The following is a 56,480-nucleotide window of genomic DNA, read 5'->3' as shown; positions in this document are numbered from 1 at the left end:
AGACTCCTATGGGACTAGCGGGCAGCTGAGATCGGAGGAGCCGCCAGGCGAAATCGAGCTCAGCGCCTGCCCCATGGAAAGCGGAGCTGCCCGGACGCTGTGACCTATCCCATTCATGTGCACACACGCTCATCAATATAATTTGTCTACAGTTTGACAGGACCAGCTCTTTGAGCTGGTCCTGTTTTGTTATGCGGTATTTTACTCGTACTCAGCTGTCATTTCATCTATCGTCATTTTCAATAGATAATAAACGTATAAACCGGCAATGGGAGAAGGGAATCCTGTCCGGCCGCCTTCTTCATCCGGCAGCAGCCCTTTTGTCAGGTGCAGATCAATAAAAACGTCAGCCGATTCTTCGATGCCGGCTGCTTCTCTTTTAGAAGCGATAGCGGCAAATGGAATATGATTTGACAGTAGTTCATCGGCCAGCTTGAACGCTTCCGGATCGTCTGAAAAGCGCGTCGCAATCAGCACGCGGTCCGCTTCGGTTAGAAGGGCGTCTTTTGTCCAATTTTGAACACCGGCTATTGGTTCGGCACCATGAATGGCTTCTGCTTCGAGAGCCGCCATTTCACCAAATCCCTTCATATATAAAGTGCCCTCGCCCAGCAGCCCTTGAGACAGTAATCGTCCCGCATCCTCGATTGCGAATTCCTCTTTTTCACTAATTCGTTTCAGCAGGCCGCTTAACTGTGTTGTAAACATTTTTGACAATCATCATCACTTCTTTCGTTTTCTTTATTATAAAGGAAGTTCTCCTAAAAACGCACACGTCCTGCGTGCAACGGAGAACCCAAGCATCCTGTTCAAGTGAAGTTTCACACGTCCTGTGTGCAACGGAGAACCCAAAACATCCTGTTTAAGTAAATGAAAAAAGGAATTTGCAGGGTTCTGTCGAATGTAAGATAAAGACAAAAACGGAAGGCGATACATTTAGGAGGAAGATGAAAATGGCAGCAACAATTCTTATAGTGGACGATCAATATGGAATCAGAATTTTGTTGAACGAAGTGTTGAAAAAAGAAGGGTACCAAACTTTGCAGGCAGCCAATGGTCCCGAAGCGATCCAGCTGGCTAGAGAAAATGTTCCAGACCTGGTGCTGCTCGACATGAAAATTCCAGGCATGGATGGCATTGAAATTTTAAAAAGGATGAAAGCAGAAAATCCGAATATCCGCGCCATTATCATGACAGCTTACGGAGAACTGGATATGATTCAGGAAGCAAAAAATATTGGCGCCATTATGCATGTTCCAAAACCGTTTGATATCGACGACATTCGCCAAACAATCAAAGAGCATTTAACGGTTTAAGACAATCAGTAAATTCTGTTGGTAATAAAAAGATGAATTTGATATGATACTAATGTGGTTTTTTTCATGAAGCAAACATTTCCCTTAGAGGAGGACACAAAATGCCATTAGTATCAATGAAAGAAATGTTAGACACTGCGAAAGAAAAAAAATACGCAGTAGGCCAGTTTAACCTAAACAACCTTGAGTTTACTCAAGCGATTCTTCAAGCAGCTGAAGAAGAAAAATCACCAGTTATCCTTGGTGTTTCTGAAGGCGCGGCTCGTTACATGGGCGGATTCAAAACAGTTGTGAAAATGGTGGAAGGATTGATGGAAGACTACGGTACAACAGTACCTGTTGCCATTCACCTTGACCATGGTTCAAGCTTTGAAAAATGTAAAGAAGCGATCGATGCAGGTTTCACATCTGTAATGATTGATGCTTCACACCACCCATTTGAAGAAAACGTAGCGACAACTTCTAAGGTTGTTGAATATGCACATTCAAAAGGCGTTTCTGTTGAAGCAGAACTTGGCACAGTTGGTGGACAAGAAGATGACGTTGTTGCTGAAGGTGTTATCTACGCAGATCCAAAAGAGTGCGAAGAGCTTGTAAAACGCACAAACATCGACTGCCTTGCACCAGCACTTGGTTCTGTTCATGGTCCTTACAAAGGTGAACCAAACCTTGGTTTTGATGAAATGGAAGCAATCGGAAATGCAACAGGTCTTCCACTTGTTCTTCACGGTGGTACAGGTATTCCGACAAAAGACATTGAAAGATCAATTTCTCTTGGAACAGCTAAAATCAACGTAAACACAGAAAACCAAATCGCTTCTGCGAAAGCAGTTCGTGAAACACTTGCTGCAAAACCAGAAGAGTATGATCCACGTAAATACCTGGGTCCAGCTCGCGATGCAATCAAAGCGACAGTAATCGGGAAAATGCGTGAATTTGGTTCTTCGGGCCAAGCGTAAGGCCTACAAGATGTAGGTCACAAAGGCGTTGCGACAGGATGTCGCGAATGTAGCCTTTGATCCTTAATTCTGCATGCCTATAACAAATCATATAACGACAAGAACCGCCTTTTTTAACGAATAGGCGGTTGTTGTTTATATAATAAAATGAACTGAAAAGAGGGAATATTTAATGAAATTCTTTATTGACACAGCCAACATCGATGAAATCCGTGAAGCGCACTCCTGGGGTATTCTCTCCGGCGTTACAACAAATCCATCACTAGTTGCAAAAGAAACCATTCCATTCCATGACCGTCTTCGTGAGATTACGGAGCTTGTTTCAGATTCAGTAAGTGCAGAAGTGATTGCGCTTGACGCAGAAGGCATGATTGAAGAAGGTCGCGAATTAGCGAAAATTGCACCAAACATTACAGTAAAAGTACCGATGACGCCGGAAGGATTGAAAGCGGTCGCAGTATTCGCGCAGGAAGGCATTAAAACAAATGTAACGCTGATTTTCAGTGCGAACCAGGCATTGATGGCAGCGCGTGCTGGTGCTACATATGTTTCGCCATTCCTTGGCCGTTTGGATGATATCGGACAGGATGGACTTGAATTGATCGAAACGATTGCGGATATTTTTGCTATTCATGATATTGAAACTGAAATTATTGCAGCATCAATCCGTCATCCGCAGCATATTACAGCCGCGGCACTTAAAGGTGCGCATATTGCGACAACACCTTACAAAGTACTTGCTCAGCTGTTTAAACATCCGTTAACGGACAAAGGGATCGAAGGATTCCTCGCTGATTGGGAAAATCGTAAAGCAAAGTAAGAATTGTACATGAGACGATTGTTATCGGTTAAACTACGACTACCAAGAAAGCTTTCCCGCTTTCCGTTTACGCAGAAAGAAGGGAGTACAACATAATGGAAAAGTTAAAGATTGAAGGCGGCCATCCTTTAAAAGGCACAATTAAGGTGGACGGCGCAAAAAACAGCGCTGTTGCCCTTGTGCCGGCTGCTATTTTAGCGGAGTCCCCGATTACAATCGAAGGATTGCCGGACATATCCGATATTCATATGCTTAAAGGCCTTTTGGAGGAAATTGGTGGGGATGTTACATTTGAAAACGGGGAGATGCACATTGATCCGACAAGCATGACCGCTATGCCGCTTCCAAATGGAAAAGTAAAAAAGCTGCGTGCTTCTTATTATTTGATGGGTGCGATGCTTGGCCGCTTTAACAAAGCGGTCATTGGGCTTCCTGGAGGCTGCCATCTTGGCCCTCGCCCGATCGACCAGCATATTAAAGGGTTTGAAGCGCTCGGTGCTGAAGTAACAAATGAGCAGGGTGCCATTTACCTGCGTGCAAGTGAACTGCGCGGTGCCCGAATTTACCTGGATGTAGTTAGCGTTGGCGCCACTATTAATATTATGCTGGCAGCAGTCCGGGCCAAAGGGCAGACCATTATTGAAAATGCGGCCAAGGAGCCGGAAATCATTGATGTTGCGACACTTCTTTCAAATATGGGCGCAAAAATTAAGGGTGCCGGTACAGATGTCATTCGGATTGATGGCGTAGAGCAGCTTCACGGCTGCCGCCATTCGATCATTCCAGACCGTATTGAAGCGGGAACTTTCATGGTCATGGCAGCTGCAGCGGGGGAAGGAGTCATTGTTGACAACGTTATTCCGCTGCATATGGAATCACTAACTGCTAAGCTGCGTGAGATGAATGTACCGATTGAGATTGGTGAAGATCGTATTTTTGTCGGAAAAGCCGAAAACCTTAAAACAGTTGATATTAAAACACTCGTTTATCCGGGGTTTGCGACTGATCTGCAGCAGCCATTCACTTCACTTCTCACAAAAGCATCCGGTTCTGCGATTGTGACTGATACCATTTATCCGGCACGTTTCAAACACATTGACGAGCTGCGGCGCATGGGAGCGAATGTGAAAACGGAAGGGCGCTCTGCCATCATTAACGGGCCTGTTCAGCTTCAAGGGGCAAAAGTGAAAGCCAGCGATCTGCGTGCTGGTGCGGCACTTGTCATCGCCGGTTTAATGGCGGACGGAATCACAGAAGTTACCGGTCTTGAGCATATTGACCGCGGCTACAGCAAGCTCGCCGAAAAGCTTACAGCACTTGGTGCCAATATTTGGCGGGAAGAAATGACAGAAGAAGAGTACAGTGAAATAAAAAGTTCATAATATTAAACGAAGCAACTGGTAAATGTGTTACAATATATAAAATAATGTGTGGCATAAAGCCGCTGTTTGTTCGTCGCATGGGAGGTAGGAGAGTAATGGAGAGAAGCTTATCAATGGAACTGGTTCGCGTTACAGAAGCGGCTGCACAAGCATCAGCACGCTGGATGGGCCGCGGCCTGAAGGATGAAGCCGATGGTGCCGCAACATCTGCAATGCGCGATGTATTTGATACAATCCCGATGAAAGGCACAGTTGTAATCGGTGAAGGCGAAATGGATGAAGCCCCGATGCTTTACATTGGGGAAAAGCTTGGAAATGGGTATGGCCCTCGCGTTGATGTAGCTGTTGATCCTCTAGAAGGAACAAATATTGTCGCAGCGGGCGGCTGGAATGCGCTGGCTGTTTTAGCAGTAGCAGATGCCGGAAACTTGTTGAATGCGCCTGACATGTACATGGATAAAATTGCTGTCGGACCGGAAGCGGTTGGCATGATCGACATTAACGCCTCTGTGACGGACAACCTGAGAGCTGTTGCCAAAGCGAAGAATAAAGACATTGAAGATGTTGTGGCCACGATTTTGAACCGCGAACGCCACGAGCATATCATTGCCGAGTTGCGCGAAGCCGGCGCTCGTATTAAACTGATTAATGACGGTGATGTTGCTGCGGCAATCAACACGGCCTTTGATAAAACGGGCGTTGATATTTTGTTTGGCTCAGGTGGTGCACCAGAGGGCGTTATTTCAGCGGTTGCGTTAAAAGCGCTCGGCGGTGAAATTCAAGGACGTCTTCTGCCGCAGTCTGATGCTGAGATTGAACGATGCATAAAAATGGGTCTTGATGTCCATAAAGTCCTTCGTATGGAGGACCTGGTCCGCGGCGATGACGCTATTTTTGCCGCAACCGGTGTCACAGATGGTGAATTGCTGCGCGGTGTACAGTTTAAAGGTACATATGCAGAAACACAATCTGTGGTTATGCGCGCGAAATCAGGCACTGTCCGCTTTGTGGATGGACGCCATAGCTTAAATAAAAAGCCTAATCTTGTCATTAAATCATAAACATGCCAACAGCGGTGCAGCCGGTCCGGTTCTCCGCTGTTTTGTTTGATTTGTCCACTTGTTAATTATGCTTCATCGTCATCCCTCCCTTCTATCAAATCAATTTAATAAAGTGTGGTGCCATAATGGAAGAACTTACAATCAATCATCTTGAAAACTTAAAACTAAAGGAATTATATGAACTTGCCAAAACATACAAAATCTCCTACTATAGCAAGCTCACTAAAAAAGAGCTTATTTTCGCGATTTTAAAAGCGCGTGCTGAGCAACAAGGCTTCTTTTTTATGGAAGGGGTCCTTGAAATTATTCAGTCGGAAGGTTTTGGCTTTCTTCGTCCGATCAATTATTCAGCGAGCTCGGAGGATATTTATATTTCCGCTTCCCAAATCCGTCGCTTTGACCTGCGGAATGGGGATAAAGTATCCGGGAAAGTCCGGCCGCCAAAAGAAAATGAACGATACTATGGTCTTTTGCATGTAGAAGCTGTTAATGGAGAAGATCCAGAAACAGCAAAAGAACGCGTTCATTTTCCCGCTCTTACACCGCTTTATCCTGACCGTCAAATTGAGCTTGAGCTTGAATCGAGACACTTATCCACTCGCATTATGGATCTTGTATCTCCGGTCGGATTTGGACAGCGCGGCTTGATCGTTGCGCCGCCAAAAGCCGGTAAAACGATGCTGTTAAAAGAAATTGCCAATTCCATTTCGGCGAATCACCCGGAGGCAGAGCTTATTGTGCTGCTTATTGATGAGCGCCCGGAAGAGGTAACCGACATTGAACGGTCTGTACAGGCGGAGGTCGTTAGTTCGACATTTGATGAAGTGCCGGAAAATCACATTAAAGTGGCAGAACTTGTATTAGAGCGTGCGATGCGCCTTGTCGAGCATAAACGGGATGTTATCATTTTGATGGACTCGATTACACGCCTGGCTCGTGCATACAATCTTGTTATCCCTCCAAGCGGCCGGACGCTTTCCGGTGGTATTGATCCAGCTGCTTTCCACCGTCCAAAGCGCTTTTTCGGTGCAGCGCGTAATATTGAAGAAGGTGGCAGCCTGACTATTCTAGCGACGGCTCTTGTTGACACAGGCTCACGGATGGATGATGTGATTTATGAGGAATTTAAGGGAACAGGCAACATGGAGCTTCACCTTGACCGCTCGCTTGCTGAGCGCCGCATTTTCCCGGCAATCGATATTCGCCGTTCCGGTACGCGCAAAGAAGAGCTGCTTATTGGCAAAGAGCAGCTTGATATGGTCTGGGCTATCCGGAAAACGATGTCAGACGCACCAGATCTGGCAGACAAAGTACTACGCCGGCTGCGTCAAACAAAAAGCAATGAAGATTTTATTGCCCAATTACTCGCCGAAACAAAGAAAAATGGTGCATCGAAAAAAATGCTGTAATGCATTTGCAATTTTTAAAAGTGCCTGCTATAATGTAATTTGTGTGAATGAAATAAATAATTAGGAATACCGCCTAATTATATTTAACTCTGTTTCGGAATGACTCAGGGCGGAAGGAGAGAAAAAGATGCAAACAGGAATTCATCCTAACTACAAAACTGCACTTGTTAAATGTGCATGCGGAAACGAGTTTAACACTGGTTCTGTAAAAGAAGAAATTCGCGTAGAGGTTTGCTCTGAATGCCATCCATTCTACACTGGTCGTCAGAAATTTGCTGACGCAGGCGGACGTGTGGATCGCTTCAACAAAAAATACGGCCTTAAAGATCAAGCAAGATAATGATAAAAGGGACAGGCAAGGAGTGCAAACTGCTTGCCTGTTTTTTTGTATGTAAAAATAAGAAAAGGTAGCATTTTTAGGCTGTCTAGCTTCAGGTGGACAGCCCCTCTGTCATAAGCCGCCACGGCTATGTGGGAAAGAGTGCCGCTTCGCCGCCGGTTCGTCTTATGCCTGCCGGGCCTCAATGGCCGCCTTACGCTTGGACACGCAGAATGCGGGTCATAAAGACGTTACGACGATTGTGATGATCTAGTCGGGCGTCTGCCACAGGACGTGGTAGACTTGGGCTCGGCGGTACGATGCCGTGTTTTTAGTCTTTGATCACTGATATAAATGGAGGGACAGGCAGGATGGCCCAGCTTTTTTTCAAATATGGTGCAATGAATAGTGGCAAATCGATTGAAATTTTAAAGGTTGCCAATAATTATGAAGAACAAAATAAGGGTGTACTTTTGTTTACATCCGGCCTTGATACGCGGGATGAAGTCGGCTACATTTCAAGCCGTGTAGGCCTGCGGCGCCCCGCACGGCCGATCTTTACGGAGACGGACGTATTTGAAGAAGTGCGTGATGATTCGTCAAACCCGTCTTGTATTTTAGTGGATGAAGTACAGTTTTTATCAAAGAAGCATGTGCTGCAGCTGGCTCGAATTGTAGATGAACTGAATATTCCAGTCATGGGGTTTGGCTTGAAAAATGACTTTCAAAACGAGCTGTTTGAGGGCAGCCAGTATATGCTTATTTATGCAGATAAAGTCGAAGAGATGAAAACGATCTGCTGGTTTTGCGAACGAAAAGCAACGATGAACCTGCGCGTAGATGAAGAAGGAAAGCCTGTCTACACAGGGGAACAAATTCAAATCGGCGGCAACGATGCTTATTATCCGGTTTGCCGGAAGTGCCATCAAAACCCGCCGCTTTAACGAACGAGGTGGAGACAATGTTTGATCGATTGCAGGCAGTAGAAGACCGGTACGAAAAGTTAAATGAATTGCTCAGTGACCCGGATATTGTAAATGACCCGGCCAAGCTGCGTGATTATTCGAAGGAACAATCGGATATTCAAGAAACAGTAGAGGTATACCGCCAGTATAAAGAAGCAAAAGAACAATACGCTGATGCTAAAATGATGCTTGAGGACAAGCTCGATGCGGATATGCGCGAAATGGTCAAGGAAGAAATGAGTGAGCTAGAAGAAACACTTTCCGACCTCGAAGCCCGTATGAAAGTGCTGCTCATTCCAAAAGATCCGAATGATGATAAAAACGTCATTATGGAAATTCGCGGGGCAGCGGGCGGTGATGAAGCAGCTCTGTTTGCGGGTGACCTATACCGGATGTATTCACGTTATGCAGAAACAAACGGTTGGAAAATTGACGTAATTGAAGCAAGCACAACGGGTGTTGGCGGCTACAAAGAAATTATTTTCATGATCAATGGACGCGGTGCTTACTCCAAATTAAAGTACGAAAACGGGGCTCATCGTGTGCAGCGTGTGCCGGAAACCGAATCAGGCGGACGAATTCATACCTCTACGGCAACTGTTGCCGTTATGCCGGAAACGGAAGAAGTAGAAGTAGAAGTGCATGATAAAGATATTCGTGTAGATACATTTGCTTCAAGCGGACCAGGTGGCCAGTCGGTTAATACGACGATGTCTGCGGTCCGGCTGACGCATTTACCGACTGGTATCGTCGTTTCCTGCCAGGATGAAAAGTCACAGATTAAAAACAAAGAAAAAGCGATGAAGGTTCTTCGTGCGCGTATTTATGATAAATTCCAAAAAGAAGCGCAGGCAGAGTATGACGCAGTCCGCAAATCAGCTGTTGGGACAGGGGATCGCTCTGAGCGGATCCGCACATATAATTTCCCGCAAAACCGTGTAACGGATCATCGTATTGGTTTAACGATTCAAAAGCTTGACCAAATTCTTGAAGGCAAAGTGAGCGAAGTTATTGATGCTCTTATTGTAGAAGATCAGTCGAGCCGCCTGGAAAACCTGGAGGATTAACGAGTGGAACAAAAAATATATGAAGCCCTAAAATGGGCTTCTTCTTATTTAATCGAGCATGGCCGTGATGCAAATGCAGGGGAACTCATGATGAAACATGTAATTGGCGTAAGCCGCTCCGCTCTTTTGGCGCGCTTGCATGATCCGCTTACACAAGTGCAGTCGGCTGCTTTTTCAAAAATGGTCAAACATCATGCAGAAGGAGTGCCGGTTCAGCATTTAATTGGCGTGGAAGAGTTTTATGGACGTCCTTTTATTGTAAACGGCAATGTATTAATTCCGCGTCCAGAAACGGAAGAACTTGTGTATCATACCCTTGAAAAAATAAAAGGGCGTCAGAGTCCGGTCATTGTAGATATTGGAACAGGGAGCGGCGCGATTGCTGTGACGATAAAAGCTGAACGGCCGGATGCATCTGTTTATGCAGTTGATTTGTCAGCGGAAGCTCTTCAAACCGCCTCCGAAAATGCAAAAGCTCTTGGAGTGGATGTGACGTTTTTACACGGTGATCTGGCAGAGCCTCTTATAGAGCAGGGGCTGCTTGTTGATGTGCTGTTATCGAATCCTCCCTATATTCCAGCAGGAGAACGGGAAACCTTATCCACTGTCGTTGTGGATCATGAGCCACATATGGCGCTGTTTGGCGGAGAGGATGGGCTGGATCTATATCGGAAGCTGGCCGGTCAGCTTCCGGTGGTGATGAAGCCCGACGGACTTGTCGGTGTAGAAACAGGTGCTGGACAAACGAAAGATGTAGCCGCACTTTTTGACTCTGCTTTTCCAAACGGGAAAACGAGTATTCTATACGATATTAATAAAAAAGATAGAATGGTATTTTTATACGTTTAAGATGATTCCTTTCCGGTGATACTGATTGCCGGGAGGGATGATAAAATGAAAACAAAAATTCTTATTCTATATGTATATGGACTTTCAGCAGCAGTTTGCTTTATGATGTATTTTGCCCCGTCTGATCCAGCGGCGGGAGGCATTCCCGAGGAAGCGATCCGTATCCGGGTAGTAGCACATGATAATAGCCGGGTGGAGCAGGAAAGAAAAGAACGCGTTCATACAGCTGCTGCTGCTCAAATCAGCAAGTGGGCGGTGGACGCACACTCACCAGAGGAAGCACGCAGCTTAATCGGGGACAATATAAAGCAAATTAAACAAATTGCATCAAAAGCGGCAGGTGAGCCTGTTGATGTGTCATTGGGCCAGGAAGCATTTCCGGCTAAGCAGTATGGACGTTATGTATATCCGCCGGGTGAATATGAATCGCTTGTGATCACCATTGGGGATGGACATGGGGATAACTGGTGGTGTCTGCTTTATCCATCGTTTTGTTTTCCAGAAGAAAAAGAGGAAGAGCCAGAATACAAATGGGCTGTTGTAGAATTGTGGGATGAGCTCAAGGAAAACGGCCACCCGGAACAAAATGAAAAAGTTGTAGCGATGGAACAAGAGCTTGAACTTCTTTGTGCAAAGATAGCCGAACAAAAACAATCATCCACACAGTTATACACAAAAGGGGATAAGTTGTCCACATATTGTGAATAACTCTGTTCATAACGAAGCTGAAAGTCGATTTATGTATAGAAATAATAGGGCTGTGAAGAGATTATATAAATAAAAAAGCAAAGGTGACGAATATGGAGACGAAATACTGGTTTGTGGATAACATTGAGCAAATTCATCAACATTATCCACAAATAAAAGAAGCGGCTGACCTTATACGCAAGGGAGAAGTAGTGGCTTTTCCTACAGAAACCGTGTACGGGCTCGGTGGGCAGGCAAAACTGGATAAAGCTGTGGATAAAATTTTTGAAGCAAAAGGGCGGCCTTCCGATAATCCGCTTATTGTCCACATTGCAGATCAGAAAGATGTGGATGAACTAGCTCATTCTGTTCCCGTTTATGCGCGTAGGCTGATTGAAAAGTTTTGGCCTGGCCCGCTGACGGTAATCGTTCCTAAAAAAGCAGGTGTTTTATCTGAGCGGGTAACAGCCGGCCTTGACACGGTTGCGATTCGAATGCCTGATCATCCGGCGGCACTTGCGTTGATTAAGCAAGCAGGTGTACCAGTGGCAGCACCGAGTGCAAACCGTTCTGGTAAGCCGAGTCCAACTACAGCTCAGCATGTGCTCGATGACTTAAGCGGGCGGATTGCCGGCGTTGTGGATGCAGGTGAAACCGGAGTTGGCCTGGAATCTACAGTAGTAGACTGTACAGGGGATTATCCGATTGTGCTGCGGCCAGGTGGTGTAACAGAAGCCGACATTGAAGCAATAGCCGGAAAAGCGGCTACGAACACCTTTCTTCAAAAACAAGAAGACACCCCGAAAGCGCCGGGAATGAAATATACACATTATGCGCCAGAAGCCCCTCTTTACATAATGGAAGGAACAGCTGAATCCATTCAAAGAAAAGTGAATGAATGGCAGGCAGAAGGAAAAAAAGTCGGTGTGCTTGCGTCATGGGAGAATGTTCCCTTTTACAAAGCAGAAGCGGTTATTGTTTGTGGATACCGCAGTGATTTAACCTCGGTTGCAAAAGGGCTGTACGGTGCACTCCGGGCATTTAATGAGGAGTCAGTGGATGCGATTATTGCTGAAGCTTTCCCGGCAGAGGGTGTCGGTGCGGCGATTATGAACAGGCTGGAAAAAGCGGCCGGACACAAATGGATTAGCACGAAATAAGCAGGCTGCCCCGGGCAGCCTGCTTATTTAATTTATTTTATATAAAACAGAAGCGTGCGGAGGAAGAGCGGCGGTTAAACAATCTTTCGTTAAAGACTCGTCCTGTCCGCTCCATAAATCTGTTTGGCGGTGAATACCTGTAAGACCGAGCTCGCTGAGAGAAACGGTAATATCTGCCGGCTCGTCTCTCAAATTAAACAGCGCTGCATAAAGGCCGCCGTCTTCTGCCTCCGCTTTCCAAACAACCCTGTTGCCGCGGCGGAATACCTGTTTCGCGTTTGACGAGGTACGAAGCATATGCAAAACATGCGGATTGGTCAGCAAAGAAAGGGTCCAGTCGTCATTGTCTCGCAGTTCACCGCCAAACATAAGTGGGGACCTGACAATGGACCAGAGCGTCATCATCGTTCGCTGCTCGTCTTTTGTAAATCGAGTCCAGCGGTCGGTGGCGCCGCCGTCTACAGACCGGATACCGATATGGCCGAGCGGCAGCATGTCACAATCCGGCCAATGACCGGCATCAGCATGCTCGGCCCATTTTTCACAGCGCTCAAACATGTTATAAAGAAGAGGCCAAAGATCCCAAAAATCATCGGTAATCCGCCACATATTGGCTGTTTCCTTGAATAATCCGGCTTGTTCGAGCGGAGCCGGACCTGGAGACAAACTAAGCACCATTTCGCGTCCACACTGATCAATCGCATTTCGGATCAGCCGGATTTCTTCAGCGTGCATACCATACAGACGAGAAGCGGCAATATCATCCACTTTCACAAAATCCACTCCCCAGGAAGCATAAAGATCAAAAAGAGAATGGTAGTATTTCTGTGCCCCTTCTTTGGAGACGTCTATGCCGTACATATCTGTATTCCAGGGACAGATAGAATTAGGGTGGGCAATATCACGCGCGCGTACGCTGGTTCCCAGAAGGGGCGTGTTGGCATGAACCGCCTGGCGCGGAATACCTCTCATAATATGAATGCCAAACTTTAAGCCAAGCTGATGGACATAGTCACTCAATTCTTTGAAACCGCCTCCATTTTGAGCGGAAGGAAAGCGATTTACCGCTGGGATAAGCCGTGAATATTCATCCATCTCCAGTGGCACAAAAGGACGATAAGCGGAGGAAACGGCCCCCGGCTCGTACCATTGAATGTCAACTACAACGTATTCCCAGCCCGCCTCTTTTAAATGCCGGGCCATATATTCAGCGTTGCCGCGTACCTCTTTTTCTGTGACCGCAGCGCCGTAACAGTCCCAGCTATTCCAGCCCATCGGTGGAAGAGATGCTGTTTTTTTCTCCAATTTAAACACTCCTTTCTTGATAGAAACTTGTTGCTTTCTATTTTTATTCTAAAAGGCTCAAGCAGGGGGCGTCTATGCAAACATATTGCCTGATATTGTACAATGTTGCTCCTAGTCGAAGGTGAAAAAACTGAAATCTGTCACAGCGTGGCCGGAGCGAAACTCCCCTGGTGAAAAGCCGGTCCATTTGCGAAAAACTTTAATAAAATAGCTACTGCTTGAAAAGCCAATTTCCCGGGCAATATTTTCTATCGTTAAAGAAGAGTGCAAAAGAAGAGAAATGGCTCTTTCAATGCGGATTTTTGTTAGATACTCAATCGGTGTACGCCCGGTGGACTGATGAAACAAACGAGCAAAATAAAATTTTGATAAACTTGACAGTTGGGCAATCTCATCTAAACTATGCAGGTTTCGATACTGCTGCTCCATTTCGTCTGCAGCCTGCTGTACGGGTTCGGGCCAGTTTGTTTTTAAACGTAATGTCGAGCAGCTATATTGCTGAAGTGCCATCACAAACTGATAGACAAGAGTCGAAGCGCGAAAGCCGTCTGTAATTTGTTTTTGCTTGGCTGCCTGGTATGCATGCTGCAATAGCTGAACAGGCGCACTATCAAATGGAAGAAGAGGAGAGGGACCGAGCTTTTGTGTGATTTGGTTCCAGTTTGCTTGAATAATAGAAGGACGGAACAAAATAAAATAAAATAAAAGGCCCAGTGACTGCTCGCCTCGGGAAGGTAATAACGATGGTCGCCTGGTATATCAACGAGTATAGCCTGTCCTTTTTGAATTGAATGCGTAATGCCGCCTGCTTCAAGCATCCCTTTGCCAGAGACAGTGTATTGAAACAGGCAAAGAGGGCCATCAATCCGTTTCAAACCGTCCCAATGATACGTATGAGCTGGTGTAATCCAGTCATATCCGATGGCGAAAAGCTGACAGAAGAGATCATTTTGTGTATCTGAAAAGCGAAAACCAAAAACCAAAAACATCGCTCATCCTTGTCATTCCTCCTGTACATGGGGTATAGAAAATATCACTCTGCATATAAATAAGCATGGATATTTTTATTTTATCATTAGCGCTGTCGGCAGACGCATTTGGTGCAGCATTGGCTATCGGAATGAGGCGGATGGGATTGTGGGACAAGCTCCAGCTGAGTGCAGCAGTCGGCAGTATGCATATTCTTCTGCCCGCCGCCAGCATGACAGCCGGGAGTTTTTTACACGGAAGATTTGGCGATATTCTTGTTTCAGCAGGCGGCTTGGTTCTCGTTATTACGGGACTGCAAATGATGCTTTCGTTTTTTAGAAAAGAAGAACAGGACAAGCCGTCAGGTATTGGGATCGTCCTGTTCGCATTTGGAGTCAGCATGGACAGCTTCTCAACAGGACTATCGCTTGGCGTGCTTGGAATGGACAAGTCAATAGCTGTAATGAGCTTCGGTATATTTTCAGGGGTTATGACTATGATTGGCCTTCTGCTCAGCAGTCGGATCAATGCAGCAGCAGGAAAGGCGGGAGAAGCAGTTGGAGGGCTGTTTTTACTCATCATCGGATTAAAGTGGATCATTGCGTAATGAAGTCCTTTTCAAACAGAAAAGGACTATTTTCCTGTTATTCATTCCTTTATAATGAAAGAAAACGTATGCAAAGGTGGTTACTATGAACATTTTATTCGTATGTACAGGCAATACGTGCCGCAGTCCGATGGCGGAAGCTATTTTACGCCAGAAAAAGCCGGAATGGAAAGTGAAATCAGCGGGACTGTATGCCAGCCCAGGCGCACCTGCTTCCAGAGGAACAACGGCTATTTTGAATGAAAAAGGAATTCCGCACAATCATGCTGCGGCTCAAGTAACAGAAGACCTGCTCGAATGGGCGGATCTTGTAATGACTATGACTGCTTCTCATAAGCAGCTGATAGACGTTCACTTTCCGCAATTTCGTCATAAAGTAAGGCCACTGAAAGAAGCGGATGGAGATGTAGCGGATCCATTCGGCGGGCCGGATGCCGAGTACCGAAAAACGTATGAAGAACTGGATTTGTACATAAGCAGGTGGCTGGAAAGAGAGACAAGAAAATGAGAGAGAAAAAAACCTATTCATTCGGTATTCGAAAAAAACTCGTTCTGCTCGTAACGCTGCTGGCCGTTATTACGTATACATTCAGTGCCCTATTTATGTATTTTGTTTATCCCGCTTATTTTTTGCATTTAAATGAAATGGCTTTTACGATTGCTACGCTTGCGTTCGGGATTTTTTGGTCAGCTGTGCTGGCGTACTTTGCGGCTTCTTATTTTGTAAAGCCGATGGTTCGGCTGGAAGCAGCTGCCCGGGAGGCGGCCTCTGGAAGAATCGAGCAAGAAGTGGCCCTTCCTGAGAGCGATGATGAAATCCGGGCACTCGGTGTCGCATTCAACGAGATGCTTTTGAATTTACGGACGATGGTGCAAAGCATTGAAAGTAACTTTGCTGTGACAAATGAAAGTGTCGGCCATATTGCAAAAATTAGCAGTCAGGCTGCACAGCAGGCGGGAGGCATGGCACAAACAGCTGAAGAAATTGCCAGTGGAGCAGAGAGCTCAGCGTATGCTGTTCAAGCAACAGCAGAAGCGATGGAGGAAGTAGCGGGCATTGCCGGCTCTGTTCAAAAAAAAGCAAAAGAATCCGCTGGCAAAGCCGACAGTATGGTTCGAGAGCTGGATACGAGCCGGGAGGCATTCCAACTGCTTATTTCCGGTATGAATTCCCTTGCATCCGATAATGCAGAGTCACTGGAAGCGGTCCGGTCGCTGGAAGAAAACGCACGTAAAGTAGAAAGTGTCATTGGTCTGGTGGGAGACATTGCCGCGCAAACAAATTTACTTGCACTCAATGCGTCGATTGAAGCAGCGCGGGCTGGAGAGCATGGAAAGGGTTTTGCCGTCGTTGCAGAAGAAGTACGCAAGCTTGCCGACGAAAGTGCCACAGCGGTAAAAAGTATCTCCGGGCTTGTTAAACAAATTCAGTTTGAAGTCAATCACGTTGTACGCAAAATCGCTGACCAGGCACAGGCAGCAGAAGAAGGGGTTCAAAAAGGGGCATCAGCTCAGGAAGCTGTTGGACAAATTGGGGAAAATATTATGAATATGGCTGCCGAGGTAGAAGAGATTTCCTTTTTGGTCGACAAGCAGATGAACAAAATCGAACAAACGACACACCAGTCTCAGGAAGTAGCGGCGATTGCAGAAGAAACCTCGGCAGGAGCCAATGAAGTAACATACGCAGCGCAGGAGCAGTCCGATGTGATTCATGAAATCGGCAGCACCAGTCAAAAATTACAAGAGCAGGCTGCTGCGCTTAAGTCCGTGATTACACGTTTTAAACTGTAGTTCCACAATCAAATATGAGAAAATAAAAACAGCAAAGCTTGAAAGGAGCGCTTAGATATGAAGGTAGCCATTGCATCAGATCATGGCGGAATGAATATTCGCGAAGAAATCAAAACATTAATGGAAGAACTAGGTATTGACTATGAGGATTTCGGCTGTGAATGTACCGCATCCGTTGACTATCCTGATTACGCTCTTCCGGTAGCGGAACGGGTTGCAGCAGGTGAATTTGACCGGGGAATCTTAATTTGTGGTACAGGCATCGGTATGTCCATTGCCGCCAATAAAGTAAAAGGAGCTCGCTGTGCGCTTGTTCACGATGTGTACAGTGCGAAGCTTACGCGCCAGCATAACGATACGAATATTATCGCAATGGGTGAGCGTGTTATCGGGCCCGGACTTGCACGAGAAATTGCCGAGATGTGGCTGACAACCGATTTTGAAGCCGGCCGTCATGCTGTTCGGATCGGAAAAATTGCTGATTATGAAGAAAGAAGCGGACAGTAATGGACCAGCTTGCTGTGTGCAAACGAGAACTGGAAGCTCTTCTTTCGGAACTGCAGGAACAGGCGCAATTTAAAAAAGGACAGCTGTTTATTGTCGGGTGTTCCACCTCAGAAGTAGCCGGCGGCCGGATTGGTACAGCCGGTACAAATGAGACAGCGGCTGCTCTTTATGAAGTGCTGCATGTCTTCGCGGAAAAAACAGGCGTTCATATAGCTTTTCAATGCTGTGAGCATTTAAACCGGGCAGTCGTAATTGAACGAGAAGTGGCGCAGCGATTCGGCTATGAAGAAGTGGCGGCCGTGCCGGTGCGAACGGCAGGCGGAGCCATGGCTGCTTATGCGTTTGGGCAGAAGGATTGCGTGCTTGTTGAGTTTGTGAAAGCAGACGGCGGTATCGATATTGGTGATACCTTGATCGGTATGCATTTAAAACACGTAGCTGTGCCAGTGCGTACATCTGGAAACTCGGTCGGCGCTGCACACGTTACGATGGCTAGAACACGTCCTAAATTGATCGGCGGCCCGAGAGCTGTATATGAAAAAACGAATGTAAGTGATTTGAACGGTGAAGAATGTTAAGAAATGAGCCCGTTTTTAAAATAAAAAAGCATGTTTTTTAGCGAAAAAGCGTAAAAAAACAGAAAATGCAGTTGAAAGATTCGGAAAACATGTTATTATGAAAGAGGATTTTTTAACGACAACTTGCATGACTATTTTATAGATTGGGAAGGGGAACAACGATGAGCAAAATTCAAGCGCAGGACCCGGCTGTATTCGCAGCAATTCAGGACGAATTGAAACGCCAGCAAACAAAAATTGAACTGATTGCTTCAGAAAACTTTGTATCAGAAGCAGTAATGGAAGCACAGGGTTCAGTTTTAACGAATAAATACGCAGAAGGCTACCCAGGCAAACGCTACTATGGCGGTTGTGAGCATGTGGATGTAGTAGAAGACCTGGCACGTGATCGTGCAAAAGAACTTTTTGGTGCAGAATATGTAAACGTTCAGCCGCATTCAGGTGCCCAGGCAAACATGGGTGTTTACTTCGCGGTATTAGAAGCAGGCGACACGGTTCTTGGCATGAATTTATCTCATGGCGGCCACTTAACACACGGCAGCCCGGTTAACTTTAGCGGTGTGCAGTACAACTTCGTTGAGTACGGCGTAACAAAAGAAGAGCAAGTTATCGATTATGAAGATGTCCGCCAAAAAGCGCTTGAGCACAAGCCGAAATTGATCGTTGCCGGTGCAAGTGCGTACCCACGCGCTATTGACTTTGCTAAATTCCGTGAAATCGCGGATGAAGTGGGCGCTTACTTAATGGTGGATATGGCACACATTGCCGGCCTTGTGGCAGCAGGCCTTCACCAAAACCCAGTTCCTTACGCTCACTTTGTAACAACAACAACGCACAAGACACTTCGCGGTCCACGCGGCGGTATGATTTTGTCAACAGAAGAGTTTGGCAAAAAGTTTGATAAATCAATCTTCCCTGGTATTCAAGGCGGCCCGCTTATGCACGTAATCGCTGCAAAAGCTGTTGCATTTAAAGAAGCACTCCAGGATGATTTCAAAACATATGCGCAAAACATCATTGACAATGCGAGCCGTCTTGCAGAAGGCTTGAAAGCGGAAGGTATTGATATCGTATCAGGCGGAACAGATAATCACCTTCTTTTGATCGACCTTCGTTCACTTGGCTTAACAGGAAAAGTGGCAGAAGCAGTGCTTGATGAAGTTGGGATTACGGTAAACAAAAATACAATTCCATACGATCCAGAAAGTCCATTTGTGACAAGTGGTATTCGTATCGGTACAGCAGCTGTTACATCACGCGGATTCGACCTTGCTGCAATGGATGAAGTCGCTTCAATCATCGCAAAAACATTGAAAAACCACGAAGACGAAGCGGTGTTAAAAGAGTCAGCAGAACGCGTTGCTGCTTTAACATCAAATTACTCACTTTACCAGCAAGCATAATTCAACAAAAACTGCCGGCATTTTTGCCGGCAGTTTTTTTGTGTGTAAAGATCGATATGGCCCCTCGGTTGCCGGTCCCTTTCTTTTGGAGTAAAATAAGGAATGATTTTGTATGACCGTATAAACAAGGAGTGAACATAATGGGAAAAGTTTATGTGTTCGATCATCCGCTTATTCAACATAAGCTGACAATGATTCGCGATAAAAACACGGGCACGAAAGATTTTCGTGAACTAACAGATGAAGTGGCCACGCTGATGGCGTTTGAAATTACGCGGGATTTGCCGCTTGAAGAAGTAACTGTACAAACACCGGTTTGTGATGCAAAAGCGAAGGTGCTTGCCGGTAAAAAACTTGGAATTGTACCGATTTTACGTGCAGGCATTGGCATGGTAGACGGTGTACTTAAGCTTATTCCTGCTGCAAAAGTAGGCCACGTTGGTTTATATCGTGATCCGGAAACGCTTCAGCCGGTTGAATACTATGTGAAGCTGCCATCTGACGTAGAGGATCGCGACTTCATCGTGGTGGACCCAATGCTTGCAACGGGCGGTTCTGCTATTGAAGCGATTCATTCCTTGAAAAAGCGCGGCGCAAAACACATTAAATTTATGTGTCTGATTGCGGCTCCTGAAGGGGTAGAGCTTTTGAAGGAAGCGCATCCGGACGTTGACATTTACATTGCGTCACTGGATGAGAAATTAAACGAAAAAGGCTACATTGTACCGGGGCTCGGCGATGCCGGCGACCGTTTATTCGGAACAAAATAAAGAAAAGCAGGTGGAGAAAATGGATCGCCCGATTAAAGTAATGACGATTTTCGGCACGCGGCCGGAAGCGATCAAAATGGCCCCGCTCGTTTTGGAACTAAAAAAGCGTCCAGACGAATTTGAAGCCATCGTTACTGTAACAGCCCAGCACCGACAAATGCTTGACCAGGTGCTGAACATTTTTGATATTACACCCGATTATGATTTAAACATTATGAAAGACCGCCAGACGCTGATCGATGTAACAACGCGTGGACTGGAAGGACTGGATGGAGTCATGAAAGAAGTCCAGCCGGATATTGTGCTCGTTCACGGTGATACAACGACAACGTTTGTGGCGGGGCTTGCTGCTTTTTATAATCAAATTGCAGTGGGCCACGTGGAAGCGGGCCTTCGTACGTGGAATAAGTACTCGCCGTTCCCTGAGGAAATGAATCGTCAGCTGACAGGTGTCATGGCAGATCTTCATTTTTCACCAACGGCACAGTCTGAACAAAACTTATTAAACGAAAACAAAAAGCCAGAGTCTATCTTTGTAACAGGCAATACAGCGATCGACGCACTGAAAACAACGGTGAAGGAAGAGTACACCCATGAGGTGCTCCAGAAGCTGGGCGATGACCGCCTTGTTTTAATGACAGCACACCGCCGTGAAAATTTGGGTGAACCAATGAAAAATATGTTCCGTGCGATCAAGCGTCTTGTCGAAGACCATGAAGGCATTCAAGTCATTTATCCGGTTCACTTAAACCCGGTTGTGCGTGAAACAGCGGACGCTATTTTAGGGGACGATCCACGCATTCACTTGATTGAACCGCTTGATGTAATTGATTTCCATAACTTTGCTGAACGTGCTCATATTATTCTGACAGATTCGGGCGGCGTTCAGGAAGAAGCTCCTTCCCTTGGGGTGCCGGTTCTTGTACTGCGTGATACGACAGAGCGTCCAGAAGGCATTGAGGCAGGAACATTAAAGCTTGCCGGAACCGAGGAAGAAACCATTTATTCCCTTGCTTCAGAACTGTTAACGGACGAAGAAGCGTATGAAAAAATGTCAAAATCCTCCAATCCATATGGAGACGGGGAAGCGTCACGGCGGATTTGTGATGCGATTCGTTATTACTTTGGCGCGGATCCAAGTCAGCCAGAGCGATTTGAAGTGAAATAAGAAGAAAAAGTCGTCCAAAGAAGCGGACGACTTTTTTTATATTTACGTAAATGTTCGGAAAAAAATGAAAAAAGTATGAGCATTTTGTGAAATATACGTGTTTCGACCTGAGGTTTTCGTTCCCAACACATTGACATTGAAAAAGCCCTATTGTATGCTAACAAAGGGTAAGGAGAATGGCTTTTATACATAGTGAAACCGTTTTTTTACTGGTGTTTTTTTAGGTAGTCAAGCCTACGATTGAGGTGTGAGATGAACCGGAATCAAGACAACCGTGCTTTTCGGGCGATGGCGCTCTACAGTGCCATTTTGGCTCAGCTCGCCGGCTCGATGATTGCCGGTATTTTTGCAGGTTTGGCGCTTGACAGCCGTTTGAACACAAAACCTCTTTTTTTAATCATCGGACTGCTTGGAGGAATCTCGGCAGGAATTTACGCCATGATGCGGACCATTCAACATTTCAATTCAGGAGACTAGCACCCTATGCCCGAACTCCAGTATTCCATTAAAAGACAGCGGAAATATTTATTTTACTTGCTTGCCATCTTTGTACTTGGCTGGGGATTTGGCTCTGCTCAAAGCGTTTTTGCAGGCTTGATTCTCGGAACGTCGCTCAGCCTTTACAACCACTGGATCATCGGCAAAAGAATCGAACGGTTCAGTAAAGCAGTAGCTGATGGAAGGAAAACCCCTTCACTGGGCACCATTTTGAGAATGGGTTCTGCCGCACTTGCAGCGATGATCGCTCTCCAAAACCCCGATCAATTCCATTTGATCAGTACCGTTATTGGATTAATGACTGCTTATGCAGTGATTATGATAGATTTTGGAATCCAACATTTTATAAAACGCACGAACGGGAAAGAGGTGAAATAATTTGGATCATAAGTCTCCATTAATTCACCCGGAAATTTTCGGGGTGACATTGACGTTCAATCTGGCTAACATGCTAATGATTACGATAGCCAGTGTGATTGTATTCCTTATTGCGCTGCTTGCTACAAGACAGCTTGCAATGAAGCCAACAGGGATGCAGAACTTCTTTGAATGGATCATGGACTTTGTTAAAGGAATCGTTAAAAGCAACATGGACTGGAAAACAGGCGGTCGTTTCCATATTCTTGGAATTACACTTATTATGTATATCTTTGTTTCAAATATGCTTGGACTTCCGTTCGCGATTGTGTATAACGATTATCTATGGTGGAAATCACCAACGGCGGATCCGGCTGTAACACTTGCGCTGGCTGTCATGGTAGTGGGCTTATCTCATTATTATGCAATTCGCATGAAAGGCTTTTCTGAATATGGAAAAGACTTTTTCCGCCCAATGTGGTTTATGTTCCCACTGAAAATTATCGAGGAATTTGCCAACACGCTTACGCTCGGTCTCCGGCTTTATGGTAATATTTTTGCCGGCGAAATTCTTCTTACACTGCTTGCGGGTTCGCTTGCAACTGGAGTTGGCGGGCATTTAGCGGCAATTATTCCAACGATTGCCTGGATGGGATTCTCTGTTTTTGTCGGAGCCATTCAAGCCTTTATCTTTGTTATGTTAACGATGGTTTATATCTCTCACAAAGTGAGTCATGACCATTAATATATTAACCTGTTCAGCTTTTGGACAAACATTTATGTAGTAAATCATGCTTTAAAAATAAGGAGGAAAAGTAACATGGGTCTTTTAGCAGCAGCAATTGCAATTGGTTTAGCGGCCATTGGTGCCGGTGTAGGTAACGGTCTAATCGTATCGAAAACAGTCGAAGGTATGGCTCGCCAGCCAGAAGCACGTGGTATGCTTCAAACAACAATGTTCATCGGGGTAGCACTAGTAGAGGCGATTCCTATCATCGCCGTAGTTATCGCGTTCATGGTACAAGGTCAATAAGAAAAGTGCAGGGCGTTCGTTCAGAGGCGAAGTGCATAAGACGGGCAGGCGGAATGGCGTTTTGTGCCATGCAGCCTGGCTGACTTATGACGCGAGCCTCTAACGCCCGGAACTGGACATAATAGAAACACTTTATGGCGAAGATCTCATTCTTATGCGAGCCTTCGCCATTGCTTTATGTATAAATAGACAGAATCGTTGTTTTATAACAACCGGAACCTCTTGAAGGGAGTGAACTGATCGTGACGACAAACGCATACGCGCTTGGAGCGGGAGCCGGCTTTAATGGCGGAGATATCCTTTTCCAATTAGCCATGTTTATTATCCTGCTTGCACTGCTGAAAAAATTTGCCTGGGCACCACTAATGGGCATCATGACACAGCGTGAAGAGCATATTGCATCTGAAATCGAAGCGGCAGAAAAAAGCCGTGTCGAAGCGAATCAATTATTAGAGCAAACACGAGCGGAAGTTAAATCTGCCCGCCTTGAAGCACAAAATACAATTGAAAATGCTAAAAAGCTTGGCGAAGAACAAAAATCAGAAATTTTAGCAGCTGCCCGGGCAGAGTCCGAGCGCTTAAAAGAAGCTGCCAAACTTGAAATAGCTCAAGAGCGTGATCAAGCAATGAACTTGCTGCGTGAGCAGGTAGCTTCATTGTCTGTAATGATTGCGTCGAAAGTGATTGAAAAAGATCTTTCAGCAGCAGATCAAGAAAAGCTGATTAATCAGTATATTCAAGAGGCAGGCGAGGAGCAATGAGTAAATCCGGAGCGGCAAAACGCTACGCGATTGCGCTTTTCGAACTGGCAAAAGAACACAACCAGGTAGCCAAGTTTGACCAGGAATTGCGTGTGATTCAGCAAGTGCTGGCGGAAAACAATCAGCTGTATAAAGCATTGGAAGCACCGGGTATCTCACTAGCAGATAAGCATGCGATGATCAATACGCTTTCAGCGGGTGCTTCTGCAATGATTACCAATACACTAAAGCTCCTTGTTGAGCGTCGCCGCACAAATGAAATTGCAGCTGTATGTGATGAATTTATTAAGCTTTCAAATGAGGAGCGCGGTGTAGCAGATGCACTTGTGTATTCGGCCCGTCCTTTAACGGAAGAAGAGCAAACAAATGTGTCTCATACGTTTGCACGAAAAGTCGGCAAACAAACGCTGAACATTGAAAGTATTGTAGATTCCAATCTGTTAGGCGGATTGAAAGTCCAAATCGGCAACCGCATTTTTGATGGAACACTGCGTGGCAAGTTAGATCGTCTTCAAAAGCAATTAACGACGAATTTATAAACGAAAAAAAAGCAAAATACATTTTAAAGAAACTGAGGGGTGACATGCATGAGTATCAAAGCTGAAGAAATCAGTGCGCTGATAAAAAAGCAAATTGAAAACTTCCAGTCCGATATTACAGTTAGCGACGTCGGTACTGTCATCCAGGTTGGGGACGGTATCGCACGTGCTCACGGCCTCGACAACGTTATGGCAGGGGAGCTTCTTGAGTTCTCAAACGGCGTTATGGGTATGGCTCAAAACCTGGAAGAAAACAACGTAGGTATTATCATTCTTGGTCCTTACACAGGCATCAAAGAAGGCGATGAAGTGCGCCGCACAGGCCGCATCATGGAAGTTCCGGTTGGCGAAGAGCTAATCGGCCGCGTTGTAAACTCGCTTGGCCAGCCAGTCGATGGTCTTGGTCCAATCAATACAACAAAATCACGTCCAATTGAAAGCCCGGCAACAGGCGTTATGGCTCGTAAGTCTGTTCATGAGCCGCTTCAAACAGGTATTAAAGCGATTGACGCGCTTGTACCAATCGGCCGCGGACAGCGTGAATTAATCATCGGAGACCGTCAAACAGGTAAAACGACGGTTGCGATCGATACAATCTTGAACCAGCGTGATCAGGATATGGTTTGTATCTATGTTGCGATTGGTCAAAAAGAATCAACAGTTCGTAATGCGGTAGAAACTCTTCGCAAACACGGTGCGCTTGATTACACAATCGTTGTAACAGCATCAGCGTCTTCGCCGGCTCCAATGTTGTTCCTTGCGCCATACACAGGCGTTTCTATGGCAGAAGAATTTATGTTCAACGGCAAGCATGTTTTGATCGTATACGATGATCTTTCAAAACAAGCAGCTGCTTACCGTGAGCTTTCCCTTCTTCTTCGTCGTCCTCCAGGCCGTGAAGCTTATCCTGGTGATGTATTCTACTTGCATTCACGCCTGCTTGAGCGTGCAGCAAAGTTGAATGATGAACTTGGTGCAGGTTCGATTACCGCACTTCCATTCGTTGAAACACAGGCAGGGGATATCTCCGCTTACATTCCGACGAACGTAATCTCGATCACAGACGGACAGATCTTCCTGCAGTCTGACTTGTTCTTCTCAGGTGTTCGTCCGGCGATCAACGCGGGTCTTTCTGTATCACGCGTTGGTGGTTCAGCGCAAATCAAAGCGATGAAAAAGGTAGCAGGTACACTTCGTCTGGATCTTGCTGCGTATCGTGAGCTAGAAGCATTTGCACAATTTGGTTCCGATCTTGATGCAATTACGCAGTCAAAATTAAACCGCGGTGCACGTACAGTTGAAGTATTGAAACAGGATTTGAATAAACCACTTAAAGTTGAGCGCCAGGTTGTGATTCTTTATGCATTAACACGCGGCCACCTTGACGATATTCCGGTTTCCGATATCACTCGTTTCGAAGATGAACTGCTGCACTGGCTCGATAAAAACCACACGAATGTGTACGATCATATTCGCACAACGAAAGAACTTCCGTCTGATGATGAGTTGAAAGCTGCAATCAGCGAGTTTAAAAAGTCGTTTGTGAAATCCGAATAAAAGCAGCAGAAGGGCGGTACCGTCTTATCGGACGTCCGCCCCTTCCTGCGTTATCAAACACAAAAGGGTGGTGAGAGAAAGTGGCATCGTTACGCGATATACAAACACGTATTACATCGACTAAAAAGACGAGTCAAATTACAAAAGCCATGCAAATGGTATCTGCTTCTAAATTAAATCGTGCAGAAATGAATGCGAAGTCATTTGTTCCTTATATGAATAAAATTCAAGAAGTTGTTACGTCAATTGCGCTCGGCAGTAAAGATGTAAAACATCCGATGCTTGTCTCCCGCCCCGTTAAAAAAACCGGGTACCTTGTTATTACATCGGACCGTGGTTTGGCGGGAGCTTATAACAGCAGCATTTTGCGTTCTGTTTATAAACGCATTCAAGAGCAGCACACGTCCCAGGATGAATACGTCGTTATTGCCATTGGGCGTGTTGGACGGGATTTTTTCCGTATCCGGGGCATTGAAGCAATTGAAAGTATCACAGGTCTTCCTGATCAGCCGTCATTTGCAGACGTAAAAGAGATTGTACGCAAAACAGTTGATCTTTTCTCTGAAGGTATGTATGACGAACTTTACATGTACTACAGCCATTTCGTCAATGCCATTCAGCAGGATGTAACAGTAAAGAAAGTATTGCCGCTGACAGAGCTTGAATCGTCGGGTGCAAGCCTTTCTTCATATGAATTTGAACCTTCCGCAGAAGAAATTCTTGAAGTCTTGCTTCCTCAGTACGCAGAAAGCTTGATTTACGGAGCCCTTCTTGACGGAAAAGCGAGTGAGCACGCAGCGCGTATGACGGCGATGCAAAACGCAACCGATAACGCAAAAGAGCTTATTCGTAATTTAACACTTCAATATAACCGTGCGCGTCAAGCCGCCATTACCCAGGAAATTACGGAAATCGTCGGCGGGGCAGCAGCACTCGAGTAGGATGAAAACGGGCGGTTTACGGCCCATCATAGAATCAAGCTAACCAAACAGGAGGGAAAAAGATGAACAAAGGACGCGTTCTTCAAGTTATGGGTCCGGTTGTTGACGTTAAGTTTGAAAACGGTCAGCTTCCTGCCATTTATAACGCCTTAAAAGTTCAAATCGGTTCTGAAGCCGGTACGGAGCTTACGCTAGAAGTCGCTACGCACCTTGGCGACGATTCTGTTCGTGCGATCGCGATGGCATCTACAGACGGCCTTCAGCGTAACCAGGAAGTAATTGATACAGGAAGCGCGATTTCAGTACCGGTTGGAGATATTACACTTGGCCGCGTATTCAACGTGCTTGGCGAACCAATTGACGAGAAACCAATGGAAGCAGGAGCACAACGTAATGCGATTCACCGTGCAGCACCTACTTTCGACCAGCTTTCAACAGAAGTTGAAATTTTGGAAACAGGTATTAAAGTTGTTGACCTTCTTGCTCCTTATATCAAAGGCGGTAAAATTGGATTGTTCGGTGGCGCCGGTGTAGGTAAAACCGTTTTAATCCAGGAATTGATCAACAACATCGCGCAGGAGCACGGCGGTATTTCTGTATTCGCCGGTGTTGGTGAGCGTACACGTGAAGGAAATGACCTTTTCCATGAGATGAGCGATTCAGGTGTTATCACGAAAACAGCAATGGTTTTCGGCCAGATGAACGAGCCGCCGGGCGCACGTATGCGTGTAGCTTTGACGGGTCTGACAATGGCAGAATATTTCCGTGATGACCAGGGGCAGGACGTACTGTTCTTCATCGATAATATCTTCCGTTTCACACAAGCAGGTTCCGAAGTATCAGCCCTTCTTGGACGCCTTCCGTCTGCGGTAGGTTACCAGCCAACATTGGCAACAGAGATGGGTCAGCTTCAAGAACGTATTACATCAACAAATGTTGGTTCCGTTACATCTATCCAGGCAATTTATGTCCCAGCCGATGACTACACGGATCCAGCTCCAGCAACAACGTTTGCTCACCTTGATGCAACAACAAACCTTGAGCGTAAGCTTTCTGAAATGGGTATTTACCCTGCGGTAGATCCGCTAGCTTCAACGTCACGTGCTCTTTCACCAGAAATCGTAGGCGAAGAGCATTACAATGTAGCTCGTGCGGTTCAGCAGACATTGCAGCGCTACAGAGAATTACAGGACATCATTGCGATCCTTGGTATGGATGAATTGTCTGAGGATGATAAACTGACGGTTGCGCGCGCGCGCCGCATTCAGTTCTTCCTTTCACAAAACTTCCACGTAGCAGAACAGTTTACAGGCCAAAAAGGTTCTTACGTACAAGTAAAAGATACAGTACGTGGATTCCGTGAAATTTTGGACGGTAAGTATGATACGCTTCCTGAAGATGCATTCCGTCTGGTCGGCGGTATTGAAGAAGTAGTAGCGAAAGCACAAGAAATGGGTGCCAACGCTTAATATAGGGATCAGGAGGTTAAGCTATGAAGACATTTAACGTCAATATCGTCACTCCTGACGGCCTAGTCCTTGATACAAACACAGAACTCGTTAGTGCAAAAGCGCAGAGTGGTGAGCTTGGTATCATGGCTGGCCACGTCCCGACAGTCGCTCCCCTGCAAATCGGCGCAGTTCGTTTGATAACAGGCGGCAAGCAAACTGAATTGATCGCTGTCAGCGGCGGCTTTCTTGAAGTTCGTCCGGATCAGGTAACGATATTAGCACAAGCTGCTGAAAAAGCGGAGAGCATTGACCTTGCCCGTGCAGAAGAAGCTCAGCGTCGTGCTGAGCAGCGGCTGCAGGATAAAAAGGATGATGTTGATTTTAAACGTGCCGAGCTGGCATTGAAGCGTGCGATAAACCGCGTCAATGTTTCCCGAGGCAATTTATAAGAAAAAGCTGTCCGTCGCCTGGCGATTGGACAGCTTTTTTCATATTATAAGGAAGAAAAGCATCTTTATTTGTGATGAATGGCTCATTTTGGAGTAAAATAGCTTCCTTCTATATGAAAAGATAATAAGCTAAATAAGGAGAACTCCCTATGATTGAATCGTTTGGGCAGGAAGCGCTGTTCAGTATGTTTCTCAGCCTTTTTTGTATTGGCCTGGCATTTTGGGCGCTGCAGTCGCTCCGGTTAGATCAGCTTTTTCGTAAAAATCAGGTGGCAAGGGCGCGCATGCTGTATTTACTGCTTTCTATTGCCATTGGATCGACTGTCAGCAGCTTCTTTTTAAATTATCTGCAATGGGCCCGCCAGCTGCCTTTACTGTTTTAACTAGACTCTATGCAGTAGCATGCTTGCCTTTTTTGGGGAAATCATTTAAATTGGATAAAGACAATTTGTGAAAAAACATTCAATTTTGGTTTGCTCATCCATTGGGCGGGGAAACAAAAAAAAGGCGCCTCTTTTGAAGTTTTTCACAAAGTCTTTACAAATTGTGCTGAATTTCACTTGTGAAACAAATGATTTGAATGTTAAACTTTAAGAAGTTTTGTCGAAGGAACGAAAAGACATTGGACAGGACTGGAACGTCAGTCCACTGATTTGAATATGTATAATAGAAAAGGACGCGGAGGGGAACAGTTTGGACAAAATTATCGTCCGCGGCGGACGTCAGTTGAACGGTACCGTCAAAGTTGAAGGAGCAAAAAACTCGGTGCTGCCTGTAATCGCAGCAACTATGCTTGCAGGAGAAGGAAAGTGTGTCATTCGTGACGTGCCTACTTTATCCGATGTATACACAATTAATGAAGTACTACGCCATTTAAACTGTGAAGTAACATTTGAAAACAATACCGTAACGGTTGATGCGACAAAAGAACTTCTTATTGAAGCACCATTTGAATATGTTCGTAAAATGCGCGCCTCTGTATTGGTTATGGGTGCACTTTTAGCACGAAATGGAAAAGCCCGTGTGGCACTTCCGGGCGGCTGTGCAATCGGCTCACGTCCTATTGATCAGCATTTAAAAGGGTTTGAAGCAATGGGCGCCCGTGTGAAGGTAGAAAACGGTTTTATCGACGCTGAGACAGATGGCCGTTTAAAAGGCGCAAAAATCTATTTGGATTTTCCAAGCGTTGGGGCAACAGAAAACATCATGACAGCCGCTGCACTTGCAGAAGGTACAACAATTCTTGAAAATGCGGCAAAAGAGCCGGAAATCGTGGATCTTGCAAACTTGATCAACAAAATGGGCGGCAAAGTAGTAGGCGCCGGTACAGAAACAATCCGCATTGAAGGTGTTGATGTGCTTACAGGTGCAGACCATGCCATCATTCCGGATCGTATTGAAGCAGGAACATTTATGGCTGCTGCAGCAATCACGGGTGGAAACGTGCTCGTCGAAGGAGCTGTGGCTGAACACATGTCTTCTTTAATTGCCAAAATGCGTGAAATGGACATCCAAGTAATCGAAGAAAGCAATGGTCTTCGTGTAATCGGTCCTGAGAAAATGAAATCAGTCGATATTAAAACGATGCCGCATCCTGGATTCCCAACAGACATGCAATCACAAATGATGGCTCTTATGCTAAAAGCGGAAGGAACTGGTGTGATTACGGAAACGGTCTTTGAAAATCGTTTCATGCATGTAGAAGAGTTCCGCCGTATGAATGCAAATGCAAAAATCGAAGGCCGCTCTGTTATTATTGACGGTCCATCTGACTTGCAGGGAGCAGAAGTAGCAGCAACAGACTTGCGTGCCGCAGCAGCGTTGATCATCGCTGGCCTTGTCTCTGACGGCTATACACGTGTAACAGAATTAAAGCATCTTGACCGCGGATATGTAAACTTCCACGGCAAGCTTGCAGCGCTCGGTGCGGATATCGAGCGAGTGTCTGAAGCAGCAGAAACACCAGTCGCGGTGAAAAGCTGAATTCATTTTATTCCTATTTTTATCAAAACCGTCTGCTAAAGCAGGCGGTTTTTTATATTCGGTCATAATCAGTATAGTACCGCATATCCCTTTTTATACAGCAAGGAGGGAAATTTGTTGAAAAAGCCGTTTTTCGCCTTTTTATTGATTGTCATTACAGCTATTGCGATTCCGGCTGCCGGCCTTTGGCTGACAGACGGGCAAAAGGCGGCACCGACAAAGCAGGAAAAAGAGCCGACAGTGGATGTTGTCCGGTCTGACACTCAAAAAACTGAATCTGTTCCGCTTGAAGAGTATGTAGCAGGAGTAGTAGCAGCAGAAATGCCAGCTTCATTTGAAAAAGAAGCATTAAAAGCACAGGCTGTAGCCGCACGCACGTTTATTTTAACTCAAACGTTAAATGGAGAAGATGTGACGGATACAGTGGATGATCAAGTTTTTAAAGATGAGGATGACCAGGAACAAATGTGGGGAGCCGATTTTGAAAAAAACAAAGCAAAGATCGAGGAAGCTGCAGCTCAAACTGAAGGAGAAGTGCTCATTTACGATGGACAACCCATTACAGCCGCTTTTTTTTCCTCCGGTAACGGCCAAACAGAAAATGCGGAAGAATACTGGCAGTCAGCTACTCCGTATTTAGTGAGTGTGGCGAGTCCGTGGGATGCATCAGCACCTAACTTTGAGCAGGAATTGGTGCTAACGAAACAGGAAGTAGAAGCGAAGCTAGATGTGGCTTTGCCTTCTGCAGGAACAGTGGGCACTGTAACGGACAAAACAACAGGTGGGCGTGTCGGCACCATTTCAATTGACGGGCAGTCCTTTACAGGCCGGGAAGTAAGAGAACAGCTTGGCCTGCCTTCTGCTGACTTTGAAATGACCGTAGCAGGAGAAGATGTGATTGTGACAACGAGAGGATATGGACATGGGGTGGGCATGAGCCAATATGGAGCGAATGGCATGGCAAAAGAAGGAAAAAACTATCGGGATATTACAGCTCATTATTATCCAGGAGCCGAAATAGGGGATGTACAAAGCTTTTTAAAATAAATAAAAACACGCCCGCTTTTATTACTGCGGGCGTGTCCATTCACTGAAGCCAGCCATCCAGCGGCCTACACGTGATTTACGCTCAAAATACATATAATTAACTGCTAAAAAAGCAATCGTAACACCCGTTACATCCTTGACTGCATCAATAAGCGTAGCAGAGCGGTATGGAACGAATGCTTGATGAATTTCATCTGTCAGTCCGTAAAAAGAAGCAAACATCGCTGCAGCCAGGCTGGCAAGCGGCGTTAACTTTCCGTTAGCTAAAAGGGCAAGCACAATAAGGCCATATAAAATGGCAAATTCAACAAGATGCAGTGCTTCTTTTATAAACAAATCCACTTTGTTATTCGGCAGGTCCATAATCGTATCGTGCGGAAGTCCTGACATGATCCAGATAGCAATCATGTATATAACAGGCAGCGCCATTACTAAAAATCGAATTCCTTTTTTCACTTCCACACCTCCATCTTCCTCTTTGATTTTATCATCCCGACGCAGTGAGAACCTCCATGATTGTGGCATTTTTCGTACGATTTGGGGAATTTTATGGAATAAGTGTATAAAAAAACATCTGCCTGTCCAAAATGGTTGTCGAGGTGATGACAATGAAAGAGGGCGGCAAAAAAACACTCCCCCCAAAACTGAAAGACTTTTTTATGAAACGCCGGGCACTGCCTGTGATTTACCTTGCTTGTGCTATTTTACTGATTTCAAGTCTTATGTTTTATGAAGTAATGAAGCCAGAAGAAAAAGAAGACGCGGCTGTTTTTGATGAGCCGGCAGAAAGTGTCAACGGAACAGTTGAAGCGGAACAAATGATCATGCCGGTTGTAGAAGGAGCGGTGGCAAAAACTGCTTTTTACGATTCAAAAGCAAAAGCGGCCGAGCAGGAAGAAGCACTTGTTGTATTTAACGATACGTATTATGAAAGCACAGGTGTAGACTATGCACTTGAAAACGGAAAAACCTTTGCCGTATCGGCCCCGCTTTCTGGAACGGTGACAGATGTACGTGAGGATGCGTTCCTTGGGAATTACATCGAAATCGACCACGGGGACGGAGCAGTCAGTACATTCCAATCCATTAAGGACATTCAAGTGAAAAAGGATGACAAGGTCAGCCAGGGACAAAAAATTGGCGAAGCCGGACGCAGCATCTTAAACGAGTCAGCTGGCATCCATGTTCACTATGAAATGACCAAAGACGGACAGCTGTTAAATCCATCCGCGCTCTATGGAAAGGCTGTAAGTGAATGGAAATGAATATTTCCCAGGGAATGCGCATACTGTTATTAAAAAGAAATGGGTCTATCTTCATTCGATGAAACCTATGGCCGAACCATTCGACACCGCTCATCCCGTTTCCGCTGAAGGAGGCGTGTGCGTGCGCGAATACATCAAAGAAAGAGCGCTGAAGGCCGGGAAATATATCGTAGAAACAAACAAAACTGTCCGGGACATTGCGAAGGAATTTGGCATTTCTAAAAGCACCGTCCACAAAGATTTAACGGAACGGCTGCCAAACGTAAACCCGGAACTGTCCGCACGTGTCGAGCATATTTTGCACTATCATAAATCTGTGAGACATCTGCGGGGAGGAGAAGCGACGAAACAAAAGTGGAAGCGCCCCGTTTAGGCTCGACGCGCATAAGGGGCAATGGTGAAGGGGCGATCTTTGCCACTCATCCATTGACACTTATGACCTCGAGAGCCTGGGTGCTGCAACTGAACAAAACAAAAGTGGAAAAGAACCGTTTAGCGACTGCCCTTTTCCACTTTCAAAGATCAAATGCTAAAACCGCCGCTTCCTGCGGCAACGCATTTGTGACCCACATCCTGTGGGCCCGCGCCGAATGTCGTTTTAGTCAGTGATGTTTTCAATTTCAAACACGTATGTTGTAAGTGAAAAAATTTGCTGCTAAAAGATTAAATGCTAAAACCGCCGCTTCCTGCGGCAATGTGTGTGATCCGTATCCTGTGGACTTGTGGTCTGTGTCGTTTTAGTCAGGGATTTACCCAATTGAGAACGCATAGGCGTTGCTTGATAATATCTAGTATGAAAAAAGGACGACTCAGTTTCGAGCTGAGCGTCCTTTTTTCGTGGTTAAAAACGAATATTCGTTGTCCATACTTTCCTAAATATATGGTAAAATAGGTATTTGGAACAAAAAAGATACGAGTATATAAAAATAGATAAAGCATATTCAGGGGGAATAGAGCATGTTATCAAGGGATATTGGAATTGATCTTGGCACAGCAAATGTTTTGATTCATGTAAAAGGACAAGGCATTGTATTAAACGAGCCTTCTGTTGTGGCGCTGGACCGCAGTACAAATAAAGTACTGGCAGTAGGAGAAGAAGCATATCAAATGGTTGGGCGGACACCGGGCAATATTGTAGCGATTCGTCCACTTCGTGATGGAGTTATTGCCGATTTTGATGTAACAGAATCAATGCTGAAGCATTTCATTAATAAACTAAATGTAAAAGGCTTTTTATCCAAGCCGCGTATTTTAATTTGCTGTCCAACGCAAATTACGGCAGTAGAGCAAAAGGCGATTCGTGAAGCAGCAGAGAAAAGCGGCGGCAAAATCGTTTACCTTGAAGAAGAACCAAAAGTAGCGGCTGTTGGTGCCGGCATGGATATTTTTGAACCGAGCGGCAATATGGTCATTGATATTGGCGGCGGTACAACAGATGTAGCGGTTTTATCGCTGGGAGCTATTGTGACAGCAGAATCCATTAAAGTAGCCGGCAACACATTTGATGCAGATATTATGAATTACGTGAAAAAGCAGTACAAGCTGTTGATTGGTGAGCGGACAGCCGAGGCGATTAAAATAACTGTCGGTACCGTTTATCCAGATTCACGAAATGAAGAAATGGAAATTCGTGGACGCGATATTATGACAGGCCTTCCAAAGATTTTAACAATTACCTCTAAAGAAATTGAAGGAGCATTGCGTGAATCTGTCGCGCAAATTGTCCAGGCATCTAAAAATGTGCTTGAGCAAACACCTCCTGAATTATCTGCTGATATTATCGACCGCGGAGTAATGCTGACAGGCGGCGGGGCTCTTTTGCACGGCATCGACCAATTGATGGCGGATGAATTAAAGGTACCGGTATTTGTGGCCGAGAACCCAATGGATTGTGTAGCTATTGGCACGGGCGTCATGCTCGACAGCATGGACCGGATTTCTTCCAAAAAAAGAAAAATATGAACGAATAAAGCTGCTTTTTATAAGCAGCTTTATTTATTTTCCCTCAAACTGTCTATTTTTCTTATTATTTTCTGTTAATGCAGAGGGTGCCATTGTATAATGGAGACGGCATCTATTGCTAAAAAAATTGAGGTGAAAAAGTTGTTTAAAGGTTTTTACACTGCTGCATCAGGCATGATTGCCCAGCAGCGGCGCACTGAAATTTTAACAAACAACATGTCAAATGCGAACACACCGGGCTACAAAGCAGACCAAACAAGTGTAAGAGCGTTTCCGGAAATGCTTTTAAAACGGATGGATCAAACATCTATACCGGTTGAAAATAAATTAAATGTGCCGCTTGAGCCGCAGATTGGAGCGCTCAATACCGGTGTTTATTTACAGGAAACGATGCCGAATTTCCGTCAGGGTGACATTCGGGAAACCGGCCTGACAACCGATCTGGCCCTGCAGGGAGAGTCGGTTTTCTTTGCTGTTCAAAACGGTGCAGGAGAGCCGCGTTATACTCGAAACGGTAATTTCACCCTGGATCTGGAAGGCTATTTAACAACGGCCTCCGGTTTTTATGTGCGGGATACAGAAGGGCAGCGGATTCAACTCGCGTCCGATCAGTTTGAAGTAGACAGTTCAGGCCGCATTGCGCAAAACGGGCAGCAGGTGGCACAAATTGGTGTAGCATATGCCCAGAATGCAAATGATTTAATCAAAGAGGGAGATGGCCTGTACCGGATAGACGGGGCGGCTCTTCCAAGCGCTTTCGAGAGTGAGGATGCAGCATTTTCTATTCAGCAGTCAGCTTTAGAGGGGTCTAATACCGATACAGCTCGAACGATGACCGACATGATGACAGCGTATCGTTCATTTGAAGCAAATCAAAAAGTATTAACGGCTTATGACCGCAGTATGGAAAAAGCGGCAAACGAAATCGGACGCGTAACGTAAAGGAGAACGCAGTATGAACAGAACTATGATCAATGCGGTCAATACGATGTCACAGCTTCAGAAAAAGATGGATGTAACGAGTAATAATGTTGCGAACATTAATACAGCAGGATATAAAAGAAGCGAAGCGACGTTTGCCGACTTGATTCATCAGCAGACAGTCAATATGGAGCGCCGGAATGAAGACATAGGCAGACAAACGCCGTACGGTATTCGTTTAGGTGCGGGTGCGATGATGGCGCAGGCGCAAATGGTGGGCGTACAGGGCACATTGCAGCAGACGGGGCGCACGCTGGACTTTGGTTTGTCCCAGCCAAATCAATTTTTTAAAGTGCTTGTAGAAGACGAGCAGGGTAATAACCGTGTTCATTATACGCGTGACGGCTCTTTTTCCGTTACACCGGCTGGTGAAAACCGTGTCATGCTTGTGACCTCGGAAGGGTATCCGGTGCTTGATGAGGGGGATAATCCGATCGTGCTGCCGGAGGATGAAATGGAAAATCAGGCAGCCGGGCTGCTTGGTCTTGTTCAAGTGGACAAGCCGCAATTTCTTGAACGGGCATCCCAAAACCTGCTTGTGCTGCCGGAAAATCCGGCTACAGCCGAAAACCAAATTCTGCGTAACTTGGGTGCTGCTGAACGCCAGCAGGCCGGTATTCAAACAGGTACACTCGAAATGTCTAATGTTGACTTTTCAAAAGAAATGAGTGACCTGATGGTTACTCAGCGCTCTTATCAATTCCAATCAAAAGCGATTTCAATCGCTGATCAAATGCTGGGCTTAATTAACGGGGTCAGATAAAGGGGAAGGATTAATTGTGACAAATGGACAGAAGCGGAAGAAACAAACCCGCCTCACCCCCCTCGGCAGATTTATCTTATCATTGTTTTTCATTGTCCTGACTGCCGTCATTGGCGCGTTGATTGGATACAGTATTATCGGTAAGGGAAACCCGATCGATGTATTTAAATTGGACACATGGATTCAATTGTATGAAGTAGTCGTAAATAGTTTTTTTTAAGGTGGGTGCTAATATGGATATTCGTGAAATTAAAGAAACAATTCCGCATCGCTATCCGTTTTTGCTTGTCGATCGGATTCTTGAAGTGGAAGAAGGAAAGCGTGCGGTTGGTATTAAAAACGTGACCGCCAATGAAGAGTTTTTCAATGGACACTTTCCGGATTATCCGGTCATGCCGGGTGTGTTGATCGTTGAAGCACTGGCACAGGTCGGCGCGGTAGCGATGCTGAAAAAAGAGGAAAACAAAGGCCGTCTTGCTTTTTTTGCCGGCATTGATAATTGCCGTTTTAAACGGCAGGTTGTTCCGGGCGATCAGCTTCGTCTTGAGGTGGAAATGACACGCCTGCGCGGATCAATTGGAAAAGCAAAAGCAACCGCAACAGTAGACGGTGAACTTGTCTGCGAAGCGGACTTGATGTTTGCACTTGAATAGAAAAAAGCACTGTCGTCCTGTACAAACGGGCGCCAGTGCTTTTTTGTTTGGCGCCCTATTCCTTTTTGCGAAAAAAACGGATATTTTGACCAATTGCGGGAAACAATACATCACGTAAGCGGATAAATTTCAAAGAAATGAAAGGGGCTTTTCTATATGAAAGCAAAGTTATGGAAGTTAGCAGGCGGTTCATTGCTGGCGGCGCTCGTTTTAGCAGGATGTGGCGGCGGACAGGAAGAGGAGCAGCAAGAGCAGCAACAGGAGCAGCAGGATGAAAACAACGGCACCGAGACAGAAAATGAGGTAATGGATGGCGAGCAGGATGTAGAGGAAGATTTGAATCAAGGCGAACAGGACATGGAAGAAGATATGAACCAGGGTGAACAGGATGTAGAAGAAGGTGTTGACCAGGGCGAGCAGGAGTTAGAAGAAGGCATTAATGAAGGAGAACAACAGCTAGAGGATAATAATAATCAAAACCAGTAATGGAAAGGAAGCATCGGGCATTCATCTGCTCTGGTGCTTCTTTTATGCATAAAAATTTTGTCACCGGTTCAAAAGTATGATAGAGTATAAGAGTTATTATTTTAAAGAAGTCAATGAGGCTATTTCCAGGAGGTACCTATTGGCAATGTCCATATTAAGTGGTTTATCACACGGCATCAAAATTAGTATCACCCGTTCGATTACGACGGCGTTTGAACAATATATGGCAAACATTATGTGGGAAGAAGAGGCCTACAGCCCCGCTGACTTTATGAAGGAATGGCAGAGCTATATTCAGCAGCATGCTTCCTGGTATCATGATGTGCCGGACGATGTGAAAAACGATCCGAGGTTTCATGAAGAGCTGGCGGGAAAAATTAATCAAGTGGTCGCGAAAATTTTCTCGGAAGAACCGACAGCCGAGCAAATCGAAACGCTGAACGTAAAGCAGGAACAGCTCGGAACGGATTATGACTTTTCGTGTAAAGCCGAGGCGCGCTTTTATATTGATTTTTTAAATGAATATGAAAAAAAAAAGCCGAAGCACTAAGTCCGGCGGATGAACAGGAGCTAGCGCTGGCTTCACTGCTGTATGCCCAGGTGTACGATAAAAACCTGCCGATGCAGTCCTACACAAAACAGGATATCTCCTACATTATCCAGCTGCTTCAACAAACTCTTCAAACGGGTCTTGATGGCCTGCAATCGGATATTATCCATTAATGAAACGCTTTTCCTCCAAAGGGAAGGCGTTTTTTTATTAGGTTACTTTTGGACGGCTTCTGTAAACGCCTTTAGCAGTTCCTCTCCAGAAAGTCCTTCTTCTACAAGAGAATGAAGCACCTGCTTTGCGTATTCATTCCGCATCTGGCGCAGCTGTGCGTCGAAAAGGACACTTGTGCCTTTTTCTAGAAGCTGAAAGGAACGAATAGAGACTGTAAACATAGCCGGGTCATTTCCACGATGTGAAATCGCGACGTGTGCTGTTAATGGCTCCTCCTGCTCAAAGGCACGAACCGTTTGGACACCCTCTTCCTCCAAAAACAGCTCAATCAGCCATGAGCGCTGTTCATCTTCACGGTTGACAATCAATCCATCCTGAACAGGGACCGAAATGAGCTCTCCTTTTTTCTCGAATAAAAAGGTAGCGACTTTAAAGGTTTTCAAGCACTTCACGCTCCTCTCATGAAAGCGATTTATAAAAAAAGTATATCAATAATTAAGCGAAAAATCATTTTTTGACCATAAGAGTCTGCTCTCTGCCGGGCAGAAAGAGGAAAAGTATTTCCATTTATTGTCCAAAAATGGGTAAAAGCAAAGAGAAGTAGCTTTGTTTAAAGCGCTGCCTGCCCTGTATGATAAAGTCAGTTCAATGGAAGGAGGGGAGCGAGCTGATTAATCAAGTGACGCTTGTCGGCAGGCTGACAAAACATCCAGAAGTGAAGCATACAGCTGACGGAACGCCGCTTTTACAGACAACGGTTGCAGTCAACCGGCCGTATCGGAATGCAAAAGGCGAGACAGACACTGACTTCATTTATTGCACTGTCTGGGGCCGCCTGGCGGAAACGGCCGTCAAATACAGCGAAAAAGGGTCATTGGTCGCTGTACTGGGCATGATTCAAACACGAAACTATAAAGACTCAGACGGCAAAACCATTTACGTAACGGAAGTGCTTGTCCAGACCATTCGTTTTCTCAGCAAAAAGCAGCACGATGCACAAACGAACGAACCGCCCGGCATCATTCAAACTGTACCGTTAATTTAGAGGTGAACCTATGACAGAGCAAGTTGAACGTGTAATGGAAGATGTCATTTTCCAGCTTGGCAAAGCAAAAGCCGTGATTGATCAGCTTGAAAAAAGAATTGAACAATTAGAACAGGAACGTCAAAAGTAAAGGGCAGCCTGTTCTGGCTGCCCCAATTCCCCACCTATCCTCATACGGCGCCCGCCGCTGCCCCGCCCGCCGCTGCCCCGCCTGCCATTCCTCTAGCGCAGGGCGGGGCTTTTGGAGTCTAGCGTAAACAATTCTGTCAGCTCTTGATCCGTCATGCTGGCAATAAAAGCACCGCTCTGAATAATTTCACTGCTTGCAGCCTGCTTGGCTTCAATCATCGCATCAATTTTCTCTTCGATAGTGCCCGTCGTAATAAATTTATGAACGTGAACAAATCGGCTCTGGCCAATTCGATAAGCCCGATCGGTTGCCTGGTTTTCAACGGCTGGATTCCACCAGCGGTCATAATGAATTACATGATTGGCGGCTGTTAAATTCAATCCCGTGCCGCCGGCTTTTAAGGAAAGCAGGAAAAAAGGAAATGCTCCCTCTTGAAACTGCGTTACAAGCCTGTCACGTTCCTGCTTCGGTGTAGATCCATTTAAAAATGGCACGTGAATGCCAAATGTCTCAGACAGCTCCCGCTGGATCATTTCCCCCATCCCGATGTATTGAGTAAAAATCAAGCATGCCTCGCCCTGTTCATAAATATTGCTGGCAAGCTCCATCAGCTTTTCCATTTTTGAAGCGCGCTCCCGCACATCTGCCGGCTCTTTTTCTTTTAAATAAAGAGCAGGGTGGCTGCAAAGCTGCTTTAATTCATTAAGCAGCCGGAGAATCAGGCCGCGGCGTTCAAAAGCAGACAGCTGGCCAATTTGCTCCATTGTGTCACGAACCGTTTGCTCATATAAAACCGCCTGCTCTTTTGAAAGAGGGCAGTATTCTTTTTGCTCCACTTTATCAGGCAGCCCAAGGGCTGCCTCCGGATCATTTTTCGTTCTCCGCAGTAGGAACGGACGGATTTTTGCCTGCAAAGCAGCAACCCGCTGGGCATCATGGTCTTTTTCAATCGGCGCCATATATCCTTTTTGAAACTGGGCAAGTGAACCGAGCCAGCCGCGGTTGGTAAAATCGAAAATGGTCCACAGCTCAGACAAACGGTTTTCCATCGGCGTGCCGGTCAGGGCAATCGCATGGCGGCTGTGAAGCTTGCGGACCGCACGCGACTGCTTCGTGCCCGCGTTTTTAATGTTTTGTGCTTCATCAAGCGCGGCGGTGCTCCATTCTACTTTTTCAAGCGTGTCAAAATCGGAGTGGACAAGCCCGTACGTCGTCAGGACAACATCCGCATTTGAAATATCTTCCGAAAAAGCCTCCCCACGCGGCCGGTCCTTGCCATAGTAAAGCATCACAGATAAATCGGGAGCGAAGGCAGCAAGCTCCCGCTGCCAGTTGCCAAGAACAGAGGTCGGGCAAATAATAAGCGCCGGCGTTTCGGGCCGCTCTTTTTTTTCCACATGCAGCAGATAAGAAATAAGCTGTACCGTTTTACCAAGCCCCATGTCATCCGCAAGGCAAGCGCCAAACCCGCATTCTCTAAGGAACAAAAGCCAGCTCATGCCAGCGATCTGGTAAGGGCGCAATTCACCATGAAGCTTCTCTGGCGGCGGCAAAAGAGGAATATCGGCGCCGCTTCGCAGCCGTTCGATCATCGCCTGCAGGGAGCGGTTAAGGCGAATGTGTACACGTGCGGCATCATCGGGATCTGTAAATTCCTGATTCAGCACATCCACCATCGTCAAGCCCTCTTGTTTTGCTTGTTCCATCAGCATTTTAATTTTTCGAATAACATCCGGGTCCAGATGAACCCAGCGGCCATTCGCTTTTACAAGACGGGAGCCGGCTTCAGCAAGGGCTAAAAATTCTTCCTCCGTCATTTCCGCTCCTCCAAGCGCTACTTTAAAATCAAAATCCAAAATCGCGTTCATGCCGACAAACGACTGCTTGTTGCCCTCACGCACATCAGCGGCGACAGAAACAGCCGCTGAGCGAACGGATTCCCACCAGGGCGGCAGCAGCACAGGGATGCCCAGTGCTGTCAGCTTTTCGCCCCGGTCTGTTAAAAAAGTAATCGCTTCTTCTTCTGATAAGAAACGCTTGATGGATCCTCCTTCATCAAGCTCCGGAAACAACCGGAGCCAGCGGCTGATTTCTTCGAGTGCTGCGTCCACAAACGGTTCGGCCGACTTCGGCAGTTTTTTGCCCAGCTCATATACTTTTTCAGAAGGCTTCCGCCGTAATAAAATGGCTTCCAGTGTCCAGCTGTCGTCTTCAGACTGCGGTTCAGATAGCCGCAGTCCCGTTTCATAAGCAGCCGGCTCCTCATCGGACAGATATTCCCGAAGTCGTTCCGCATCAAAATATAGATTTAATTCAGCTGCCGTTAACCGGGCACCGACCGCTTCTGCGACGGCTGTAATGTTTGGATGGGCTTCTGCTGCAAGAGCAGGAAAAATCCGCTCTACAAATGACCGGCGGCTTTCTCCATAAATAGGCTCCTGCCAAAATGATTCGGCAAACTCATCATATACATCTTCAGGTACAGGCCATTCTACGCCTTCCTCCTGAAAAGAAGGCATTGCATCCCAAACAGCTTCATACAAAACAGGCGCACAGGCGAGACTGAAGTGGCCTGCTTCATCCCATTCAAAGCGGGCAAACCGGTTAAAATGCTCTGCTTTAAAAAGGGACGCCCACTCAAACGGCGTCAGCCGGACAGCTGGTTCCCCGTCCAGCTCGCTAATGGTTAGTTTCGTCCCGTAAAAACTTTCTGCATGTCCGCTGAACAGGAGGCGTACCCACGAATCAAAAAGCAATGGCGCACCGTTTGCATCCATTGCCCGCAAATAAAAAAAGCTTTGTTCAAATTGTGTAACAAGATGAACCGTTTTAAGGTTAATCATCCAACAGCCCGCCTTTTCTACATTCTTCTTGAAACGCCCGCAGCCGCCTGGTTTCACCAAGGGTCCATTCCAGCCAGCGGTCAAATTCGTCTGTCTGTTTTAGTTTTTTATAAATTGTGCGCATCCGCTTTATAAACCGGACCGCTTTTTTATAGGAAGCTCGATTTTTTTGGGCAATAAAAGCGGCAATCCCATGGTGAAGAAGGGGAAGAGCCAGCTCAGGTTCTTCTTTTATAACGCTTTTTAAGCCAGCCCGGTCTAAATCTGTTATATCCGCTTCGACAAGAATCTGCAAATCGACCCATTCAGCATAATCACCCCGGCCGATTAAAAAATAGCTGAGTGATACGTAACTGAACGGCAAAAGGCATGTATACAGCTCTTTTACAAGCAGAGGCGCAAGCTCAATGACCTCATCTTCTTCTACGAGCCGAATCACCTGCCGGACGAGCAAACGCCGGCTGTATTCATTTTCAATCGTCAGCAGGCCGTCTCGTGCCAGAGAAACAGCTCCACGAAGAACGGCTGTAAAGCGGCCGGATCTTTTGGCTGACTGCAGCCAGTGAAGAAAATAGGGAAAGGTGTCCCCGGGAGCAGACGCAGCGGAGGTGACAAACTGGTCCATGTCACCGAGCAAATACAGCTGGTGCAAAAAAGCAGCATGCTGTACGGCGTTGCTGCCGGGCGTGGGCACAATCCACTCAAGCTCTGCTGTTCGCCATTCTGTTTTAATAAAAAGGGACTCCCACAATAAACGGTACATATCAAGTCGTGCTGCTGGAAATTGCTCGAACGGGAAGCTGAGCAGGCGGCCCGCATCTTCCCGCAATTGTTCGATATAAGACTCAAAAGCAAACGGCAGTGCAGTGCCTGTCATTTTAGCCGCATCATATGCTTCATCTGCAAAGTAAAAAAGGACATCATAAGCAGCCCGCTCGGCCACTTCTGGTGCTAGATCTGCTTCTTCAAGCCCATCTGCAAGTGCCGAAAAGGAATAAAAGGATGCAAATAAACGAAAAAGGACAGCCCATTCCCGGTCCAAGGGTGTTTTTTTGAGAAGGGACTGGTACAACTCTTTTGCCGCATACTCTGTCTGGTATGGCTCGGCCTTGATTTTTTCGGCTGAGAGACGGGTCCGAAAAGCAGACAGCACAAATTCTTTCCATTCACCGGCAGAGGTTCCGCTTGAAGGAGCCGGCTTTAAATCCGATGCCCGCATCACACCCGGAATAGAAAATAAATCTGCCCGCTTGGGAGAAGATGAATCAGTAAACAGCGATTTCGCCTTCGTCAAAATAGATGGCACCCTTTCGATTCTGTAAGATTTCTTCATTATAGCATGAAATGGTCCCCGTTAGGCAAGAAAAAAGAACTTATGTTCTATTATTTCTCTTCAGTAACAACTATTACAGAAAAATTACATTTTTAGGGTAAATCTAATAAAATAGCCTTTTTTCACTAAATGTTAAAAAAGAGATGTTTTTAGATTATATTTTCTGTGCTAGACTTAGGTGGTAAATTTTAAGAAAGGAGGCAGAAAGGTGAAGAAACGGTTTTTCTTTGTCGTATTAGCGTTTATTTTGACGGTTCCTCTATTTAATTTCGGACAGAGTGCCAGCGCAGCAGGCTTTAAGGATGTTCCATACCGGGCATCAAAAGAAGTCAATTATCTGGCGGAAGGGGGAATTGCCAACGGATCGTCCGCGACAACTTTTGATTCAGAAAAAACGGTCACACGGGCCGAAGTAGCTGCTTTTATCGGGCGGGCACTTCAGCTTAATGGCACAAAACGTGAAACAAAATTTGTCGATGTCGGTTCAGGCAACTTCGCTTCCGGCTACATTCAGTCTGCTGTAGAAAAAGGCGTTCTTTCCGGATATGATGGCGGACGGTTTTTACCATATAAAGAAGTAACCCGCGGAGAAATGGCGGTTATGCTTTCAAAAGCATTCGGCTATTCATTCGGCGGCACTTTGTCAGGTGCGGCAAAAGCCTTGATGTCCCGTGGAGTCGCAGATGGAATGGCGGACGGTTCGTTTGGTGCATCTTCTGAAATTAAACGGGTGGACTTTGCAGTATTTCTTGCCCGGGCGATTGCACCGACTTTCCGTACGGTTCAAACAGACGAATTTAAAACAACGATGTGGACAAACACGGGCGACCTTAACGTTCGTTCAGGCCCATCAACAGCGTATGCATCACGCGGAAAATTGGCGAAGGATGCACGTGTAACAGCCGCTCATTCAGTCGGCAGCTGGACGTATATCCGTTCCGGCACAACAGTTGGTTTTGTAAACTCTTATTACTTGCGCAGCACAGAAACAAACAGTGCTACGACGGCAGATCCACGTTTAGCTGAACAAACCATTATCCTGGATCCAGGTCATGGCGGTTCAGATCCCGGTGCCGTTGGATTTGGCCTGCATGAAGCAGATGTAGTCCTAAAAACAGGCTTAAAAGTAAACAGCCTGCTTAAAGATACACCGTTTAATGTAAAAATGACGCGTTCGACAGATACATTTATTACATTGGCGAACCGCGCTGCTTTTGCGAAACGTAACAACGGTGACATCTTTGTCAGCATTCATGCCAATGCTGCTTCTCCAAGCGCATCCGGCACAGAAACATTTTACTCGGCAGCAGCAAACAGCCAGAATGCATCAGACAGCAAGCTGCTGGCAACAAAAATTCAAAGCCGTATGATCGCTGCGTGGGATTTGAAAAACCGCGGCGTAAAAACAGCTGGCTATTATGTGCTGAAAAACAACACAGTACCGGCTGCATTGCTTGAGCTCGGCTTTATTACAAACAAAGGCGACAATGACAAGCTTAAGTCAGATTACTGGCTTAACGTAATGTCTAAGGCTATCTATAACGGTATTTTGGACTATTACAAAGCAAAAGGTTACAATGTAACGTCGCTTTATAAGTAATAAAATAGGCCAATATATAAATAGAATATTCAACACACGCCGTGTACAATAAAGAGGGGATCCCAAACAGGGCCTCTCTTTTTATTTTTAGTTTCAAAGAAAGAGGTGACCGAAATGAATGCTATAAAACTACCTGCCTTTGTTTTTACAGCTTTCTTTTTATTTTTCCATACACCTTCCTCGCCGGAAGCGGCAGCAATGGACGGCAGGCAGGCTGTAATTATGTTCAAAGACGAGGTAGACAAAGAGCTCCTGGAACAGTTTTCCCAATCGGTTGACTACATATTTCAAGAAATACCGGCAGCGTCGATTACAGTAAGTGAAACGCAGAAAAAAGCGCTGCAAATGTCACCGGAGGTTGAATCCCTTTCCTATGATATGCCGGTTCAATCGTCAGCACAGTCTCCTTCCTACGGCTATGAAAAAGTAGGGATGAAAAATTTAGTGCCGTCTACACTGACAGGAGCCGGTGTGAAAATCGGTGTCCTTGATTCAGGCATTGACGCAAAGCATCCTGATTTGCAAAAAAGAGTCGTTGGCGGCACTTGCACGATGGACATTATCTATGGGGAGGCCGGATGCCCAAATTCTTATTATGACGATGCGGGGCACGGAACGCATGTCGCCGGTATTATTGCCGCTAATAACAATACATTCGGTACAATTGGCGTTGCGCCATCGGCCAGCTTGTATGCCATTAAAGTGTTGGATGAATACGGCGAGGGCTCAACCAGCACCTTGATTGCCGGCGTAGAGTGGGCGATTAAGCAGAAGCTGAATATTTTAAATATCAGTATTACTTCTCCTATTTATGATCCGGCAATGGAAGAAGTGATGAAAAAGGCCTATAGCGCCGGTATTTTAATCGTTGGCGCAGCTGGAAACACCGGCGCACCCGTTTCCGGAAGCGATTCATCTGTTGAATACCCGGCGAAGTTTGAAAGTGTCATTGCCGTTTCATCGATTGATCAATATGACAAAATAGATCGCCAGTCGTCGCTTGGAAAAGAAATTGAACTAGCGGCCCCGGGTGTGAAAATCTACAGCACATATCCGGACTCAGACTACACAACCTCAAGCGGCACGTCTATGGCTGCGCCGTATGTATCTGGAATAGCCGCACTGTATAAAGAAAAGTATCCTGAAATGACGAACAAGCAGCTCCGGGCACTTCTGCAAAAAAATGCGAAGGACTTAGGCGCAGCAGGCCGCGACCGTTATTTCGGCTTTGGTCTTGTGCAGGTGGACAAAAACCCGGTCAATCATGATATCGAGCTTCCATACACAACAGACAGCAAAGGAAAGCTCACGGTTGATACAAGTGATCTTGCCGACCGGTTCGGCACATACAACGTATACCGCGAGGATCATTTGGTCGGCAAAAATGAAACGGCCGCAGAATGGACAGATTATGCTTCAGCAGGCACGATCAATTATTATTTCCACCCGGTCGTAAATGGGGTAGAGGACGAAACATCGTTTACAACGTTAAAAGCAGAAGTTGCGTCTCCGAAGATAAAAGACCTGCTCGCTTCGAAATGGTATGACCGCTATATCACGTATTTGAATTATCAAGGGATTATGACTGGATTTGAGGACGGGACGATTCGTCCGGAGTCCAACATAACGCGCGGAGAAGCTGCTATTTTAATTGGAAAATCACTTGGCTTAAACGGCACCGCGCGAAATACATCATTTAAAGATGTAACCGTCAATGTCAGCTCATCCGGCTACATTCAAAGTCTGGCCGATGCGGGTATTACAAATGGCTTCACGGACGGTACCTTCCGCCCCGGACAGCTTGTGACACGGGCGGAAATGGCTATTTTAATTTCGAAGGCGTATGAAATCAACACAGCTTCAACCAGCCAGCTAAAAGATATTACAGCGAAAATTACCGGCTATCAATATATTAACGGAGTAGCGGCAGCTGGAATTGCCGGCGGCTATGAAGACGGTACCTTCCGTCCGCATACACATATGAACAGAGCACAGTTCGCAACATTCTTAGCACGTGCTATCAACAGTGAATTAAGATAAAAACCAAAAAGCACCGGTCCATCATGGGCCGGTGCTTCTTAGTGTTGAAAAACAAAGAGGTTAAGAGAAAATGCGTTTTTTTTTTAGCCTGCCCGAAAGCCTTCCTTTTTGAAAAACAGTGTCAGTGGGCTGGCGGCTGCGCTTTCCTGCGGGGCGAACGCTGAACCAGCCACCACTTCGCGCTGCCTGTTTCACCCTGTCCGCTCGTCCCGCGGGAGTCTGCGCCGGCAGCCCTCCGCCCGTTATACTTCTGAAAAACAGAGAGATTAAAAAGTTTTTCTGTTCTCTCCAGCAAAGAAAGGAAAATATAATGAGTTTCACCAGCTTAGTTCCCTCCCCACAAAGGCGGCAGGCGCGGGGCGTAGTCTCCTAAGGGACTAGCGGGACAGGTGAGATCGGCTTTGCCACGAAGTGTTGAAGACGAGCTCGCCGCCTGCCCCTTGGAAAGCGGAGCTCCGCGAATGCCGCTCTTTCTATGCTGCGGCTAAGAACGGTCACTGCACATATAGGTTTTGATGATGTAGGCCGACAACATTATATTTCAACAGAATGAGCACCGGTCCACCATAGGCCGATGCTTTTTTGTTACACACAATCTATCAGTTTATTTATTCAGCAATCATAAAACATCCTATTTACCCTCAAAAAGCTATATTTAATAGAATTTTCAGTTTTATTTCAGTAGTATGTCAATATTACACGATGATAAAAAGTACAACAAATATACATGAAAACGGTCCGTTTTCCTCCTATTTTCTGGTTAAAAGTCTATAAAAACCCCGTGATAGCAATGTCATGAAATGATATTTGAATGTAATAGAAACGTAACCTAATATTGGGTTTAAATTTGCTACAATAGCTTCAGTGAGAAAAACACGAGAGAAATGAAAGAAAGAGAAAAACTGGAGGTTTGTAGTGAACAGGTGTAAAAAAGCAATAACGGCTTTGCTTGCCGCGGTCATGCTTTTGACTCTTTCCCCGCTGACATCGTTTAAAACCGAAGCGGCGTCTGTCGGAGAATCGATCGTGACTTATGGCAAAAAGTTTATGGGTGTCCCTTACGTCTTTGGTGGAACAACACCAAGAGGATTTGATTGTTCCGGCTTTACTCAATATATTTATAAAAACGCAGCAGGTATTTCACTGCCAAGAACGGCAGAACAGCAGTACAATGTTGGTACAGCAGTTTCAAAAAGCAATTTAGAAGTAGGCGATCTTGTATTCTTCAAAAATACATATAAAGCAGGAATTTCACACGTAGGTGTGTATGCCGGCGGAAATATGGTATTGAATGCAACATCAAGTCAGGGAATCGCACTTGTGTCTCTAAGCAATTCTTACTGGGGGCCAAAATACGCTGGTGCAAAACGCGTTGTGAAAGCGCCGGTTGTTCCAGATTGGTTCACGGATGTACCGAAAACAGACGCAACATACTCAGCGATCAAAACGCTGACAGACAAAGAAGTCATCAATGGATTTGAAGATTATACATTCCGCCCGGATGCAAAAGTAACACGCGGACAGGCAGCGGCCATCATGAACCGCGTACTTGAATTGAAGCCAGAAGTCATGAGCCACTTTAAAGATGTACCGAAAACATATCGCTTCGCTTATGATATTGCAGCGATTCGTGAAGCGGGCATCATCAACGGATTTGATGATAAAACATTCCGTCCTGAAGATGAAATGACACGTAACGAAATGGCTTCCATTATCCAGCGTGCATTTGAATTGAAAATGTCACAAACAGCAGCCGCAAGCGTTAAATACTCTGACATTCGTGCAGATCACTGGGCGTACGAAGGTATTGTAACAATGGCTTCGATCGATAAAACAGGTCTTTTCAAAGGTGAAAAGTTCTACGGAACACACCTTGCTACACGCGAAGCATTTACAGTTGCAATCTACAATGCAATGAACGCTCAATAAGAAAGAAAACAAACAGTCCTGGGCCCTTAACCCGGGGCTGTTTTTTCTATATAAAAGAAAACTAGATACCAAAAGGCCACCAGCCATTGAAGGGAGTTTCAATCTAGGATGAAAAAAGCATGTTCAATAGTGATGGCACTTATTTTATTATTCCCCATTTTGCCATTGCTAAACAACGAGGCGCATGCCGCGGATGATGTAACCGGCATTACCCTTGAGAAAGAAATTCGGGCGGTTATTGCCGCCGGAGTGATGAATGGATATGAGGATGGTACATACAAGCCTGCCAATTATGTAACACGCGAGGAATTTGCGACTTTTTTAGCGCGTGCTCTTGAACTGCCTGCGGGACCGGCGATTTTCAAAGACGTTTCGCCTTCTGCAAAGCTGGCGCCTTACATTAACGCGGCAGCAGCGGCTGGAATTGTAAACGGCGGATCAAACGGCAATTTCTCTCCGAAGCTGACGATTACGCGTAAAGATATGGCGCTGATGATCAGCAATGCACTGGATTATTTGAAAAAAGAAGCGACATACGTAAAGCCTGAGTTCACAGATGTGGCAGCTTTAAGCTCTGCTCACCGCATTGCGATCGGCAAAAGTGTTCATCTTGGCATTATTAACGGATACGCGGACGGACGGTTTGGTCCAGAAGACAATGCAAGACGCGACCAGGCAGCTGCATTCATTTACCGCTTACTTAATGGCGATTTGCCGGAGCCGCCTGTAAAAGCGTATCAAACAGCGAATATCGATGGGACAGGCCAGATAACGCATGCACCTATGCAGTATGAATCATTTGATCTGGCGAAGCAGGCGATGGACAAAAGCGGTTCGGAGCTTGTTTTAAAAGATGGAAAGATTATTTATATGAAAGAACATGCGGGCCTTGTGTTTGCCAAGCCTGCAAGCAAGGCAACGACTGTTAATTTATACACAGATACAGCACTGAAAAATGCGAAAACGTATGTAACAGCTTCTGCGATTGGCAGCAGCGGTATTTCCACAGAGCTTCAATACATTACAGCAACCGATTCTTACGTAAAAGTGTACCTGGGCGGCGAATATTATTATATGAAGCAAGCAGATGTCCGCCTTGTACCATATGAAGGAGCAGAAGGGCGGAGCTATTATGCGGTTTCCGGCGGTATGCTCGTTCACTATATTTATAATGTAGATACAAATCAAACTGTTTCATACACAGCCGGTCCGGCGCCTTCTTTTATGAAGGCAGGAGCAAAGTATTACAGCTGGGACGGCTTCTCGTTTTATAACGCAAACGGAAAAGCAGTCGGCCGTGAGTACCAGTATTTCCAATTCCTATCCGGCCGTTCAAAAACAAGCTACACAGCTGCGCAGCTAGATAACTATATTAAAGAGGCGCTTGCTGAACGCCAGGCAACAGGTCTTGCTAAATATCGCGATGCCACAACGAAAAGCAAGCTGATTGGTCTTGGCACGATTGCGAAAAAAATAGAAAATGAGTATCACGTAAATGCCCTGCTCATTGTCAGCATGGCGATCCACGAAAGTGATTATGGCATGAGCGATAAAGCACAGCGGTTAAACAATCTGTTTGGCATTGCCGTGTATGACGCTGACCCAAGCGGCGGTGCATCCTTTAAAACAGTAGAAGAAGGCGTTGTCCACCTTGCGGATGCTTACTTGAAAGGAGCAGCGGGTGACTGGCGCGGCGGCTACTTTACACCAAACAGCTGGCGTGCATACGGAGCGGCACCAGGAAACAAATCAAATGGTGTGAATGTCAAGTATGCTTCTGATCCAAACTGGGGTGCAAAGCTGGCCGGTCATATGTACACGGTTGACCATGAGCTTGGCGGACAAGATTTTGGCCGCTATACGCTCGCTTTCACAAACAAAGCAGACGTTACAGTGCGTACCAGTGCCGGCGGAAGCGGACTGTATACGTATGGATTAACAAGAATGCCTGTTACCATTGAACAAACAGGCGACTGGATGCAGGTTGTTTCTGACATTCCAACTCACACATCTGGATACCTTCAGCGAAGCGAAGTGAATATTCTGCCGGTTGCAGAATAAAAAAAGCCCGCTCCGGTCATTGGCCGGGGCGGGCTTTCTTGATCAGTCCCTATTTAGAGGAGGGAGCCCAGTACGATTCAATTCCTGTAAATGAATCTGTTAAGTGGTGAGCTACCTCTTTGTCTGCGTCTCCGTGAGCTAAGAATCCGTATAAGAAAGTGATCATTTTCATGTAGAAAACTCCTTTCAAAATAGATGTATTTAGAATGTATCTTCACTATAAAGGACAATCGGAGAAGAATCTTCTTTTTTGTCAGCTTATCTTACAGGCTTTCTTTCTGGGACGTTTTGGCAGGCTGTCGCGCAAAAGAAGGAAATGGGGTAAAATAAACAAGGAATTTAATAGAAAACTGGGGTGTACGACGACTATGTCTTTGAAAAAAACAGCGCTGTGGCTTGCCCTTTTTGCGCTTATTGTCAAACTGTCCGGATTTGTGCGTGAAAGTATCATGGCTTACAAATTCGGGGTTAGCCATCAAACCGATGGATACCTGCTTGCATTCTCTTTTATTACGCTGGCCATTGCTATGATTGCCGGCGGGTTCAACAACGTATTCCTGCCGCTGTATGTGAAAAACAGGCAGGCAAATCCAGAGCGGACTGACCGAACAGCCAGCGCCATTATGAATGTGACATTTCTTCTATTTATACTGGTGTCTATTGCAGGCTATCTGTTCGCTCCCTGGTTTGTACCGCTTATCTATGGAAATATGACGGAAGCAACGGCAGAAACCGCTATTTCGATCACACGGTTTTTCTTTGTGTTTATGTCTTTTATTGCTTTAACGAGTATTCTAGATTCATACCTGCAGGGACGGCGTATTTTTGTCCCATCACAAGTAGCCAAGCTGCTGCAGACGGTATTTGGTGTTTCCTTTGCGCTGCTTTTTGCCGACCAGTGGGGGATTGCCAGCCTCGCTTACGGCTTTATAACAGGGACAGCACTCGGGATTGTTGTTCAATTTTATTACTTATTCAAGACAGATTATCGCTGGAAGCCGGTTCTGTCCGGAGACAAAGAATTTCAGCATTCGTTTCTTGTCCTGCTTGCACCGGCTATTCTCAGCTCCGTTGTTGGGCAGATTAATGTTTTTGTCAACAAAAGCTTTGCATCTGGAATTGGAGAAGGGCCGGTTACGTATTTAAACAATGCGCAGCTGCTTTCTTCGATTCCGCATACAATTTATGCAACGACGATCGCTGTCATTATCTTTACGCTTCTGGCTGAGCAGATCGATGACCGTCCTCGGTTTCAAAATACGTTTTTCAGCGGCATGCAAATCTCACTCATGACCCTTGCACCGATCGCAGCCGGTCTTTGGATCGTCGGTGAGCCGGTTCTATCTTTTATTTTCGAGCGGGGGAAATTTACGGCGACAGATACACACAATACATATGTTGCGCTTGTCTATTACCTGCCGACCATTGTCACACAGGGTATGCAATATATTGTGGCGAAAGCCCTGTATGCACAGGGGAAAACCAAAACTGTGTTCCGTATCAGTGTGTTTACGATTGCTCTTAACGCGCTGCTCAACTGGCTGTTTATCGGGCCGTTTGGCTATCCGGGACTGGCACTAACCACGTCGATTGTTTCTCTTTACTATTTAACAACCTGTACCGTGTTTGTGTACAAAGACTTTGATAAATCAGAACCTGCACGCCTGATCGGTCTTTTGATCCGGACAGCTGTTGTTACAGCTTTTATGGCCGTTCCGCTTTTCTTTGCACGTCCGCTTGTGGAGGATTTGTATGCGCTGTGGCAGCTGGTGATTCTTGTCCCAATCGGTGCGGTTTTGTACGTAATTGGCCTGTTTCTCTTTTACAAAGAAGGATTCCGCAAGCTGCTTAGCCTTGTAAAACGAAACAAAGGAGCATTGTCGTGAAAAAAGCATTGCTTCTGTTAATGGCTGTGATGATGATCATGGCTGGCTGTACAGAAACGATAGACGAGGAACCGACATCAGATACGGTAAGTATTCCGCTCGGCAGCCGAACGCTTATCTTAGAAGCAGAAGGACTTCAGCTCGAGCAGGAATACGAGACAGAGGGGCTAGATGCCCTTTATAAAGACACGGTGTATGAACTGGGCGCAGGCAGTGCCAGCATCACCATACGGGTCCGCAAGCTGAATAACGGCGACCGTTTTGTGATGACACGTTTAGGTGGAAAAGGAACAGTCAAGGGAACGGTTTCGATTCCGGGTGCTGATGATTATTATATGGTAGACTGGACGAAGGATATGCCGGTGCGGGAGCATAACAAAGTCACCGGCGTCGATCCGACCAGGCCGCCAGTAGGGCTGTTCCGCTATACAAAGGAGCACCAGTTTATGAATGAGCTTGTCATGAGCCATTCGTTTACATCAAAAGTACTGACGCAGCTGTATGGAAGCGGAAGGGAAAGCCGCCTTCACGAGCTGCTCGCTGAAAGAAACACCGTGACTCATTCCCAAAAAGGAGTTCAGTTTGAGTTAGCATCGGAACGTGACCAGCTGACCGAGCAGTGGTTTTTACTGGCAGAGAAGCCGCTCTTTGATGAAACAAGCCATTTAAATGATTGGATTACCTTTCAAAAAGAGCACTACAAAGAAGTGAACAACTGGTTTACGGTAGATGGGCCGATGAAAAAGCTGCCCTGGTCTGTTGAGCCATTTACAAAAGATGGCTATGGTCTTTATCTGGGCACGATGATGGAAAAAGAAGCGGTAGACCGCTTTTTTAGAGATCAGGACCGCTATTTTTATAATTTAACAGTCCAGTCTGCAGCCAATCTATGGACGTACCGGACAGAGCGGAAAGACGTTATTTGGAAAACAGAGTTTACCAGTACATGGCTGAAGCAAAAGTATGATATTACCGCACCATACGTAGATACCCGGCATAATGAACTGATTGCTCTTTATTTGCACCGGATTGGCAAAGAGCTGGGTGTGCCGGAGCTTGAAGCCGCCCTGCCGGATTACAGCGATTATTTGCTGAAGCTAATTAGCATTGATAATGTTGTGCCGGCGGAGAACGGCTACTATCCAGCCGATTATTATTCACCGCAGCAGGGTAAACAATTTATTCACGCCTCGCTCAACCATGCGCTCGGCGAAGCAAACATGTTTATTCAGGCGTACGAAGAAACAAAAGAAAAAAAATATTTGTTTGCGGCCCGGGATATCCGGCGGGCGGTGGAATCCACTGGTGAAAAGTGGATCCGTCCGAACGGCGATCTCTGGTACCAGATCAATCGGGACGGCACATTCGACGGCGGAGACTATGAATTGTTGACGCTTTACGACCTGCGCCGACACGAAAAAAACTGGAAAGAGCTGGGCGGAAAACCGAGTCCTATTTTGCAGAAATTGATTGAAAGTAAAGAACAGTATTTAAATTCAAAATAAGTTTCGCTATAATGCTTAATTAAGGGGAAAAAAGAAAGGATGGATTTCTTGATGACAAAACAACAAATCGGCGTTGTCGGCCTTGCCGTAATGGGTAAAAACCTGGCGCTTAATATCGAAAGCAGAGGCTACTCAGTAGCGGTATTTAACCGTTCTGCAGATAAAACGACCGCTTTCCTTCAGGAAGAAGCAAAAGGAAAAAACTTCAAAGGCGCATACAGCGTAGAGGAATTTGTGAACTCACTTGAAAAGCCGCGCAAAATTTTGCTGATGGTCAAAGCAGGTGCCGCAACAGATGCAACGATTGATTCCTTGAAGCCATATTTGGACAAAGGTGATATCATCATCGACGGCGGAAACACGTTCTTCCAGGACACAGTACGCCGCAACAAAGAGCTTGCCGGCCTTGGCTTTAACTTTGTCGGCACAGGTGTATCCGGCGGTGAAGAAGGAGCACTTAAAGGACCTTCTATCATGCCAGGCGGCCAGCGTGAAGCGTTTGAGCTTGTTCGTCCAATCTTTGAAGCAATCGCGGCAAAAGTAGACGGCGAAGCATGTACAACATACATCGGTCCAGACGGTGCTGGCCATTATGTAAAAATGGTGCACAACGGTATCGAGTACGGCGATATGCAGCTGATCTCAGAAGCATATTTTATCCTGAAGCATGTAATCGGCCTGTCGACAGAAGAGCTGGCTGACACGTTTGCCGAGTGGAATAAAGGGGAGCTTGACAGCTACCTGATCGAAATCACAGCGGACATTTTCACGAAGAAAGATGACGAAACAGGCAAGCCGCTTGTAGATGTGATTCTAGATGCAGCCGGCCAAAAAGGAACAGGCAAATGGACAAGTCAAAACGCGCTTGACCTTGGCGTTCCGCTTCCAATCATCACAGAATCTGTTTTTGCACGCTTTATTTCTGCGCTGAAAGAAGAGCGCGTAGAAGCAAGCAAGCAGCTGAGCGGTCCTTCTCCGAAAGAAGTGGATTCCGATCAAAAGAAAGAATTGATCGAAGCTGTGCGCCAGGCGCTGTACATGAGCAAAATCTGCTCTTACGCACAGGGCTTTGCCCAAATGAAAGCTGCATCAGAAGAATACGAATGGAACCTTCGCTACGGCGACATCGCGATGATCTTCCGCGGCGGCTGCATCATCCGTGCGCAATTCTTACAGAAGATCAAAGAAGCATTCGACCGCAACGCAGAGCTTCCAAACCTGCTGCTTGACGAGTACTTCAAGGATATCGTTCAAAACTATCAAACATCGCTTCGTAAAGTGGTTTCTCTTGCGATTGAAACGGGTATCCCGGTTCCATCCTTCGCAAGTGCTGTGGCTTACTACGACAGCTACCGTACAGAAACATTGCCTGCGAACCTGATCCAGGCGCAGCGTGACTACTTCGGCGCCCACACGTACAAGCGTGTTGACAAAGAAGGAACATTCCACACTGAGTGGATGAAATAAGACATGAAAGACCCCGTTGAACCGGGGTCTTTTTTTATGTCTGGTCAGCTGGTCGATGGGATGGCGCAATTTTTGTTATATTTGGCGCGTTTACAT

Annotated in this window: 59 protein-coding genes; 51 read left to right on the top strand and 8 right to left on the bottom strand. The window is 46.0% G+C overall.

Annotated elements, in window-relative coordinates; all coding sequences use genetic code 11:
* Positions 1–201: 201 nt before the first annotated feature.
* A complete protein-coding gene (locus tag VP97_RS17605; RefSeq protein WP_172656804.1) occupies positions 202–708 on the bottom strand; it encodes a DUF2529 family protein in 507 nt (168 codons plus the stop codon).
* 245 nt (positions 709–953) lie between these two features.
* On the opposite strand from VP97_RS17605, the gene VP97_RS17600 reads away from it, so the two are divergent.
* The 12 genes from VP97_RS17600 to VP97_RS17545 all read left to right on the top strand — a co-directional run bounded on the left by VP97_RS17600 (position 954) and on the right by VP97_RS17545 (position 11,994).
* Positions 954–1,316, top strand: a complete 363-nt coding sequence (locus VP97_RS17600) for a response regulator (RefSeq protein WP_050183380.1) — start codon at positions 954–956, stop codon at positions 1,314–1,316.
* Positions 1,317–1,417: 101 nt separating this feature from the next.
* On the top strand, positions 1,418–2,275 hold the full coding sequence (locus VP97_RS17595) for a class II fructose-bisphosphate aldolase (RefSeq protein ID WP_050183379.1): 858 nt from the start codon (positions 1,418–1,420) through the stop codon (positions 2,273–2,275).
* A gap of 172 nt (positions 2,276–2,447) precedes the next feature.
* Positions 2,448–3,095 carry a fructose-6-phosphate aldolase gene (fsa, locus tag VP97_RS17590; protein WP_050183378.1) on the top strand — a complete coding sequence of 216 codons (648 nt, stop codon included), beginning with the start codon at positions 2,448–2,450 and terminating at the stop codon, positions 3,093–3,095.
* A 95-nt stretch (positions 3,096–3,190) separates the two neighbouring features.
* Positions 3,191–4,477, top strand: a complete 1,287-nt coding sequence (locus VP97_RS17585) for a UDP-N-acetylglucosamine 1-carboxyvinyltransferase (protein ID WP_050183377.1) — start codon at positions 3,191–3,193, stop codon at positions 4,475–4,477.
* A gap of 95 nt (positions 4,478–4,572) precedes the next feature.
* Positions 4,573–5,538 carry a class II fructose-bisphosphatase gene (gene glpX / locus VP97_RS17580; protein ID WP_050183376.1) on the top strand — a complete coding sequence of 322 codons (966 nt, stop codon included), beginning with the start codon at positions 4,573–4,575 and terminating at the stop codon, positions 5,536–5,538.
* Between the two features lie 125 nt (positions 5,539–5,663).
* A complete protein-coding gene (gene rho, locus VP97_RS17575; protein WP_050183375.1) occupies positions 5,664–6,947 on the top strand; it encodes a transcription termination factor Rho in 1,284 nt (427 codons plus the stop codon).
* 127 nt (positions 6,948–7,074) lie between these two features.
* Positions 7,075–7,287, top strand: coding sequence for a 50S ribosomal protein L31 (rpmE, locus tag VP97_RS17570; RefSeq protein ID WP_050183374.1), 213 nt, complete (start codon positions 7,075–7,077; stop codon positions 7,285–7,287).
* 350 nt (positions 7,288–7,637) lie between these two features.
* The gene (locus VP97_RS17565; RefSeq protein ID WP_050183373.1) at positions 7,638–8,210 is read left to right on the top strand and encodes a thymidine kinase; all 573 of its coding nucleotides are present in this window, start codon (positions 7,638–7,640) and stop codon (positions 8,208–8,210) included.
* A gap of 17 nt (positions 8,211–8,227) precedes the next feature.
* Entirely contained in the window at positions 8,228–9,298 is a 1,071-nt protein-coding gene (gene prfA, locus VP97_RS17560) for a peptide chain release factor 1 (RefSeq protein ID WP_050183372.1), read from the top strand.
* A 3-nt stretch (positions 9,299–9,301) separates the two neighbouring features.
* Positions 9,302–10,147, top strand: coding sequence for a peptide chain release factor N(5)-glutamine methyltransferase (gene prmC / locus VP97_RS17555; protein ID WP_050183371.1), 846 nt, complete (start codon positions 9,302–9,304; stop codon positions 10,145–10,147).
* 45 nt (positions 10,148–10,192) lie between these two features.
* Complete coding sequence (locus VP97_RS17550; protein ID WP_050183370.1) at positions 10,193–10,855, top strand: stage II sporulation protein R; 663 nt, start codon at positions 10,193–10,195, stop codon at positions 10,853–10,855.
* Positions 10,856–10,947: 92 nt separating this feature from the next.
* A complete protein-coding gene (locus VP97_RS17545; protein ID WP_050183369.1) occupies positions 10,948–11,994 on the top strand; it encodes an L-threonylcarbamoyladenylate synthase in 1,047 nt (348 codons plus the stop codon).
* Between the two features lie 27 nt (positions 11,995–12,021).
* Here VP97_RS17545 and VP97_RS17540 read toward each other — a convergent pair whose 3' ends face one another.
* Entirely contained in the window at positions 12,022–13,269 is a 1,248-nt protein-coding gene (locus tag VP97_RS17540) for a glycoside hydrolase family 27 protein (RefSeq protein WP_050183391.1), read from the bottom strand.
* 141 nt (positions 13,270–13,410) lie between these two features.
* Positions 13,411–13,989 (bottom strand): helix-turn-helix domain-containing protein, encoded by a 579-nt coding sequence (locus tag VP97_RS17535; RefSeq protein ID WP_245629925.1) that lies wholly within the window; start codon positions 13,987–13,989, stop codon positions 13,411–13,413.
* A gap of 364 nt (positions 13,990–14,353) precedes the next feature.
* Here VP97_RS17535 and VP97_RS17530 point away from each other — a divergent pair, with 364 nt between their 5' ends.
* The 21 genes from VP97_RS17530 (at position 14,354) to spoIID (ending at position 31,711) form a co-directional block, all read left to right on the top strand.
* Entirely contained in the window at positions 14,354–14,875 is a 522-nt protein-coding gene (locus VP97_RS17530) for a manganese efflux pump MntP (protein WP_050183368.1), read from the top strand.
* Positions 14,876–14,960: 85 nt separating this feature from the next.
* A complete protein-coding gene (locus VP97_RS17525) occupies positions 14,961–15,383 on the top strand; it encodes a low molecular weight protein arginine phosphatase (RefSeq protein ID WP_050183367.1) in 423 nt (140 codons plus the stop codon).
* The gene (locus VP97_RS17520; RefSeq protein WP_050183366.1) at positions 15,380–16,669 is read left to right on the top strand and encodes a methyl-accepting chemotaxis protein; all 1,290 of its coding nucleotides are present in this window, start codon (positions 15,380–15,382) and stop codon (positions 16,667–16,669) included. The genes VP97_RS17525 and VP97_RS17520 overlap by 4 nt, the downstream gene beginning before the upstream one ends.
* Before the next feature lie 57 nt (positions 16,670–16,726).
* A complete protein-coding gene (rpiB, locus tag VP97_RS17515; RefSeq protein WP_050183365.1) occupies positions 16,727–17,176 on the top strand; it encodes a ribose 5-phosphate isomerase B in 450 nt (149 codons plus the stop codon).
* Complete coding sequence (locus VP97_RS17510; protein WP_050183364.1) at positions 17,176–17,754, top strand: TIGR01440 family protein; 579 nt, start codon at positions 17,176–17,178, stop codon at positions 17,752–17,754. The genes rpiB and VP97_RS17510 overlap by 1 nt, the downstream gene beginning before the upstream one ends.
* Before the next feature lie 161 nt (positions 17,755–17,915).
* The gene (glyA, locus tag VP97_RS17505) at positions 17,916–19,157 is read left to right on the top strand and encodes a serine hydroxymethyltransferase (protein WP_050183363.1); all 1,242 of its coding nucleotides are present in this window, start codon (positions 17,916–17,918) and stop codon (positions 19,155–19,157) included.
* A gap of 140 nt (positions 19,158–19,297) precedes the next feature.
* Complete coding sequence (upp, locus tag VP97_RS17500; protein ID WP_050183362.1) at positions 19,298–19,927, top strand: uracil phosphoribosyltransferase; 630 nt, start codon at positions 19,298–19,300, stop codon at positions 19,925–19,927.
* Between the two features lie 19 nt (positions 19,928–19,946).
* Positions 19,947–21,095, top strand: coding sequence for a non-hydrolyzing UDP-N-acetylglucosamine 2-epimerase (wecB, locus tag VP97_RS17495; protein WP_050183390.1), 1,149 nt, complete (start codon positions 19,947–19,949; stop codon positions 21,093–21,095).
* Between the two features lie 252 nt (positions 21,096–21,347).
* On the top strand, positions 21,348–21,572 hold the full coding sequence (locus VP97_RS17490; RefSeq protein ID WP_050183361.1) for an AtpZ/AtpI family protein: 225 nt from the start codon (positions 21,348–21,350) through the stop codon (positions 21,570–21,572).
* A 6-nt stretch (positions 21,573–21,578) separates the two neighbouring features.
* Positions 21,579–21,971, top strand: coding sequence for an ATP synthase subunit I (locus VP97_RS17485; RefSeq protein WP_050183360.1), 393 nt, complete (start codon positions 21,579–21,581; stop codon positions 21,969–21,971).
* 1 nt (position 21,972) lies between these two features.
* On the top strand, positions 21,973–22,695 hold the full coding sequence (gene atpB, locus VP97_RS17480) for a F0F1 ATP synthase subunit A (protein WP_050183359.1): 723 nt from the start codon (positions 21,973–21,975) through the stop codon (positions 22,693–22,695).
* 75 nt (positions 22,696–22,770) lie between these two features.
* On the top strand, positions 22,771–22,983 hold the full coding sequence (gene atpE, locus VP97_RS17475; protein ID WP_046174586.1) for a F0F1 ATP synthase subunit C: 213 nt from the start codon (positions 22,771–22,773) through the stop codon (positions 22,981–22,983).
* A gap of 242 nt (positions 22,984–23,225) precedes the next feature.
* The gene (gene atpF / locus VP97_RS17470; RefSeq protein WP_050183358.1) at positions 23,226–23,744 is read left to right on the top strand and encodes a F0F1 ATP synthase subunit B; all 519 of its coding nucleotides are present in this window, start codon (positions 23,226–23,228) and stop codon (positions 23,742–23,744) included.
* Entirely contained in the window at positions 23,741–24,283 is a 543-nt protein-coding gene (locus VP97_RS17465; RefSeq protein WP_050183357.1) for a F0F1 ATP synthase subunit delta, read from the top strand. Before atpF ends, VP97_RS17465 begins: the two co-directional genes overlap by 4 nt.
* Positions 24,284–24,331: 48 nt before the next feature.
* Complete coding sequence (atpA, locus tag VP97_RS17460) at positions 24,332–25,840, top strand: F0F1 ATP synthase subunit alpha (protein WP_050183356.1); 1,509 nt, start codon at positions 24,332–24,334, stop codon at positions 25,838–25,840.
* Between the two features lie 80 nt (positions 25,841–25,920).
* Positions 25,921–26,781 carry a F0F1 ATP synthase subunit gamma gene (locus tag VP97_RS17455; RefSeq protein WP_050183355.1) on the top strand — a complete coding sequence of 287 codons (861 nt, stop codon included), beginning with the start codon at positions 25,921–25,923 and terminating at the stop codon, positions 26,779–26,781.
* Between the two features lie 62 nt (positions 26,782–26,843).
* Complete coding sequence (atpD, locus tag VP97_RS17450) at positions 26,844–28,250, top strand: F0F1 ATP synthase subunit beta (RefSeq protein ID WP_050183354.1); 1,407 nt, start codon at positions 26,844–26,846, stop codon at positions 28,248–28,250.
* Between the two features lie 23 nt (positions 28,251–28,273).
* Positions 28,274–28,681: a F0F1 ATP synthase subunit epsilon gene (locus tag VP97_RS17445; RefSeq protein WP_050183353.1), complete on the top strand. Its 408-nt coding sequence runs from the start codon at positions 28,274–28,276 to the stop codon at positions 28,679–28,681.
* A 149-nt stretch (positions 28,682–28,830) separates the two neighbouring features.
* Positions 28,831–29,064, top strand: a complete 234-nt coding sequence (locus VP97_RS17440) for a DUF1146 family protein (RefSeq protein WP_050183352.1) — start codon at positions 28,831–28,833, stop codon at positions 29,062–29,064.
* Positions 29,065–29,374: 310 nt separating this feature from the next.
* Positions 29,375–30,664, top strand: a complete 1,290-nt coding sequence (gene murA / locus VP97_RS17435; RefSeq protein ID WP_050183351.1) for a UDP-N-acetylglucosamine 1-carboxyvinyltransferase — start codon at positions 29,375–29,377, stop codon at positions 30,662–30,664.
* A gap of 117 nt (positions 30,665–30,781) precedes the next feature.
* Positions 30,782–31,711: a stage II sporulation protein D gene (gene spoIID, locus VP97_RS17430; protein WP_050183350.1), complete on the top strand. Its 930-nt coding sequence runs from the start codon at positions 30,782–30,784 to the stop codon at positions 31,709–31,711.
* Positions 31,712–31,732: 21 nt separating this feature from the next.
* Here the strand turns inward: spoIID and VP97_RS17425 are convergent, their stop codons facing one another.
* Positions 31,733–32,167, bottom strand: a complete 435-nt coding sequence (locus VP97_RS17425) for a VanZ family protein (RefSeq protein WP_050183389.1) — start codon at positions 32,165–32,167, stop codon at positions 31,733–31,735.
* A 146-nt stretch (positions 32,168–32,313) separates the two neighbouring features.
* On the opposite strand from VP97_RS17425, the gene VP97_RS17420 reads away from it, so the two are divergent.
* From VP97_RS17420 to VP97_RS24775, 10 genes are all read left to right on the top strand, one after another.
* Positions 32,314–32,976 (top strand): M23 family metallopeptidase, encoded by a 663-nt coding sequence (locus tag VP97_RS17420; RefSeq protein ID WP_172656802.1) that lies wholly within the window; start codon positions 32,314–32,316, stop codon positions 32,974–32,976.
* 121 nt (positions 32,977–33,097) lie between these two features.
* The gene (gene spoIIID, locus VP97_RS17415) at positions 33,098–33,349 is read left to right on the top strand and encodes a sporulation transcriptional regulator SpoIIID (protein ID WP_050183348.1); all 252 of its coding nucleotides are present in this window, start codon (positions 33,098–33,100) and stop codon (positions 33,347–33,349) included.
* A gap of 584 nt (positions 33,350–33,933) precedes the next feature.
* Entirely contained in the window at positions 33,934–34,938 is a 1,005-nt protein-coding gene (mreB, locus tag VP97_RS17410) for a rod shape-determining protein (RefSeq protein ID WP_050183347.1), read from the top strand.
* 141 nt (positions 34,939–35,079) lie between these two features.
* Positions 35,080–35,880 carry a flagellar hook-basal body protein gene (locus VP97_RS17405; RefSeq protein ID WP_050183388.1) on the top strand — a complete coding sequence of 267 codons (801 nt, stop codon included), beginning with the start codon at positions 35,080–35,082 and terminating at the stop codon, positions 35,878–35,880.
* A gap of 13 nt (positions 35,881–35,893) precedes the next feature.
* Complete coding sequence (locus VP97_RS17400; protein WP_050183346.1) at positions 35,894–36,682, top strand: flagellar hook-basal body protein; 789 nt, start codon at positions 35,894–35,896, stop codon at positions 36,680–36,682.
* Positions 36,683–36,698: 16 nt separating this feature from the next.
* Positions 36,699–36,902: a DNA-directed RNA polymerase subunit beta gene (locus tag VP97_RS17395; RefSeq protein ID WP_050183345.1), complete on the top strand. Its 204-nt coding sequence runs from the start codon at positions 36,699–36,701 to the stop codon at positions 36,900–36,902.
* 13 nt (positions 36,903–36,915) lie between these two features.
* Complete coding sequence (fabZ, locus tag VP97_RS17390; RefSeq protein WP_050183344.1) at positions 36,916–37,335, top strand: 3-hydroxyacyl-ACP dehydratase FabZ; 420 nt, start codon at positions 36,916–36,918, stop codon at positions 37,333–37,335.
* Between the two features lie 156 nt (positions 37,336–37,491).
* A complete protein-coding gene (locus tag VP97_RS17385) occupies positions 37,492–37,821 on the top strand; it encodes a hypothetical protein (RefSeq protein WP_050183343.1) in 330 nt (109 codons plus the stop codon).
* A gap of 145 nt (positions 37,822–37,966) precedes the next feature.
* The gene (locus VP97_RS17380) at positions 37,967–38,371 is read left to right on the top strand and encodes a hypothetical protein (RefSeq protein ID WP_050183387.1); all 405 of its coding nucleotides are present in this window, start codon (positions 37,967–37,969) and stop codon (positions 38,369–38,371) included.
* A gap of 50 nt (positions 38,372–38,421) precedes the next feature.
* Positions 38,422–38,544, top strand: a complete 123-nt coding sequence (locus VP97_RS24775) for a hypothetical protein (RefSeq protein WP_281175116.1) — start codon at positions 38,422–38,424, stop codon at positions 38,542–38,544.
* 42 nt (positions 38,545–38,586) lie between these two features.
* Here the strand turns inward: VP97_RS24775 and VP97_RS17375 are convergent, their stop codons facing one another.
* Positions 38,587–38,988, bottom strand: coding sequence for a YwpF family protein (locus VP97_RS17375; protein WP_050183342.1), 402 nt, complete (start codon positions 38,986–38,988; stop codon positions 38,587–38,589).
* Between the two features lie 224 nt (positions 38,989–39,212).
* On the opposite strand from VP97_RS17375, the gene VP97_RS17370 reads away from it, so the two are divergent.
* Positions 39,213–39,590 carry a single-stranded DNA-binding protein gene (locus VP97_RS17370; RefSeq protein ID WP_050183386.1) on the top strand — a complete coding sequence of 126 codons (378 nt, stop codon included), beginning with the start codon at positions 39,213–39,215 and terminating at the stop codon, positions 39,588–39,590.
* Positions 39,591–39,812: 222 nt separating this feature from the next.
* Here the strand turns inward: VP97_RS17370 and VP97_RS17365 are convergent, their stop codons facing one another.
* On the bottom strand, positions 39,813–42,563 hold the full coding sequence (locus tag VP97_RS17365) for a DEAD/DEAH box helicase (RefSeq protein ID WP_050183341.1): 2,751 nt from the start codon (positions 42,561–42,563) through the stop codon (positions 39,813–39,815).
* Positions 42,556–43,857 (bottom strand): hypothetical protein, encoded by a 1,302-nt coding sequence (locus VP97_RS17360; protein WP_050183340.1) that lies wholly within the window; start codon positions 43,855–43,857, stop codon positions 42,556–42,558. Before VP97_RS17360 ends, VP97_RS17365 begins: the two co-directional genes overlap by 8 nt.
* Positions 43,858–44,104: 247 nt before the next feature.
* On the opposite strand from VP97_RS17360, the gene VP97_RS17355 reads away from it, so the two are divergent.
* The 4 genes from VP97_RS17355 to VP97_RS17335 all read left to right on the top strand — a co-directional run bounded on the left by VP97_RS17355 (position 44,105) and on the right by VP97_RS17335 (position 51,526).
* Complete coding sequence (locus VP97_RS17355; protein WP_050183339.1) at positions 44,105–45,496, top strand: N-acetylmuramoyl-L-alanine amidase; 1,392 nt, start codon at positions 44,105–44,107, stop codon at positions 45,494–45,496.
* A 114-nt stretch (positions 45,497–45,610) separates the two neighbouring features.
* Positions 45,611–47,536 (top strand): S8 family serine peptidase, encoded by a 1,926-nt coding sequence (locus tag VP97_RS17350; RefSeq protein WP_050183338.1) that lies wholly within the window; start codon positions 45,611–45,613, stop codon positions 47,534–47,536.
* A gap of 915 nt (positions 47,537–48,451) precedes the next feature.
* Positions 48,452–49,465 (top strand): C40 family peptidase, encoded by a 1,014-nt coding sequence (locus tag VP97_RS17340; protein WP_082220414.1) that lies wholly within the window; start codon positions 48,452–48,454, stop codon positions 49,463–49,465.
* Between the two features lie 108 nt (positions 49,466–49,573).
* Complete coding sequence (locus VP97_RS17335; RefSeq protein WP_050183336.1) at positions 49,574–51,526, top strand: S-layer homology domain-containing protein; 1,953 nt, start codon at positions 49,574–49,576, stop codon at positions 51,524–51,526.
* A gap of 49 nt (positions 51,527–51,575) precedes the next feature.
* Here VP97_RS17335 and VP97_RS24770 read toward each other — a convergent pair whose 3' ends face one another.
* A complete protein-coding gene (locus tag VP97_RS24770; RefSeq protein ID WP_281175114.1) occupies positions 51,576–51,698 on the bottom strand; it encodes a hypothetical protein in 123 nt (40 codons plus the stop codon).
* Between the two features lie 196 nt (positions 51,699–51,894).
* On the opposite strand from VP97_RS24770, the gene murJ reads away from it, so the two are divergent.
* From murJ to gndA, 3 genes are read left to right on the top strand one after another with little or no spacing between them, the layout of a single operon-like run.
* Complete coding sequence (gene murJ / locus VP97_RS17330) at positions 51,895–53,412, top strand: murein biosynthesis integral membrane protein MurJ (protein ID WP_050183335.1); 1,518 nt, start codon at positions 51,895–51,897, stop codon at positions 53,410–53,412.
* On the top strand, positions 53,409–54,917 hold the full coding sequence (locus tag VP97_RS17325) for a hypothetical protein (protein ID WP_050183334.1): 1,509 nt from the start codon (positions 53,409–53,411) through the stop codon (positions 54,915–54,917). The genes murJ and VP97_RS17325 overlap by 4 nt, the downstream gene beginning before the upstream one ends.
* A gap of 51 nt (positions 54,918–54,968) precedes the next feature.
* Positions 54,969–56,384, top strand: a complete 1,416-nt coding sequence (gene gndA / locus VP97_RS17320) for an NADP-dependent phosphogluconate dehydrogenase (RefSeq protein WP_050183384.1) — start codon at positions 54,969–54,971, stop codon at positions 56,382–56,384.
* The last annotated feature ends 96 nt before the right edge of the window (positions 56,385–56,480 follow it).

The organism is Domibacillus robiginosus, assembly GCF_000966195.1.
Classification (GTDB): Bacteria; Bacillota; Bacilli; order Bacillales; family Domibacillaceae; genus Domibacillus; species Domibacillus robiginosus.
The sequence above is the reverse complement of the archived record's forward strand: the minus strand, read 5'-3'. Positions and strand labels throughout refer to the sequence as shown.

What these genes read in the sequence shown, in the direction of transcription:
- VP97_RS17605 (WP_172656804.1), bottom strand. Translation starts at nt 708, where the DNA reads ATGTTTACAACACAGTTAAGCGGCCTGCTGAAACGAATTAGTGAAAAA.
- VP97_RS17600 (WP_050183380.1), top strand. Translation starts at nt 954, where the DNA reads ATGGCAGCAACAATTCTTATAGTGGACGATCAATATGGAATCAGAATT.
- VP97_RS17595 (WP_050183379.1), top strand. Translation starts at nt 1,418, where the DNA reads ATGCCATTAGTATCAATGAAAGAAATGTTAGACACTGCGAAAGAAAAA.
- fsa (WP_050183378.1), top strand. Translation starts at nt 2,448, where the DNA reads ATGAAATTCTTTATTGACACAGCCAACATCGATGAAATCCGTGAAGCG.
- VP97_RS17585 (WP_050183377.1), top strand. Translation starts at nt 3,191, where the DNA reads ATGGAAAAGTTAAAGATTGAAGGCGGCCATCCTTTAAAAGGCACAATT.
- glpX (WP_050183376.1), top strand. Translation starts at nt 4,573, where the DNA reads ATGGAGAGAAGCTTATCAATGGAACTGGTTCGCGTTACAGAAGCGGCT.
- rho (WP_050183375.1), top strand. Translation starts at nt 5,664, where the DNA reads ATGGAAGAACTTACAATCAATCATCTTGAAAACTTAAAACTAAAGGAA.
- rpmE (WP_050183374.1), top strand. Translation starts at nt 7,075, where the DNA reads ATGCAAACAGGAATTCATCCTAACTACAAAACTGCACTTGTTAAATGT.
- VP97_RS17565 (WP_050183373.1), top strand. Translation starts at nt 7,638, where the DNA reads ATGGCCCAGCTTTTTTTCAAATATGGTGCAATGAATAGTGGCAAATCG.
- prfA (WP_050183372.1), top strand. Translation starts at nt 8,228, where the DNA reads ATGTTTGATCGATTGCAGGCAGTAGAAGACCGGTACGAAAAGTTAAAT.
- VP97_RS17550 (WP_050183370.1), top strand. Translation starts at nt 10,193, where the DNA reads ATGAAAACAAAAATTCTTATTCTATATGTATATGGACTTTCAGCAGCA.
- VP97_RS17545 (WP_050183369.1), top strand. Translation starts at nt 10,948, where the DNA reads ATGGAGACGAAATACTGGTTTGTGGATAACATTGAGCAAATTCATCAA.
- VP97_RS17540 (WP_050183391.1), bottom strand. Translation starts at nt 13,269, where the DNA reads ATGGGCTGGAATAGCTGGGACTGTTACGGCGCTGCGGTCACAGAAAAA.
- VP97_RS17530 (WP_050183368.1), top strand. Translation starts at nt 14,354, where the DNA reads ATGGATATTTTTATTTTATCATTAGCGCTGTCGGCAGACGCATTTGGT.
- VP97_RS17525 (WP_050183367.1), top strand. Translation starts at nt 14,961, where the DNA reads ATGAACATTTTATTCGTATGTACAGGCAATACGTGCCGCAGTCCGATG.
- VP97_RS17520 (WP_050183366.1), top strand. Translation starts at nt 15,380, where the DNA reads ATGAGAGAGAAAAAAACCTATTCATTCGGTATTCGAAAAAAACTCGTT.
- rpiB (WP_050183365.1), top strand. Translation starts at nt 16,727, where the DNA reads ATGAAGGTAGCCATTGCATCAGATCATGGCGGAATGAATATTCGCGAA.
- VP97_RS17510 (WP_050183364.1), top strand. Translation starts at nt 17,176, where the DNA reads ATGGACCAGCTTGCTGTGTGCAAACGAGAACTGGAAGCTCTTCTTTCG.
- glyA (WP_050183363.1), top strand. Translation starts at nt 17,916, where the DNA reads ATGAGCAAAATTCAAGCGCAGGACCCGGCTGTATTCGCAGCAATTCAG.
- upp (WP_050183362.1), top strand. Translation starts at nt 19,298, where the DNA reads ATGGGAAAAGTTTATGTGTTCGATCATCCGCTTATTCAACATAAGCTG.
- wecB (WP_050183390.1), top strand. Translation starts at nt 19,947, where the DNA reads ATGGATCGCCCGATTAAAGTAATGACGATTTTCGGCACGCGGCCGGAA.
- VP97_RS17490 (WP_050183361.1), top strand. Translation starts at nt 21,348, where the DNA reads ATGAACCGGAATCAAGACAACCGTGCTTTTCGGGCGATGGCGCTCTAC.
- VP97_RS17485 (WP_050183360.1), top strand. Translation starts at nt 21,579, where the DNA reads ATGCCCGAACTCCAGTATTCCATTAAAAGACAGCGGAAATATTTATTT.
- atpE (WP_046174586.1), top strand. Translation starts at nt 22,771, where the DNA reads ATGGGTCTTTTAGCAGCAGCAATTGCAATTGGTTTAGCGGCCATTGGT.
- VP97_RS17465 (WP_050183357.1), top strand. Translation starts at nt 23,741, where the DNA reads ATGAGTAAATCCGGAGCGGCAAAACGCTACGCGATTGCGCTTTTCGAA.
- atpA (WP_050183356.1), top strand. Translation starts at nt 24,332, where the DNA reads ATGAGTATCAAAGCTGAAGAAATCAGTGCGCTGATAAAAAAGCAAATT.
- atpD (WP_050183354.1), top strand. Translation starts at nt 26,844, where the DNA reads ATGAACAAAGGACGCGTTCTTCAAGTTATGGGTCCGGTTGTTGACGTT.
- VP97_RS17445 (WP_050183353.1), top strand. Translation starts at nt 28,274, where the DNA reads ATGAAGACATTTAACGTCAATATCGTCACTCCTGACGGCCTAGTCCTT.
- VP97_RS17440 (WP_050183352.1), top strand. Translation starts at nt 28,831, where the DNA reads ATGATTGAATCGTTTGGGCAGGAAGCGCTGTTCAGTATGTTTCTCAGC.
- VP97_RS17420 (WP_172656802.1), top strand. Translation starts at nt 32,314, where the DNA reads ATGACAATGAAAGAGGGCGGCAAAAAAACACTCCCCCCAAAACTGAAA.
- mreB (WP_050183347.1), top strand. Translation starts at nt 33,934, where the DNA reads ATGTTATCAAGGGATATTGGAATTGATCTTGGCACAGCAAATGTTTTG.
- VP97_RS17400 (WP_050183346.1), top strand. Translation starts at nt 35,894, where the DNA reads ATGAACAGAACTATGATCAATGCGGTCAATACGATGTCACAGCTTCAG.
- fabZ (WP_050183344.1), top strand. Translation starts at nt 36,916, where the DNA reads ATGGATATTCGTGAAATTAAAGAAACAATTCCGCATCGCTATCCGTTT.
- VP97_RS17385 (WP_050183343.1), top strand. Translation starts at nt 37,492, where the DNA reads ATGAAAGCAAAGTTATGGAAGTTAGCAGGCGGTTCATTGCTGGCGGCG.
- VP97_RS17380 (WP_050183387.1), top strand. Translation starts at nt 37,967, where the DNA reads ATGTCCATATTAAGTGGTTTATCACACGGCATCAAAATTAGTATCACC.
- VP97_RS17365 (WP_050183341.1), bottom strand. Translation starts at nt 42,563, where the DNA reads ATGATTAACCTTAAAACGGTTCATCTTGTTACACAATTTGAACAAAGC.
- VP97_RS17350 (WP_050183338.1), top strand. Translation starts at nt 45,611, where the DNA reads ATGAATGCTATAAAACTACCTGCCTTTGTTTTTACAGCTTTCTTTTTA.
- VP97_RS17335 (WP_050183336.1), top strand. Translation starts at nt 49,574, where the DNA reads ATGAAAAAAGCATGTTCAATAGTGATGGCACTTATTTTATTATTCCCC.
- VP97_RS24770 (WP_281175114.1), bottom strand. Translation starts at nt 51,698, where the DNA reads ATGAAAATGATCACTTTCTTATACGGATTCTTAGCTCACGGAGACGCA.
- murJ (WP_050183335.1), top strand. Translation starts at nt 51,895, where the DNA reads ATGTCTTTGAAAAAAACAGCGCTGTGGCTTGCCCTTTTTGCGCTTATT.
- gndA (WP_050183384.1), top strand. Translation starts at nt 54,969, where the DNA reads ATGACAAAACAACAAATCGGCGTTGTCGGCCTTGCCGTAATGGGTAAA.